At 67.7% G+C, this 56,309-nt stretch carries 51 protein-coding genes (2 of these 51 cut by a window edge); 32 read left to right on the forward strand and 19 right to left on the reverse strand.

The features are described 5' to 3' along the window. On the forward strand, positions 1–60 hold the final stretch of the coding sequence (locus ACFFIO_RS14635; RefSeq protein ID WP_378042924.1) for an MBL fold metallo-hydrolase. Its footprint begins 987 nt before the window's first position; the window shows 60 of its 1,047 coding nt (coding positions 988–1,047); its start codon lies off the left edge, out of view; the stop codon is at positions 58–60. Here the strand turns inward: ACFFIO_RS14635 and ACFFIO_RS14640 are convergent. Genes ACFFIO_RS14640 through ACFFIO_RS14650 form a run of 3 tightly spaced genes read right to left on the reverse strand, consistent with a single transcriptional unit; the run spans position 51 to position 3,174 of the window. Beyond that, on the reverse strand, positions 51–1,184 hold the full coding sequence (locus ACFFIO_RS14640) for a 2-methylaconitate cis-trans isomerase PrpF family protein (RefSeq protein ID WP_378042926.1): 1,134 nt from the start codon (positions 1,182–1,184) through the stop codon (positions 51–53). The two genes, ACFFIO_RS14635 and ACFFIO_RS14640, sit on opposite strands and share 10 nt — an antisense overlap. Positions 1,185–1,228: 44 nt before the next feature. Continuing rightward, complete coding sequence (locus ACFFIO_RS14645; protein WP_378042928.1) at positions 1,229–2,110, reverse strand: fumarylacetoacetate hydrolase family protein; 882 nt, start codon at positions 2,108–2,110, stop codon at positions 1,229–1,231. After that, on the reverse strand, positions 2,107–3,174 hold the full coding sequence (locus ACFFIO_RS14650; protein ID WP_378042929.1) for a cupin domain-containing protein: 1,068 nt from the start codon (positions 3,172–3,174) through the stop codon (positions 2,107–2,109). The genes ACFFIO_RS14645 and ACFFIO_RS14650 overlap by 4 nt, the downstream gene beginning before the upstream one ends. Before the next feature lie 311 nt (positions 3,175–3,485). Here ACFFIO_RS14650 and ACFFIO_RS14655 point away from each other — a divergent pair, with 311 nt between their 5' ends. Further along, positions 3,486–5,129 (forward strand): FAD-dependent oxidoreductase, encoded by a 1,644-nt coding sequence (locus ACFFIO_RS14655; protein ID WP_378042931.1) that lies wholly within the window; start codon positions 3,486–3,488, stop codon positions 5,127–5,129. 94 nt (positions 5,130–5,223) lie between these two features. Here the strand turns inward: ACFFIO_RS14655 and ACFFIO_RS14660 are convergent, their stop codons facing one another. Then, a complete protein-coding gene (locus tag ACFFIO_RS14660; protein WP_378042933.1) occupies positions 5,224–6,006 on the reverse strand; it encodes a FadR/GntR family transcriptional regulator in 783 nt (260 codons plus the stop codon). Positions 6,007–6,101: 95 nt separating this feature from the next. Then, complete coding sequence (locus ACFFIO_RS14665; RefSeq protein ID WP_378042935.1) at positions 6,102–6,752, reverse strand: TetR family transcriptional regulator; 651 nt, start codon at positions 6,750–6,752, stop codon at positions 6,102–6,104. 114 nt (positions 6,753–6,866) lie between these two features. Here ACFFIO_RS14665 and ACFFIO_RS14670 point away from each other — a divergent pair, with 114 nt between their 5' ends. From ACFFIO_RS14670 to ACFFIO_RS14715, 10 genes are all read left to right on the forward strand, one after another. Further along, positions 6,867–8,459 (forward strand): carboxyl transferase domain-containing protein, encoded by a 1,593-nt coding sequence (locus ACFFIO_RS14670; RefSeq protein ID WP_378042936.1) that lies wholly within the window; start codon positions 6,867–6,869, stop codon positions 8,457–8,459. Positions 8,460–8,512: 53 nt separating this feature from the next. After that, positions 8,513–10,594 (forward strand): acetyl/propionyl/methylcrotonyl-CoA carboxylase subunit alpha, encoded by a 2,082-nt coding sequence (locus ACFFIO_RS14675; protein WP_378042938.1) that lies wholly within the window; start codon positions 8,513–8,515, stop codon positions 10,592–10,594. Further along, a complete protein-coding gene (locus ACFFIO_RS14680) occupies positions 10,591–11,151 on the forward strand; it encodes a MaoC family dehydratase (RefSeq protein WP_378042939.1) in 561 nt (186 codons plus the stop codon). The genes ACFFIO_RS14675 and ACFFIO_RS14680 overlap by 4 nt, the downstream gene beginning before the upstream one ends. Beyond that, positions 11,148–11,978, forward strand: coding sequence for an HpcH/HpaI aldolase/citrate lyase family protein (locus ACFFIO_RS14685; RefSeq protein WP_378042941.1), 831 nt, complete (start codon positions 11,148–11,150; stop codon positions 11,976–11,978). Before ACFFIO_RS14680 ends, ACFFIO_RS14685 begins: the two co-directional genes overlap by 4 nt. A gap of 311 nt (positions 11,979–12,289) precedes the next feature. Then, positions 12,290–13,183 (forward strand): response regulator transcription factor, encoded by an 894-nt coding sequence (locus tag ACFFIO_RS14690; protein WP_378042943.1) that lies wholly within the window; start codon positions 12,290–12,292, stop codon positions 13,181–13,183. A gap of 109 nt (positions 13,184–13,292) precedes the next feature. Continuing rightward, a complete protein-coding gene (locus ACFFIO_RS14695) occupies positions 13,293–14,615 on the forward strand; it encodes a cytochrome P450 (RefSeq protein WP_378042945.1) in 1,323 nt (440 codons plus the stop codon). Next, on the forward strand, positions 14,612–15,862 hold the full coding sequence (locus tag ACFFIO_RS14700; protein ID WP_378042947.1) for an NAD(P)/FAD-dependent oxidoreductase: 1,251 nt from the start codon (positions 14,612–14,614) through the stop codon (positions 15,860–15,862). The genes ACFFIO_RS14695 and ACFFIO_RS14700 overlap by 4 nt, the downstream gene beginning before the upstream one ends. 73 nt (positions 15,863–15,935) lie before the next feature. Continuing rightward, a complete protein-coding gene (locus ACFFIO_RS14705; RefSeq protein WP_159548366.1) occupies positions 15,936–16,256 on the forward strand; it encodes a 2Fe-2S iron-sulfur cluster-binding protein in 321 nt (106 codons plus the stop codon). 43 nt (positions 16,257–16,299) lie between these two features. Further along, a complete protein-coding gene (locus tag ACFFIO_RS14710) occupies positions 16,300–17,403 on the forward strand; it encodes an NAD(P)-dependent alcohol dehydrogenase (RefSeq protein ID WP_378042948.1) in 1,104 nt (367 codons plus the stop codon). Positions 17,404–17,436: 33 nt separating this feature from the next. Then, entirely contained in the window at positions 17,437–18,906 is a 1,470-nt protein-coding gene (locus tag ACFFIO_RS14715) for an aldehyde dehydrogenase (RefSeq protein ID WP_378042950.1), read from the forward strand. Between the two features lie 83 nt (positions 18,907–18,989). On the opposite strand, the gene ACFFIO_RS14720 is transcribed toward ACFFIO_RS14715, so the two are convergent. Both ACFFIO_RS14720 and ACFFIO_RS14725 read right to left on the reverse strand, forming a co-directional pair. Then, positions 18,990–19,754, reverse strand: coding sequence for a tyrosine-protein phosphatase (locus ACFFIO_RS14720; protein WP_378042952.1), 765 nt, complete (start codon positions 19,752–19,754; stop codon positions 18,990–18,992). Positions 19,755–19,758: 4 nt separating this feature from the next. Next, the gene (locus ACFFIO_RS14725) at positions 19,759–20,943 is read right to left on the reverse strand and encodes a thiolase family protein (protein WP_378042953.1); all 1,185 of its coding nucleotides are present in this window, start codon (positions 20,941–20,943) and stop codon (positions 19,759–19,761) included. Positions 20,944–21,120: 177 nt separating this feature from the next. On the opposite strand from ACFFIO_RS14725, the gene ACFFIO_RS14730 reads away from it, so the two are divergent. After that, positions 21,121–22,791: an AMP-binding protein gene (locus ACFFIO_RS14730; RefSeq protein WP_378042955.1), complete on the forward strand. Its 1,671-nt coding sequence runs from the start codon at positions 21,121–21,123 to the stop codon at positions 22,789–22,791. 85 nt (positions 22,792–22,876) lie between these two features. Here the strand turns inward: ACFFIO_RS14730 and ACFFIO_RS14735 are convergent, their stop codons facing one another. The 4 genes from ACFFIO_RS14735 to ACFFIO_RS14750 are packed head-to-tail and all read right to left on the reverse strand — an operon-like array spanning position 22,877 to position 26,143. After that, the gene (locus ACFFIO_RS14735; protein WP_378042957.1) at positions 22,877–23,719 is read right to left on the reverse strand and encodes an NUDIX hydrolase; all 843 of its coding nucleotides are present in this window, start codon (positions 23,717–23,719) and stop codon (positions 22,877–22,879) included. Further along, positions 23,719–24,708 (reverse strand): NADPH:quinone oxidoreductase family protein, encoded by a 990-nt coding sequence (locus tag ACFFIO_RS14740; protein ID WP_378042958.1) that lies wholly within the window; start codon positions 24,706–24,708, stop codon positions 23,719–23,721. Before ACFFIO_RS14740 ends, ACFFIO_RS14735 begins: the two co-directional genes overlap by 1 nt. Before the next feature lie 50 nt (positions 24,709–24,758). Further along, positions 24,759–25,334 carry a TetR/AcrR family transcriptional regulator gene (locus ACFFIO_RS14745; protein WP_378042960.1) on the reverse strand — a complete coding sequence of 192 codons (576 nt, stop codon included), beginning with the start codon at positions 25,332–25,334 and terminating at the stop codon, positions 24,759–24,761. A gap of 29 nt (positions 25,335–25,363) precedes the next feature. Beyond that, positions 25,364–26,143, reverse strand: a complete 780-nt coding sequence (locus ACFFIO_RS14750; RefSeq protein ID WP_378042961.1) for an SDR family NAD(P)-dependent oxidoreductase — start codon at positions 26,141–26,143, stop codon at positions 25,364–25,366. Between the two features lie 142 nt (positions 26,144–26,285). On the opposite strand from ACFFIO_RS14750, the gene ACFFIO_RS14755 reads away from it, so the two are divergent. Then, the gene (locus ACFFIO_RS14755) at positions 26,286–27,320 is read left to right on the forward strand and encodes a phosphotransferase family protein (protein ID WP_378042963.1); all 1,035 of its coding nucleotides are present in this window, start codon (positions 26,286–26,288) and stop codon (positions 27,318–27,320) included. Positions 27,321–27,496: 176 nt separating this feature from the next. Then, positions 27,497–28,750 (forward strand): acyl-CoA dehydrogenase family protein, encoded by a 1,254-nt coding sequence (locus ACFFIO_RS14760; RefSeq protein WP_378042965.1) that lies wholly within the window; start codon positions 27,497–27,499, stop codon positions 28,748–28,750. 127 nt (positions 28,751–28,877) lie between these two features. Here ACFFIO_RS14760 and ACFFIO_RS14765 read toward each other — a convergent pair whose 3' ends face one another. Further along, positions 28,878–30,044, reverse strand: coding sequence for a LuxR C-terminal-related transcriptional regulator (locus ACFFIO_RS14765; protein WP_378042967.1), 1,167 nt, complete (start codon positions 30,042–30,044; stop codon positions 28,878–28,880). Beyond that, complete coding sequence (locus tag ACFFIO_RS14770; RefSeq protein ID WP_378042969.1) at positions 30,044–31,153, reverse strand: LuxR C-terminal-related transcriptional regulator; 1,110 nt, start codon at positions 31,151–31,153, stop codon at positions 30,044–30,046. The genes ACFFIO_RS14765 and ACFFIO_RS14770 overlap by 1 nt, the downstream gene beginning before the upstream one ends. A 124-nt stretch (positions 31,154–31,277) precedes the next feature. On the opposite strand from ACFFIO_RS14770, the gene ACFFIO_RS14775 reads away from it, so the two are divergent. From ACFFIO_RS14775 to ACFFIO_RS14800, 6 genes are all read left to right on the forward strand, one after another. Continuing rightward, a complete protein-coding gene (locus ACFFIO_RS14775; protein ID WP_378042971.1) occupies positions 31,278–32,432 on the forward strand; it encodes an acyl-CoA dehydrogenase family protein in 1,155 nt (384 codons plus the stop codon). Between the two features lie 42 nt (positions 32,433–32,474). Further along, complete coding sequence (locus ACFFIO_RS14780; protein ID WP_378042973.1) at positions 32,475–33,284, forward strand: enoyl-CoA hydratase/isomerase family protein; 810 nt, start codon at positions 32,475–32,477, stop codon at positions 33,282–33,284. A gap of 31 nt (positions 33,285–33,315) precedes the next feature. Beyond that, on the forward strand, positions 33,316–34,206 hold the full coding sequence (locus ACFFIO_RS14785) for an SDR family oxidoreductase (protein WP_378042974.1): 891 nt from the start codon (positions 33,316–33,318) through the stop codon (positions 34,204–34,206). Continuing rightward, positions 34,203–34,976 carry an SDR family NAD(P)-dependent oxidoreductase gene (locus ACFFIO_RS14790; RefSeq protein WP_378042976.1) on the forward strand — a complete coding sequence of 258 codons (774 nt, stop codon included), beginning with the start codon at positions 34,203–34,205 and terminating at the stop codon, positions 34,974–34,976. Before ACFFIO_RS14785 ends, ACFFIO_RS14790 begins: the two co-directional genes overlap by 4 nt. 29 nt (positions 34,977–35,005) lie before the next feature. Beyond that, the gene (locus tag ACFFIO_RS14795) at positions 35,006–35,794 is read left to right on the forward strand and encodes an enoyl-CoA hydratase/isomerase family protein (RefSeq protein WP_378042978.1); all 789 of its coding nucleotides are present in this window, start codon (positions 35,006–35,008) and stop codon (positions 35,792–35,794) included. A gap of 106 nt (positions 35,795–35,900) precedes the next feature. Continuing rightward, a complete protein-coding gene (locus ACFFIO_RS14800; RefSeq protein WP_378042980.1) occupies positions 35,901–37,454 on the forward strand; it encodes a long-chain-fatty-acid--CoA ligase in 1,554 nt (517 codons plus the stop codon). A 95-nt stretch (positions 37,455–37,549) separates the two neighbouring features. Here the strand turns inward: ACFFIO_RS14800 and ACFFIO_RS14805 are convergent, their stop codons facing one another. The 4 genes from ACFFIO_RS14805 to ACFFIO_RS14820 are packed head-to-tail and all read right to left on the reverse strand — an operon-like array spanning position 37,550 to position 41,551. Then, positions 37,550–38,425: an SDR family oxidoreductase gene (locus ACFFIO_RS14805; RefSeq protein WP_378042982.1), complete on the reverse strand. Its 876-nt coding sequence runs from the start codon at positions 38,423–38,425 to the stop codon at positions 37,550–37,552. Next, entirely contained in the window at positions 38,422–39,441 is a 1,020-nt protein-coding gene (locus ACFFIO_RS14810) for an NADPH:quinone oxidoreductase family protein (protein WP_378042984.1), read from the reverse strand. Before ACFFIO_RS14810 ends, ACFFIO_RS14805 begins: the two co-directional genes overlap by 4 nt. Then, positions 39,438–40,190 (reverse strand): SDR family oxidoreductase, encoded by a 753-nt coding sequence (locus ACFFIO_RS14815; RefSeq protein ID WP_378042986.1) that lies wholly within the window; start codon positions 40,188–40,190, stop codon positions 39,438–39,440. Before ACFFIO_RS14815 ends, ACFFIO_RS14810 begins: the two co-directional genes overlap by 4 nt. Next, complete coding sequence (locus ACFFIO_RS14820) at positions 40,187–41,551, reverse strand: PucR family transcriptional regulator (protein WP_378042987.1); 1,365 nt, start codon at positions 41,549–41,551, stop codon at positions 40,187–40,189. Before ACFFIO_RS14820 ends, ACFFIO_RS14815 begins: the two co-directional genes overlap by 4 nt. Positions 41,552–41,751: 200 nt before the next feature. Here ACFFIO_RS14820 and ACFFIO_RS14825 point away from each other — a divergent pair, with 200 nt between their 5' ends. The 3 genes from ACFFIO_RS14825 to ACFFIO_RS14835 all read left to right on the forward strand — a co-directional run bounded on the left by ACFFIO_RS14825 (position 41,752) and on the right by ACFFIO_RS14835 (position 45,353). Beyond that, positions 41,752–42,735: a quinone oxidoreductase family protein gene (locus ACFFIO_RS14825; RefSeq protein WP_378042989.1), complete on the forward strand. Its 984-nt coding sequence runs from the start codon at positions 41,752–41,754 to the stop codon at positions 42,733–42,735. A 31-nt stretch (positions 42,736–42,766) separates the two neighbouring features. After that, complete coding sequence (locus tag ACFFIO_RS14830; protein ID WP_378042991.1) at positions 42,767–43,546, forward strand: enoyl-CoA hydratase/isomerase family protein; 780 nt, start codon at positions 42,767–42,769, stop codon at positions 43,544–43,546. 136 nt (positions 43,547–43,682) lie between these two features. Beyond that, positions 43,683–45,353 (forward strand): AMP-binding protein, encoded by a 1,671-nt coding sequence (locus tag ACFFIO_RS14835; RefSeq protein WP_378042993.1) that lies wholly within the window; start codon positions 43,683–43,685, stop codon positions 45,351–45,353. 116 nt (positions 45,354–45,469) lie between these two features. Here the strand turns inward: ACFFIO_RS14835 and ACFFIO_RS14840 are convergent, their stop codons facing one another. After that, entirely contained in the window at positions 45,470–46,246 is a 777-nt protein-coding gene (locus ACFFIO_RS14840) for a FadR/GntR family transcriptional regulator (RefSeq protein WP_378042994.1), read from the reverse strand. 235 nt (positions 46,247–46,481) lie between these two features. Between ACFFIO_RS14840 and ACFFIO_RS14845 the strand changes: the two genes are divergently transcribed. From ACFFIO_RS14845 to ACFFIO_RS14880, 8 genes are all read left to right on the forward strand, one after another. Beyond that, the gene (locus ACFFIO_RS14845; RefSeq protein ID WP_378042996.1) at positions 46,482–47,648 is read left to right on the forward strand and encodes an acyl-CoA dehydrogenase family protein; all 1,167 of its coding nucleotides are present in this window, start codon (positions 46,482–46,484) and stop codon (positions 47,646–47,648) included. A gap of 1 nt (position 47,649) precedes the next feature. Next, positions 47,650–48,429 carry an SDR family NAD(P)-dependent oxidoreductase gene (locus tag ACFFIO_RS14850; protein WP_378042997.1) on the forward strand — a complete coding sequence of 260 codons (780 nt, stop codon included), beginning with the start codon at positions 47,650–47,652 and terminating at the stop codon, positions 48,427–48,429. Positions 48,430–48,432: 3 nt separating this feature from the next. Then, entirely contained in the window at positions 48,433–49,644 is a 1,212-nt protein-coding gene (locus tag ACFFIO_RS14855) for a thiolase family protein (protein WP_378042998.1), read from the forward strand. 5 nt (positions 49,645–49,649) lie between these two features. Further along, entirely contained in the window at positions 49,650–50,978 is a 1,329-nt protein-coding gene (locus ACFFIO_RS14860) for an acetyl-CoA hydrolase/transferase family protein (RefSeq protein WP_378042999.1), read from the forward strand. Further along, entirely contained in the window at positions 50,975–51,922 is a 948-nt protein-coding gene (locus tag ACFFIO_RS14865; RefSeq protein WP_378043000.1) for a hydroxymethylglutaryl-CoA lyase, read from the forward strand. The genes ACFFIO_RS14860 and ACFFIO_RS14865 overlap by 4 nt, the downstream gene beginning before the upstream one ends. Positions 51,923–52,010: 88 nt before the next feature. Next, positions 52,011–52,772 carry an SDR family NAD(P)-dependent oxidoreductase gene (locus ACFFIO_RS14870; RefSeq protein ID WP_378043002.1) on the forward strand — a complete coding sequence of 254 codons (762 nt, stop codon included), beginning with the start codon at positions 52,011–52,013 and terminating at the stop codon, positions 52,770–52,772. A 9-nt stretch (positions 52,773–52,781) separates the two neighbouring features. Next, a complete protein-coding gene (gene menB, locus ACFFIO_RS14875) occupies positions 52,782–53,621 on the forward strand; it encodes a 1,4-dihydroxy-2-naphthoyl-CoA synthase (protein ID WP_378043004.1) in 840 nt (279 codons plus the stop codon). A 70-nt stretch (positions 53,622–53,691) separates the two neighbouring features. Continuing rightward, on the forward strand, positions 53,692–55,218 hold the full coding sequence (locus ACFFIO_RS14880) for an acyl-CoA synthetase (protein WP_378043005.1): 1,527 nt from the start codon (positions 53,692–53,694) through the stop codon (positions 55,216–55,218). A gap of 60 nt (positions 55,219–55,278) precedes the next feature. On the opposite strand, the gene ACFFIO_RS14885 is transcribed toward ACFFIO_RS14880, so the two are convergent. Continuing rightward, positions 55,279–56,309, reverse strand: partial view of an AMP-binding protein gene (locus ACFFIO_RS14885; RefSeq protein ID WP_378043007.1) — the 3' portion only. The gene runs 721 nt beyond the window's last position; 1,031 of the gene's 1,752 nt are visible here — the last part of the coding sequence; its start codon lies beyond the right edge, outside the window; the stop codon is at positions 55,279–55,281.

Raw genomic sequence — 56,309 nt, forward strand, 5'->3', positions numbered from 1 at the left:
CTGCTGCGGTCCCAGGGGGCGGAACTCGACATCCCTCTGGCAGAGGGTCGTCAGAAGTAGACGTTCCCGTCGAACAGCCGCCGGGTGGTGCGGTATGTCGACGCGAACTCGGCGTGGGGAGCCTTACCCTCCTCGACGCTGACCGAGGAGTTCACGTCGAGGATGCCGGACGGTGTACCGAGCCGCAGGGGAGCGCTATCACCGAGACTCTGGCGGGCCGCATCCTGGACCGTGGAACCCGGAACACGGGCGGCAATGGCCGTGCACATGGCCCCGGTCACCGGCACGGCCCGGTGTGGGCGGCCCGAGGAGAGGAAACGAACCACGACGTCCACCTCATCGGCGGAGATGTCCCGGCCGGAGAGGGTCCGGTAGTCCTGTGGCTCGGCGACGAGCGCCACGAATGGGGTAAGGCGGTTTCCGGCCGCTGCCTCCCGGTCCGTGGAGATTCCCATCGCCACGGACGCCGTCTGCCGGATGGACTCCAGTGTGTGGAGCAGGTCCAAGTTCGATTCCAGGACCTCGGGAAGCTCGGTGCCCGACCAGCCGAGCGAAGACGCCGGCACGAAGACGCAGGGATTGGCAGCGTCCACCATGGATACCTGGAAGGCGCCGTGCTCCGTGTCGAGCCGGTCGAGTCCCTGGCCCGAGGGCAGGAGGCGCCCGGTGGCGGACCCGCCCGGGTCGAGGAAGTCGAGACGGACGGGGGCGCCCGTGCCGGACACCCCGTCGATCGCGTAGTCACCGTCCGTCACGGCTCGGCCACCGGAGACGTCGAAGGTCGAGGCGATGATCTTGCCGGTGTTGGTGTTGTGGATGCGCACAGTGGTTGGACCGTCTGCTGCGTGGACCAGCCCCTCATCCACGGCGAACGGCCCGATGGCGGAAGACATATTTCCGCAGTTGCCGGCAAAGTCGACCACCGCGGTGTCCACCTGGACCTGGGCAAAGGTGTAGTCGACGTCGGCTTGCTCTGTCGACGCCGGTCCCACCACGCACACCTTGGAGAGTGAGGAGATGCCGCCGCCCATGCCATCGAGCTGACGCCCGTTCGCGTCAGGGCTCCCCATGGCTCTCAGGAAGATCGGGTCCCAATCGGCCCGTTCACCGGGAAGGTCCGAGAGGTGGAAGACCACGGCCTTGCTGGTGCCGCCTCGAATGAAGGCGGCCGGCAGCTTCTCCATCGCTTCTCCTTGGTGTGGTGTTGGGTGTGATGCCGGTGCTGGGATCAGAACGGACGTGGCGAGACCGCTGCCTCGCGGACGTCCAAGGCCATGCTGCCGATTCGGTCGATACCGATCTCCACGGTATCGCCAGCCTTCAGCGGGCCGACGCCCTTGGGCGTGCCGGAGGCGATGACATCGCCGGGCTTGAGCTCGACGACCGAGGAGATCAGTTCGATGGCCTCGGGGATCCCCAGGATCATGTCCCCGATGCGGGCGCTCTGCCGCTCCTCGCCGTTGACGAGGAGGCGGGATGTCATCTCGGTGGTGTCCCCGACCTCGTCGGCCGTCACCAACCAGGGCCCGACCGGCGTGAAGGTGGAGAAGGACTTGCGCAGGGAGCGGTCCTCCTCGAATTCTCCCGGTTCGATCCGCATGGTCAGGTCGATCAGGCAGGAGTAGCCGAAGACGTGCTCCAGAGCCTGGTCCCGGGGAATGTTCCGCCCGCCCGTCCCGATGACCACGGCCAACTCGCACTCATGGTCGAAACGGCGATTGGATCCGGCGGGCAGCTCGATGGGGTCACCGGCACCGCTGACGGAACCGGCGGCCTTGAGGAAGAACCCCACCTGGCGTGCCGTGCGGCCCCCTGTGGTGATCGATCGCTTGCCGATCTCCCCGAGGTGGGCATGGTAGTTGGCCGGGATGGCAAACACCTGCGGCGGGGCCGGGGTCGCGGCTCGGAGAGTGACCTCGGACAGGGGCCGGCCCGGTCCGGTCACCGATGCGGGGATCTGTCCCGCAATGGTGTCCCAATTGCGGATGAGCCACGTCATCCGCTGTTCCGGCCATTCGTCGAACGTGGCCGGGACCAGCTCGGTGATGTCATGGACGGATGCTTCCTGGACCAGGCCGAGGCGCCAGTCGTCAAAGACCGCTAGCCTCATTTGGCGGTTTCCCCCTCGGTGAGTATCTCCTCGTGGTAGGCATTCAGCATTCGGAAGATGGGGCTGTCGTCCACTCGGAACAGCCGTCCCTCCTCGGTGCCCTCATTGAGGTGGGTGACAGCGGCATAGGGCGGGACCGAGATGAAGTCCCCCTTGCCCCAGTCGAAGCGCTCCCCTTTGACGACCATCGAGGCGCTGCCGCTGAGCGCGTAGTAGACCTTGCTGCCGCTGTGGCGGTGCTGTAGGCCTGTGAATCCCGGGCGCACGATCTGCGACTTCATCGACATCGACGGCAGGGCTGAGCCGCCGCCGGCCGGGTTCTGGTATTCGAGGATCACGTCGTCCACAGGGTCGGGGGCGAGGCCCTTGGCCTTGTCCATGGCGTCGTCCGCCTGGGCCTTGGTGTACACCAGCAGGGGATTGCGCTCGGGGCGCGGTGCCGGACCCACCGGGCGCATCAGCCCGGACCCGAACTCACGCCAAGACTTCTCCGGGACGCTGTTGACGGGCTGCTGGCCCTGCTCGTAGGGGTCGAAGAAAATGTTCTCCAGCTTGCGCATGACGGAGACATCGAGGACATCGAGCCAGATCATGGGCTCGGTTCCCTCATGCACGTGGTCGTGCCACATCCAGTTGGGAGTGAGGACGAGGTCGCCCTCGTTCATCTCATAGTTCTCGCCCTCCACGGTGGTGGTGCAGCCGTTGCCCTGCATGACGAAGCGGAAGGCGTCGGGGGTGTGGCGGTGTGCCGTGGCCACCTCGCCCGGGTTGATGTACTGGATGGACGCCCAAAACGTCGGGGTGGTGCCGTACTCTAGGCCGGGATTGGCCAGGCGCAGGGTGCGCCGGTCGCCGCCGGGCTTAAGGTCGAGCACCTCGCCGAGTTCCTCGAGGTAGGCCTGGAGGTCGGCCCAGCGCCAGTGCATCGGCTGCATCGGGGACTCGGGCGTCCGGGTGAACAGCGGCGGCTCATCTGGCTGGGAAATCTTCAGGCCGTGGAGCGAGAGCCGTTCGCGAAGCCGTGCACGGACTTCCGCGTCAGCGTCGACAACGGTTTCGGACATGGGAATCATCCTCCAGATCGGATTGTCTATAGTGCCTACCTGAAAGGTAGAACCATTTTGATGTTAGGTGCGGCATATCTGTTCGTCAAGGGTTGTCGAAGGAAAGTGCCTGAGGTGTTCGCGCGACCCGGTCATGGTGATGCGTCGCGGCATGCGCGGAACTTGGGCCTTGACAGAGCCAAATGGTTCTACCATATGATTCTCGTCAGGGCCTCCGCTGTGGATGCCCATCGGAGCGTCGTCCGGCGCACAGATTCGCGTTGCGTCAAGGCTTGAAATTGCGGGCGCGCGTCAGGGAGAGGAATGAAGCGATGACTGACAGGATTCCTGTTCTGATTGTCGGCGGAGGCCCGGTGGGTCTCGCGCTGGCGGGCGACCTCGGCTGGCGGGGCATCGAGAGTGTCCTGGTCGAGGCCCGGGGGGAGACGATCTTCCAGCCGAAGATGGACATGGTCGGTATCCGTAGCATGGAGTTCTGCCGGAGGTGGGGAATCGTCGAAGACGTCTACTCGGCCGGCTACAACAGGGACTACATCCAGGACTGTGCGTGGGTCACCGACCTCAACGGCTATGAATTCGGCAGGGAGTTCTTCCCGACTCCGCGTGAGGAGAAGACTCCGCCGCAGAGCCCGCAGCATCGCGAGCGGTGCCCGCAGAACTTCTTCGACCCGGTGCTGAGGAAGTTCGCCCGTTCCACCGGGAAGTCGGAGATCCGCTATCGGACCGAACTGGTGTCCTTCGTGGACCATGGGGATTTCGTCACCGCAACCCTGCGCTCTCGCGAGGACGGGGCGGAATACACCGTGGAGGCGGACTTCATGGTGGGATGCGACGGCGGCGACAGTCGGGTCCGCGAGGACCTCGGGATCGAGATGAGCGGGGAGGGCGCACTGACGTATACCTCCAACGCCATCATCCGCTGCGAGAACCTGGAGTCCCTGCACACGATGGACCCTGCCTACCGCTACATCTTCATCGGGCCGGAGGGCACCTGGGCCACGCTAGTGGCGATCAATGGCCGCGACCAGTGGCGGTTCTCCCTCATCGGGGACGAATCCCAGCGGGAGGTGTCCGAAGAGGAGATGCGGACTGCCATCAACCGGGCCATGGGGCGGGAGTTCGAGTTCGAGATCCTGTCCATCCTGCCCTGGGTCCGTCGCCAGCTCGTCGCCGACCAATACCGCAAGGGCCGGATCTTCATCGCAGGAGACGCCGCGCACCTGACGTCCCCGACTGGCGGGTTCGGCATGAACACCGGCCTGTTGGATGCCGTCAACCTCTCCTGGAAACTGGCGGCCTCGCTCGAGGGGTGGGGCGGGGAGGCCCTGCTGGACAGCTACGAGTATGAACAGCGTCCGGTAGCGATCCGGAACGTCACCGAGGCCGGGGACAACCTCAAACGCATGCTCGGACCCCGCGTGGCCCAGCCCAGGCCTGAGGTGTTCGACGGTGACGGCCCGGAGACGGACGCCGCGCGCCGTGAATACGGCGATGCGTACACCGATGCCATGAAGCGTGAGTGGTTCAGCATCGGGATCCACCTGGGATACGTCTACGAGGGATCCCCCGTCGTTATCCCGGACGGGACGGTCCTGCCCCCGCTGACCGTCCAGAGCCACGAGCAGTCGGCGCGTCCGGGGCACCGTGCGCCCCACGTGTGGCTCGATCCGCAGAGGTCGATCCTGGATGAGTTCGGGCGGGACTACGTCTGCCTGCGCTTCGACCCGAACCTGGACGTCGCCGGCCTGGAGATGGCCGCCGCCGTCGAGGGTATCCCGTTCCGTGTTGTCGATGTGGAGCACCGGGAGGCCGCTGAATTGTATGGGACTCGCCTCGTGCTCGTGCGGCCGGACGGCCAGGTGGCCTGGCGGAGCAATGAGCCCGTGGTTGACGCGGCCGGCATCCTGAGCCGCATCACGGGGGTCACGGAGCAGGCCACGTTGGCCGTGGCTTAATGGCCTGACACTTCTCCCTTGGCAGGGTTCGGCCGCTGATGACCTTGTCGGCGGCCGAACCTGTTGCTCATTGCCCGATGGGTCGAACCTGTGGCTAGTTGGCCAGCGCCTTCTTCTCCTTCTCGGCCAGCCGGTTCTCCACCCGCTTGAGATGGGCCTCCATGTCCGAAGAGGCCTTGTCGACGTCCCCCGCACGCAGGTGCTTGACGAACCGGCGACGCATCCGCGTGACGTCCGTCAGCGGATCGGGACCAAATTTGTTGAGCCTGGCCTGGACGATCTCCGTCAGCGAGTTCATGAGCATGACGAGGACCTCGTTGTGGCTGGCCGCCGCGAGAAGCGAGTAGAAATTGGTGACGCGGACGGTGCGCTGCTCGCCGGGAATGGGTGTGGCCTGCTGATCGAAGGCGACGATGTCATCCTCCATCTTCTGGAGATCCTCCTCGGTGGCGCGGATGGCCGCAAGTCTGATCACGTCGGTGGTCAGCATCACCCTGGCCTCGAACAGGCTCTCCGAAGACAGTGCACCCAAGGACACGAGGTCATTCACGGCCCGTGTCACCACAGACGGATCGCCCTCCCGGATGAAGACCCCTCCGGTCACGCCAGGTCGGGACTCCACCAGTCCGCTCATCTCGAGGCCGCGGAGGGCCTCTCGCACGCTCTGACGGCTGATGCCGAACATCTCTGCCATGTCCCGTTCCGCCGGCAACTTGGATCCGGGGGTCAGATGCCCGGAAGCAACGGCGTCCCGGACCTGCTCTGTGATGTATTCAAAGCCGCGGCGGGTGCGGACCTTGGTGAACAGGTTATTCCCCGTGTTGGCTGCCGTCTGGAATGGGTTGTTCTCCGTTGAGAAGCTGTTGGCGGTGGTCATGTGTTCCCTGTCCCGTTATTGCAGGTCATCATCAGTTGTGGTGTTCCGTCACAGTCTACGGTGGGCTGGCTGATTGGTCGAACCCTTTGATGAATTCAGCCCGTCCGGAGGGTGCTCCCGGTCAATGCGCGGAGTGCCATCCCGGCCAGGACGTCAACGGCGCGTTCGCGCTCCACGGCATCCCCGGTGTGCGCAGAGGCTGGATGGGCGCTGTGGGGAGTGGAGTTCAACAGGCCGAAGGTGCCGAGCAGGCGGATCTGGCGCTCGCCGTCGTCGAGCCCCGGATGGATTGCGGACAGCACGCCGTCCCAGAGCTGGACATACTCTCGCTGAAGCCGGCGCACCTCCTGGTTGCTCTCGGGGGAGAGGGAGGGCAGCTCCCGGTCTTGGATGCGGATGACCTCCGGATCGGTTGTGGCGAACTCCAGGTGGAAATGGACCAGCCGCTGCAGGGTCTGGGTCGGGACGTCGGCCGGAGTTGCCGCCTGGCCGGCGCCGCCTTCCTCGGTCAGGATGGTCCGGCAGCCCGCGAGCAGCCGCTCCGAGGCGTCCACGAGGATTTCGGACAGTAGAGCATCCTTGCTGGGGAAGTGCTTGTAGAGGGCGGGGCCGCTCATCCCCACGGCCTCGCCGAGCTCCGAGGTGGACACGGCGGCGAAGCCGCGCTCGGCGAACAGCCGGGCGGCGGACTCCATCAACGCGGCACGGCGATGGGCCTTCTGCGTGGTCCGCCAGGTTGCCGTCATCGTGCCCCATCCCGTTGTCTCTGATGCCTGTCGAATCCAGCATAGACAACTTCGGTTACTGACCGATAACCTAGTTCTAGTTACTGATTGCTAACCCAAAGGACGGCACTGCCGATGTCAGCGACGTACGAAGACCTGATCGCCGAGCTCCGCGAGCGGCGCGCCGCCGCGGCTCTCGGCGGGCCGGAGCGATCCCGCCTCAAGCACACGGAACGCGGCAAGATGCTGGCCCGGGACCGTGTGGACACTCTGCTGGACGAGGGCAGCCCCTTCCTCGAGGTGGCGCCGTTGGCCGGCTACGACCTCTACGACGGGGCCGCCCCCGCGGCGGGCGTGGTGGCCGGCATCGGCCTGGTGGAGGGCCGCCAGGTGATGATCGTGGCCAACGACGCCACGGTGAAGGGCGGCACCTACTACCCCATCACGGTGAAGAAGCATCTGCGTGCCCAGGAGATCGCCGCCGAGAACCGGTTGCCCTGTCTCTACCTCGTGGACTCCGGCGGGGCCTTCCTGCCGATGCAGGACGAGGTCTTCCCGGACCGGGACCACTTCGGCCGCATCTTCTACAACCAGGCGCGGATGTCCCGGGACGGAATACCCCAGATCGCCGCCGTCATGGGCTCCTCCACCGCCGGCGGCGCCTACGTGCCCGCCATGAGCGATGAGACGGTGATCGTGCGGAACCAGGGCACCATCTTCCTCGGCGGCCCGCCGCTGGTGAAGGCCGCCACCGGCGAGATCGTCACGGCCGAGGACCTCGGTGGCGGCGAGGTGCACTCCAGGGTCTCTGGCGTCACGGACCACCTCGCGGAGAATGACGAGCACGCCCTGCAGATCATTCGGGACATCGTGGCCACGCTCCCGGACACCCCGGCGCTTCCTTACGTTCCGGCGGCCGTGGCGGAGCCAGAGCACTCCCCGGAGTCGCTCACGGACGTGGTGCCGGTGTCCCTGACCACCCCCTATGACGCCCGGGAGATCATCGCCCGCACCATCGACTCCGGCAGCTTCCACGAGTTCAAGGCCGAGTACGGCACCACCCTGGTGACCGGCTTCGCCCGGGTCCACGGACACCGCGTGGGCATCCTGGCCAACAACGGCGTGCTCTTCGCCGAGTCCGCCCTGAAGGGCGCTCACTTCATCGAGCTGTGCGAGCAGCGTCAGATCCCGCTGCTGTTCCTGCAGAACATCGCCGGCTTCATGGTGGGCCGCGAGTACGAGTCCGGCGGCATCGCCAAGCACGGAGCCAAGATGGTCAACGCGGTCGCCACCGCTTCTGTGCCCAAGCTGACCGTCGTCGTCGGTGGCTCCTTCGGGGCCGGCACCTACTCGATGTGCGGGCGGGCCTACTCACCGCGCTTCCTGTGGCTGTGGCCCAACGCCCGGGTCTCCGTGATGGGCGGCCCGCAGGCCGCCTCCGTGCTGTCCACCGTGCGCCGGGACCAGATCGAGGCCGACGGCGGCACGTGGAGCGCCGAGGACCAGGTCGCGTTCGAGGCGCCGACCCGGGAGCAGTACGAACGCCAGGGCAGCCCGTACTACTCAACCGCCCGACTCTGGGACGACGGCATCATCGAGCCGGCCCAGACCCGCGACGTGCTGGGGCTGGCCCTGGACGTCGTCATGCGCGAGCCCTCGGACCGCACCGCACACAGACCCGCCGGCCAGGCGGCCCAGACGTCCTCCTTCGGCGTCTTCAGGATGTGAGCGCCGTGCCCCAGACAGCCACTCCGACAGCGACCCAGACAGGGCCCCAGACCATGTTCAAGACCGTCCTCATCGCCAACCGAGGCGAGATCGCCTGCCGGGTGATCCGCACCCTGCGCTCGATGGGCATCCGCTCCGTGGCGGTGTATTCCGATGCCGACGCCGGCGCCCGACACGTGCGGTTGGCGGACGCGGCCGTGCGGCTGGGCCCGGCCCCCGCGGCCCAGTCCTACCTGGACATCGACGCCGTCCTGGCCGCCGCCCGCTCGACCGGGGCCGAAGCGATCCATCCCGGCTACGGCTTCCTGGCCGAGAACGCCGCCTTCGCCCAGGCCTGCGCGGAGGCCGGGATCGTGTTCATCGGGCCCGAGGCGGAGTCCATCCGGGTGATGGGGGACAAGATCACCGCCAAGAACGCCGTCGAGGCGCGCGGTGTGCCGACCGTCCCGGGCATCGCGAAGCCGGGGATGGACAACGACGCCCTAACCGCCGCGGCGCCCGGAATCGGCTACCCGCTGCTCATCAAGCCCTCCGCCGGCGGCGGCGGCAAGGGCATGCACGTGGTGGAGGCCGAGGACCAGCTCGCCACCTCCCTGGACGCCGCCCGGCGCGAGGCCGCCGCGAGCTTCGGGGACGACACGCTGTTCCTGGAGCGGTATGTCACCACGCCGCGGCACATCGAGGTGCAGGTCCTGGCCGATGCCCACGGCCACGTGATCCACCTCGGTGAACGCGAATGCTCGCTGCAGCGCCGCCACCAAAAGGTGATCGAGGAGGCCCCCTCGCCCCTGCTGGATGAGGCCACCCGGGCCCGCATCGGTGAGGCCGCCTGCGAGACGGCACGCTCCGTGGGCTACCGCGGGGCCGGCACCGTGGAGTTCATCGTCCCCGCTGACTCCCCGGACGAGTTCTTCTTCATGGAGATGAACACCCGCCTGCAGGTCGAGCACCCGGTGACCGAGGAGATCACAGGCGTGGACCTCGTGGAGCAGCAGCTGCGGATCGCCGCCGGCCAGGTGCTCGAGCTGGACCAGGAGGACATCGTCCTGGACGGTCACTCGATCGAGACCCGCATCTACGCCGAGGATCCCTCCGCCGGCTTCCTGCCGACCGGCGGGCTCGTGGAGCACGTGCGCCACCCCGAGGGGGAGGGCGTCCGCGTGGACACGGCGCTGGAGGACGGGTTGAGCGTCTCCATCGACTACGACCCGATGCTCGCCAAGGTCATCACCTGGGGCCGGGACCGTGAGGAGGCCCGGGCCCGCATGGTCGCGGCGCTGGAGAACACGGCGGTGGTCGGCTTCACGACCAACGTCGAGTTCCTGCGTGCACTGCTGGAGCTGCCGGCCGTCATCGCCGGTGACCTGGACACCGGCCTGATCGCTCGCGAGTTCGACTCGATCAGGTTCGCCGAGCCAGGGAAGCGGGAGTTCCGGGAGGCCGCACTGCTGATGGACGCCGCCCGCGGCTCCTCCACCGACCCGTGGCGCCGCCGCGACGGCTGGCGACTGGGCGCCCCGGCACCCCGGCGCTTCCCCTTGGTGGCGGCGGACGGCACCACCCGGATGGTCTTGCTCTCCGGCACCGTGGACGCCCCCGCCGTCGTCGCCGAGGGTGACGCCGGCGTCACCGCGGATGCCAACACGGGGCCCGACGTCGGCCGGTCCGGGTCCCTGCCCGCGTTCGTCAAGCGCCGGGGGCAGGACGTGACCGTCACGATCGGCGGCGTCGGGCGCAGCTTCACGGCCGTCGTCGGGCCCGAGGGGGTCCAGCTCACCAGGCTGGGAGCCCTCTTCGACATCCGCCGGGTGCGCGCCGATCACAGCATCCAGGGGGAGGCCGAGTCCAACCCGACCCTGACCTCGCCGATGCCCGGCACCGTGCTGCTGACGCCGGTGGCGGACGGCGACGTGGTGTCCGAGGGGGATGCGGTGCTCGTGGTCGAGGCCATGAAGATGGAACACGTCATCCGCGCCACGGTGGCCGGCACGGTCGCGCTGCATGCCGCGGTGGGGGACGCCGTTTCCCGGGGCCAGGTGCTCGCGGTGATCACGCCCGCTGGGACCGAGCCCGACGACGAGGGCGCGGCCCGGAACGACAACGCGAACGACCGCGAGGGCGAGGGGGCCGCATGAGCGAGAAGCGCATCATCCAGCGAGGGTTGTACTTCGACGAGATGGAAGAGGGCGCTGTCTACGCGCACAGCCCCGGCCGGACGGTGACCGAGGCGGACAACGTCCTGTTCACCACCCAGACCATGAACACCCAGTCCCTGCACCTGGATGCGGCGTGGTCCGCGGACACCGAGTTCGGCGAACCGCTGGTCAACAGCATGTTCACCCTCTCCACGCTGGTCGGGCTGTCCGTGGCGCAGCTGACCCAGGGGACCATCGTGGCCAACCTCGGCTTCAGTGAGGTGAGGTTCCCGGCCCCGATGCGGCACGGGGACACGATGTACGCGGAGACTCTGATCGCGGGCAAGCGGCGCTCGCAGTCCCGCCCACACCAGGGGATCGTGGAGTTCCACCACACAGCACGCAACCAGGACGGGGTGGTGGTTGCCGTGGCGAAGCGCTCCACGCTGATGCAGGTCTCGCCGGAGGCGCTCGCAACGGAGGGCGCCGGGGAAGGCGCCGCGGAATGCGCCTGGGGAGCGGCCGCCGAACGGCCGACGTCGGGCGGTGCGGCATGACCGCTGCCGACCTGATCCCGGGCCCGTCCATCCTGTTCTGTCCCGCTGACCGTCCGGACCGCTATTCCAAGGCGGCCGCCGCGGCGGACGGCGTCATCCTCGACCTCGAGGACGCCGTCGCCCCGGCAGGCAAGGCGGCGGCGCGGGGGCACGTGGCCGCCTCCACGCTCGACCCGGCGACCACCATCGTGCGGGTCAACCCGGTGGGCGATGAGACGGCGGAGGAACACCGATTGGACCTGGCGGCCCTCGACGGCGGCCGGTACCGGACGCTGATGGTCGCCAAGGTGGAGGACCCGGCCCAACTGGACCACCTCCACGAGGCCGGATACCGGGTCATCGCCCTGTGCGAGACCGCGGCCGGGGTGGAGCGTGCCTTCGAGATCGGCCGGCACCCGGCCGTCGTCGCGCTGATGTGGGGTGCCGAGGACCTGGTCGCCTCCATGGCGGGCAAGTCCAGCCGCTTTGCCGAGGGGCCGCGCGTCGGGCAGTACCGCGAGGTGGCCCGGTACGCGCGCTCGCGGGTGCTGGTAGCCGCCAACGCCGCCGGGAAGGTCGCAGTGGACACGGTGTTCATGGACATCGGCGACCTGGAGGGGCTGCGCTTCGAGGCCGAGGACGCGGTGGCCTCGGGTTTCGCCGCGAGCGCGTGCATCCACCCCTCCCAGTCGGGGGTAATCCGGCAGGCCTATGCCCCGAGCGCCGAGGAGAAGGAGTGGGCGGCGTCCGTGCTGGCCGAGGCCACGGTGCAACCGGGAGTCTTCCGGTTCCAGGGCCGCATGGTGGACGAACCGATCCTGCGGCAGGCGCGGCGGATCGTGGGGTAGGCCCCTCCCGGCTCAGTCGATCTAGATCCTGACCGGGTCGGGTGATCCTTGACGGTCGTCGAGGTGACATCTATGGTCAGTCCATTCTGGTGTGCTCTCGATGTGGATGTGAGTGCATTGACGTGCGTCTCTTCGTCCGGAGACGGTGATGCCGGGAGGCGGTAGTGCCTGAATCTGCCCAGGAACTCACTGAGCATGCCCATCGCATCCTGGAGCTGGTGGGTCATCTCAGCCGTCGTTCCTACCAACGGGTCGATGTGGGGGACCGCCTGCCCGCCCTGGATGCAGCGCTTGCTCGGGCGGAGGCGGTGGTGCGCGGCCTGGCCAACCGGGCCAAAAGGGCGTCGAGCCCGGTGCCGCCCATTGGGGTGATGGATCTCTTCGCCCTGCTGGCCGATCTCGGCGACCTCAGGAATCGCCTGCTCATGCACCAGCTGTCTGGTCGGCATGAGGTGATTCACCGGATGAACGCGGCGCTGGGCAGGCTGCGATCGGCGGAGACGGTGCAGGAGTTCGTCGACCAGGTGCCCGTGGAGGTCGTGAATCTGGGGTATGTCCGTTCCCTCTATTCCTCGGCGGAGAGCATGCAATGGATCGCCCGGTCCGCGCACTCGACCCAAGGCCCAGAGGAGAGCCTTCTCCTGCTGGAGGCGGGGCAGCAGGATCCTCTGCGTGATATCCACGACCTGTTTGAGGCAGAGATGGTCCGGGAGTGTCAGCCCATCCTTCGCCATGGGATCCGGAAGAGTCGGCGGGTCCACCCGGAGATCATCAAGGTCACCGAATCTGATTCCTATGTAGCATCACCTCTCGTCCTGGACGGACTGGTCAAGGCCTTCGTCAGCGTGGACGTCAATGCCGACAGCGGTACTGTCGACGCGTTCGACATGGAGCTGATGGGGCTGTTCACCACCGGCGCTGCGATCGCGCTGGACCGGCTCGGGGCCCCACGTCACCTCAGCTCGGTGGTCGGTGCTGAGCGGGCTATCGGGGCCGGATCGGGCGGGGGAGGTGGCATGCCTCCGGATCTGACGCGGCGCGAGCTGGAGATTCTCGGGTTGGTGGCTGAGGGCCTGTCCAATGCGGCCATCGCCCAGCGGCTCGTCATCAGCGAGGGGACCGCCAAGACGCATGTGAAGAACATCCTGCGGAAGCTGGGTGCCTCGAACCGCACCCAGGCGGCCGCATTCCTGCGGCGGGGCTGACTCCGCCACGGAGGCATCAAGTCTTCCTGGGGAGAGATACCCCTTTCGGGAGATGTGAGCCGCATCACAGTAAACCTAGATTGGGGGACACCCAACCTAGGAGGAAACGATGAGCGTCACCCAGGATTCCCCGGACACGCTGGTTCCCGAGCACATCGCACGCCAGGTCGTCACACCGAAGGGCCACCGCGACGACGAGGCCCTCTTCGAGGCCTACCGGTGGTTGCGTGACAACGCCCCGCTCGCCAAGGTCCACGTCGAGGGCTACGACCCTCTCTGGCTGCTCACCAAGCACGCGGACATCATGGAGGTCGAGCGCCAGCCGCAGATCTTCTCCAACGGCGGGCCGGAGATCGGCTCCCACAACCCCAACCTCGGCAGCCAGGCCGACGACGCCTTCCACCGGCAGCTCACCGGGGGCAGCCTGCGGGTGATCGACTCGCTCACCTACCTCGACCCGCCCGAGCACACCATGGTCCGTGACATCGCCGCCGACTGGTTCCGCCCCGTCATGTTGAAGAAGTGGGAGGACGAGATCCGCGTCCTGGCCCGAGAGGCCATCGAGAAGCGGCTGCGCACCGGGGTCAATGAACTGGACTTCGTCAAGGAGTTCACGGTCTACTACCCCCTGCACGTCATCATGACCCTGTTCGGCGTGCCACCCGAGGATGAGCCCCGCATGATGGCGCTGACCCAGGACTTCTTCGGCACCGCCGACCCGGACGCCCAGCGCGAGGACGTGGAGCCGCTGTCCCCGGGGGCCGCGGCAGAGCAGTTCTCGGCAGCGATCCAGGACTTCTACGCCTACTTCGACCGGTTGATCGAGGACCGCCGGGCCGAGCCCCGGGACGACCTCGCGTCCATCATCGCCAACGCCCGCGCGGAGGACGGCGAGTACTTCGCCCGCAGCTACGCCTACGGCTGGTTCATCGCCATCGCCACCGCGGGCCACGACACGACGTCGAGCACCCTGGCCACCTGCCTCGAGGCGCTCGCCGAGAACCCCGACCAGCTGGCCGCCGTGCAGGCAGACCCATCGCGGATCCCGGACCTGGTCAACGAGTCGCTGCGCTGGGCCTCGCCCGTCAAGCAGTTCACCCGGATGGCGCTGGAACCCTACGAGCTGCGGGGGCAGAAGATCGAGGCCGGGGACCGCCTGGTGACCCTCTACCAGTCGGCGAACCGGGATGAGGACATCTTCGAGGATCCCTACGCCTTCCGCTACGACCGCAAGCCGAACAAGCACATCGCCTTCGGCTACGGCCCCCACATGTGCATCGGCCAGCACCTGGCCAAGATGGAGCTGCGGGTCATGCTCGAGGAACTGCTGCCTCGCATCACGTCCCTGCAGCTGACGGGGGAGCGCAAGGTCGTCCAGACCAACTTCGTGGGCGGGCTCAAGAACCGCCCACTGGTCCTGGAGCTGTCATGAGCCCCCGCAAGGTCGTGGTGGTGGGTGCCGGCCACGCCGGCGGCACCTTCGTGGCGCTGCTGCGCCGGGAGGGCTTCGACGGGGAGATCGTCATGGTGGGCACGGAGGTCCACGCCCCGTACCACCGGCCGCCGCTGTCCAAGTCCTTCGGCGTGGCCGGCGATGGGGAGGACTGGGGCGGGCCCGCGAAGTGGCTCTATGACCCGGCCTTCTACCAGGAGCAGGGGATCGATCTCCACCTGAGCGAGACCGTCACCTCCATGGATCGCGGCAGCCGCTCGGTCACCCTGAGCGATGGAGCCGTCCTCGACTACGACGTGCTCGTGTTGGCCACCGGTGCCGAACCCCGCCGCCTTGGCCTCCTGGGTGAGGACCTGGAGGGGATCCACACCCTCCGGGACGTCGGCGACGCCGTACGGCTGGACGAAGCCATCACCTCGGGCCGGCCGCTGGCGATCGTCGGCGGCGGCTATATCGGCCTGGAGGTCGCCGCGGCGGCCAGGGTGCACGGCGTGGACGTGACCGTGATCGAACGCGAGGACCGCCTCCTCGCCAGGGTCGCGAGCCCGGCGCTCTCCGAGATGCTCTCCGAACATCACCTCACCAGTGGCACTACGATCCTCACCGGGGCACAGACCGTCGGGTACGTGTGCGACGCCGGCCGGGTCGGCGGGGTGCGCCTGGCCGATGGTACGGTCATCCCCTGCGGCACCGTCCTCGTCGGAGCCGGGGCCGTGCCCCGACAGGCCCTCGCGGAGCAGGCCGGGCTGGAGTGCGGCAACGGCATCATGGTCGACGCGCGGTGCCGCACCTCCGACGAGTCGATCCTGGCGATCGGTGACGTCACTAACCGACCGGTGGACGGCTTGGAGATGATGGACGGTCGCATGCGGGTGGAGAGTATCCCCAGCGCGGTCGACCAGGCCAGGCACGCCGTCGACGTGGTCCTCGACCGCCCGGCGCAGAACCATGAGGTCCCGTGGTTCTGGTCCGACCAGTTCGACCTGAAGATCAAGATCGCCGGGATCGTCCATGGTGACTACGAGACGGTCCAGCGCGGGGATCCGGCGCGTGGGGGATTCGCCCTCTACCACCTGCGCCAGGGTCGACTGGTGGCCGCGGAGACCGTCAACGCACCGAAGGACTTCATGGTCGCCAAGCGGATGCTGTCCACCGGGTGCCCTGTCGAAGCCGAGGCTCTGCGTGACCCCGAGGCGGATCTGAAGCTCCTCCTCGCCGCCGCCTGATCCTGAAACCGGCGGTCGCCCGTCCTACAGAAGTCAATCCTCGAGTCATCGAGATACCCAGAAAGTGAATTCCATGCCCACCATCACCTATGTCCTCCCAGACGGTACCGAACAGCAGATGGACGTCCCCTGCGGGCAGTCCGTGATGGACGGTTCGGTGCGCAACAACCTCCCCGGCATCGTGGCCGAGTGCGGCGGCAGCTGCTCCTGCGCTACATGTCACGTCTTCCTTGAGCACGCCCCGGACGGCGCATTCGACGAACCCATGACGGAGGAGACCGACCTCGTGGAGTTCCTCGAGGACGCCGCACCGAACTCCCGGCTCTCGTGCCAGCTCATCGTCTCCGAGAACGCAGACGGCGCCCGCGTGCGCGTGTCCACAGCCAACGGCTGACCTCTCCCGCCCCATCCCCTCATCTCACCGTCAAGGAGCAACCATGAAAACCACCGCAGCCGTCCTCGAAGCCCAGGGCAGCTACTTCACCCTGCAGGAGATCACCATCTCGGATCCCGGGCCCGGTGAGGTCCTCTTCGAGGTGGCCGGGGTCGGCCTCTGCCATACCGACCTGGCTGTGCGGGAGGGGCACCTGCCGTTCCCCTTCCCGGGCGTCGTCGGGCACGAGGGCAGCGGCACTGTGGTCGCCGTGGGCGAGGGCGTCACCAAGGTTGCCGTCGGAGACCGGATCGCCGCGAGCTTCAACAGCTGCGGCCAGTGCTCGCAGTGTGCCGCCAATCAGCCCGCCTACTGCGTGGAGTTCATGGAGCGGAACTTCGGCGGTACCCGTGCGGACGGCACCAGCGCGCTGCGCGCCGGTGATCAGCAGGTCGGGTCGAACTTCTTCGGCCAGTCCTCCTTCGCCCGGCACGCGATCGCACACGAGCGAAATGTGGTGCCGGTTCCCGAGTCCGTCCCCCTGGAGCTGGCCGGGCCGCTGGGCTGTGGTGTGCAGACCGGGGCCGGAGCCGTCCTTCGGTCCTTGGACTGCGAACCGGGGTCGTCCCTGTTGGTGACCGGCGGCGGGCCCGTCGGCCTCTCCGGTGTCCTCGGGGCGGTGGCGCGTGGGGTGAAGACCATCATCGTCTCCGAGCCGATGGCCTCCCGGCGGGAGTTGGCGCTCTCGCTCGGGGCGACCCACGCCGTCGACCCGCTGGCCCGGCCCCTGTCCGAGCAGGTCCGGGAGATCCTGCCGGAGGGAGTGCGTTATGTGCTGGACACCACGGCTATCGTGCCCGTGGTCACCGAGATCATCGCGTCCATGGGGCAGCGAGGACATCTGGGCATGGTCGGGGTCCCCTCAGACCCCGCGGCCGCGCTGAACGTCAATCTGCTGGAGATGCAGGCTCGCGGACTGAGCTTCACCGGCATCGTTGAGGGCGACAGCGACCCGGCCTCCTTCATCCCCGAACTGATCGGCCTGTACGAACAGGGTCGGTTCCCGTTCGACCGAATGATCACCACCTTGCCGTTCGAGCAGATCAACGAGGCTGTCGCCGCCCAGGCCAGAGGTGACGCCGTCAAAGTCGTCCTCGTCCACAGCTGAGTCACCCACTGAGCACCCACCAAGGAGAACACCATGACCACCGTCGACACCCGACAGACCATCGACTACGACCGAATCTTCCTGGGCGGTGAATGGACCGCGCCCACGACCGGAGACCGCATCCAGGTCCACTCCGCCACCACCCACGAGCTGGTGGGCAGCGTCCCGGAAGGCCGTGAAGAAGACATCGACGCCGCTGTCGCAGCCGCCCGCACCGCCTTCGACGACCCGAGCGGCTGGGCGCACTTCACCCCGACGCAACGCGGAGAGGCGCTCGAGCGCTTCGCGAAGGCCCTGGAAGCCCGTGGCGCGGAGACCGCCCGGCGGGTGACCGTCCAGAACGGCATGCCCACCTGGCTGTCCCAGCAATGGGAACAGGGCTTCCCGCCCATGCTGGTGCGGTTCTTCGTCGACCTGGTGAAGCAGACCCAGGAAGAGATCCGCCCGGGCCTCCTGGGCAAGCAGACCATGGTCATCCGCAAGCCCATCGGCGTGGTGGGTCAGATCGTGCCGTGGAACGTCCCGCAGGCCATCACCTTCCTCGGCCTGGCGCCGGCCCTGGCAGCCGGCTGCACCGTCGTGCTCAAGCCGTCCCCGGAAACCGTCCTGGACGCGTTCCTGCTGGCCGAGGCCGCCGAGGACGCGGGACTGCCGGCCGGCGTCGTGAACGTCATCCCCGGTGGCCGTGAGGTGGGCGCCTACCTGGTGTCTCATCCCGGGGTGGACAAGGTGTCCTTCACCGGCTCTACGGCTGCGGGGCGTAAGGTGGCCGCGGCCTGCGGCGAGCTGTTGCGCCCCGTCACCCTGGAACTGGGTGGCAAGTCCGCAGCCGTGATTCTGGACGATGCGGACCTGGACTCCCAGTTGGAGGACTTCTTCGGCAACACCATGATCAACAACGGGCAGGTCTGCTGGACGTCCACCCGCATCCTCGTGCCCTCGTCACGGTACGACGAGATCACCGGGACCCTGGCGGACCTCTACTCGGGGCTGACGGTGGGGGACCCCCTGGACCCTGCCACGAAGGTCGGCCCCTTGGTCTCCGAGCGACAGCGTGAACGTGTGGAGGGCTACATTGCCGTGGGCAAGCAGGAGGCCCGTCTGCTGGTGGGCGGCGGCCGGCCGCACGGCATCGACCAGGGCTGGTTCGTGGAGCCCACGGTGTTCGCCGACGTCGATCCGAAGGCGAGGATCGCCCAAGAGGAGATCTTCGGCCCGGTGCTCTCGATCATCCGGTACGAGGATGAGCAGCAGGCCACCCGGATCGCCAACGACTCCGACTACGGGTTGGGCGGCTCGGTCTGGACGTCCGATTCGGACCGCGGAGAGGCGTTCGCCCGCACGGTCCGCAGCGGTACCTTCGGCGTCAACGGCTATGCCAACGATCCTGTCGCCCCGTTCGGCGGCGTGAAGGCCAGCGGCCTCGGCCGCGAGTTGGGTCCTGAGGGCCTGGCTGCGTTCCAGGAGATCAAGACGATCTACCTGGACCGTCCGAACGCCTGACGGCCGGGCCCCGAGCGGCCGGTGGCGGGTGCCTGATCACGGCGCCGACCACCGGCCGCCGGTTCCGGAGGCGTCGAAGCAGTTCAGCCGCCGGCGACCAATCGATCGTGGAGGTGGCCGGCCAGAGCCTCGACCTGGGCTCGGGTGCCGTCGTCTTCCCCCGTGGCCGCAGCGGAGGACAGGAACGGGACGACCCCACCGGCGGCGTGAATCCCTCGCAGGAAGGCCACCATGCTGTCGGGATGCGCATGCAGGATCGGATGGTCGGGGTACTCGGTGCTGGGCATCGGCCGACCGGTGGCCTCGGCGTGGCGCCGGTGGACCCCGTCCACGAAATCTGCGGTGCGCGCGTAGTCCTGGACCACCACGTCGTCGGCCGCTCCGAGGAGCAGGAGGATGACGGCGGCCAGGACGCCGGTGCGGTCCTTGCCGGCGGTGCAGTAGAACAACACGCCGCCGTCGGAGGCGGCGATCTCCCGGATGCTGTCCACTAGGACGGCCGAGCGTGCCCTGGCCAGCCGCAGGTACCAGTCGCCCACTCCGTCGTAGTCCGTGATGGAGTCGAACGTGGCGGCCAGGGTGGCCGGGTCGGCTGACTTGCGGGTCATCGGTTGGTGCACGTGCCGGATTCCATTGCGTTCCAGGACGGCGGTGCCGGTCAACTGCACCTCGTCCGGGGCCCGCAGGTCGATGACGGTGCGCAGCCCTTGGCCGTGGAGATCCCGCAGTTGCTCATCGGGGCTGACGGTGATGTTGTCACTGCGCCACAGCCGGTTCTCGGCAATGCGGCCGCCGTCCACCGGCAGCCCGCCGAGGCTTCGAAGGTTTGCCGCCGTGGTCCCCGCCATGGGCTCAAGCCCTCCGCAGGAGGGCGGCCAAGGCCTGTCCGCCGCCGATGCACATGGTGACGATGGCCAACTCCTTGTCCTCCCGGACCAGGGTCTTGGCGGCCCGCAGGGTGAGGATGGCCCCAGTGGCTCCGACGGGATGGCCGAGCGCGATCGCCCCGCCATAGGGGTTCGTCTTCGTCGGGTCCAGGCCGGCGTCACGGATGACCGCGACGGCCTGGGCGGCGAATGCCTCGTTCAGCTCAATGACGTCCACCGACGCCGGGGACGTGCCGGTCATGGCGAACAGCTTCTGCAGTGCCTGGACGGGGGCGTAGCCCATCAGCTGCGGATCCATGGCGGAGGTGGCCACGGCCTCCAGCGTGGCCAAGCCCTGCACCCCGCGGTCCCGGGCCACGGACTCGCGAGCCAGGACGAGGGAAGCCGCCCCGTCGTTGATGCCGGAAGAATTCCCTGCGGTGACGGTGCCGTCCTTCTCGAAGGCCGGCCGGAGCCCCTGGAGGATCTCGACGGTCGTCTCGGGCTTGGGATGTTCGTCCTCGGTGACGGTGAAGGGCTTCCGCCCGGGGACCTCGTAGGCCACGATCTCTTCGGCAAAGGCCGTGCGGGCCTCCGGGGTGGCTGCACGACGCTGCGATTCGGCGGCGAACTCGTCCTGTTCCTGCCGGCTGACGCCGTACTTGCGGGCCACGTTCTCTGCCGTGATGCCCATGTGGATGCCGCTGAAGGGATCGGTCAGGATGGCCACGGTCCCGTCCACGAGGCTCCGGTCACCGAGGCGGTATCCCTCCCGCGCGCCGAAGTCGTAGAAGGGCATCCGGGTCATCGACTCGTTGCCGCCGGCCAGGGCGATGTCCACGCCGCCCCAGTGCATCTGCTGCGCAGCGGACCACACAGCCTGGAGTCCGGATCCGCACAAGCGGTTGACGGTGAAGGCCGGAGTGCTCTCGTCCAGCCCTGCCGCCAAGGCCACGCGCCGGGCGTTGTAGGCGTCCGGACCGACCTGGCCGATGCACCCCATGACCACTTCATCGATCTCGTCTGAGCCCACCCCGGCCCGGACCAACGCCTCCCGGCTGGCCGCCGCGCCGAGCTCGTAACCGGGGACGGTCTTGAAGACGCCCCCGAAGCTGCCGGTCGGCGTTCGAGCACCGTCGAGGATGACGGCCTTGTCTCGGGTGGCTTCCATGGGAGTCCTTCGTCAGGGGAACACGGTGTTGGCGGTGCGCGCCGTGTCCTCCACTGTAGTGCGATCACCTCGAAAAGTCAGACCAAATACGCACATAAATGGTTTCGAAAGCTGGCGTGACGCCTTACTATGAGGTGCATCACACCCCCTTGCCTGTCTCGTCTCCCGGAGGTCCAGATGTCCGCAGTCGCTTATGTTCCAACTCTCGAAGAGCGCTACACGCCTGACCGGATCCGCGCCTTCTATGAGTCAGGCGTGTGGTTCGGGGACAGCTTCTACGGGCAGGCCCGGACCCAGGCCGAGAAGGTGCCGGACAAGGTCGCTTTCTTCGACTCCACGACCTCGCTGACCTATGCACAGTTCAGTGAACAGATTCTCCGGTTTGCCGTGGGCCTGAAGCGGCTGGGTGTCCAGCGCGGCGATCGGGTCCTGGCCCAGGTCCCCAACATCACGGAGTTCCCGGTGATCGCCGGGGCCGTCAATCGAATCGGCGCCATCATCGTTCCGGTCATGCCGATGTACCGGGCCCACGACTTGGAGCACGTCCTCGAGAACTCGGGGGCCGCCGTCGCGCTCTTTGCCCGAGAGTTCAACGGCTTCAGTTACCTGGACATGTTCTCGGAGCTGCAGAAGGATGCCCCGGGCCTGCGCCAGCTGGTCGCCTTGCGGTCCGAGGGGCAGCCGATCGGTAGCGCGGTGACCTACGAATCGCTTCTCGCCGAGGGTGACCTCGAGGCACTTGAGGCCGAGGCCGGCCCGGACAGCTCTCCCGACGAACCGTTCGAGATCGTGTACACCTCGGGCACCACGTCCCGGCCCAAGGGATGCTTCCACACCTTGAACACGGTCCGTTCCAGCGCGGTGCAGATCGTCCGCTCCCTGGACTACTCCGCCGAGGACGTGCAATTCGGCCCGTCGCCGATCACCCACAGCACAGGACTGGTGACCAGCGTGCTGATCCCGCTGTACCTGGGGGCCTCGTCGCATTTCATGGAGAAGTGGGAGCCGACGGACGGTGTCCGCCGCGTCCGGGAGCACCGGCTGACGGCCGCCGTGACGGCCACCCCGTTCCTGCAGATGCTCATGAAGGCCTTCGATCCCGCGAAGGACGACGCGAGTTCCCTGCGCATCTGGGTGTGTGCCGGAGCGCCCATCCCCGGCTCGGTGGTCACCGCGGCCACCAAGATGTTCCCGGACTGCAAGATCCTCAGCCTGTACGGGCGCTCGGAGAACCTGCTGACCACCTTGTGCTCCATCAATGACGCCCCGGAACGGTCCACCACCAGTGACGGTCGGGTTGCCGATCCGTCCGTCGTCCGCGTCGTGGGTTCCGACGGGTCGGAGCTGCCCCGCGGCGAGGTGGGAGACGTGGCCTACAAGGGGCCGTCCCACATGCTCGGCTACTGGAACAACCGGGAAGCCACCGAGGAGCTGTTCACCCCAGACGGCTACTCGCGGTCCGGGGATCTGGGCTTCATGGACGAGGACGGCTTCGTGCGCATCACGGGCCGGTCCAAGGACATCATCATCCGCGGCGGCATGAACATCTCCGCCCGCGAAGTCGAGGACGAACTGCTGCAGAACCCTCAGATCGCGAACGTGGCCGTGGTGGCCATGCCGGACGAAAGGCTGGGGGAGAAGTGCTGTGCCTTCGTGGTCCCGGCCGACGACGGCAGCGCGCCTGATTTGGAGACGATCGTCGCCTTCCTGAAGGATCGCGGGATCGCCAACCAGAAACTCCCCGAACGTCTGGAGATCGTCGAGGAACTCCCCACGACGGCGACCGGCAAGATCCAGAAGCACATCCTGCGCGCGCAGATCGCCGAGAAGGTGAAAGCCGGAGTCTGAGCACACAGGTCCGTCCGGGGACTCGTTCCCGGACGGACCCGCGTGGACGCCTCTGGGCTGAACGCTCGGAAGGGCCGCGCCCGGTTCAGCGGTGGTGTGGCGAGTCCGCGTAGTAGCCGTCCTCAAGCCAGAACCGCACCCGTAAGGGGCTGGAATCGGGCACGAGCTCGGGCAGGACGGGTGCGCCGTCGGCGATGGCTTCAAGGGCCTCTGTCACCGTGCCGAACTGCCGCAAGTGATGGAACTGTGCCCAGGTCGGCGGCATGAGCATGGTGTCGCCGTCGCGGAACTTCTGCAGGGCCGTCGCCGCGTCCATCCACTGGACCGCACTGGCCTCGCCGCTGGCCTGACGGGGTTCCTGGCCCTGTGGCAGGGCGGCGAGGAAGAACCGGGTGTCATAGCGGCGCGGCTCGCCGACCGGGGTGATCCAGCGGGAGAGCGGCCGCAGCAGGGACACATCCGGAACGAGTCGGTGGGAGGCGAGGAACTCGGCGAAGGAGAGCTCGCGTGATTCCAGGCGTGCCCGTTCCTCCTCAAAATCACGTGGATCGGCCAGGGTGCGGCCGCAGCTGGGCCGGGCCAGCAGCACCCCGCACTCCTCGAAGGTCTCTCGGATGGCCGCCGCCAGCAACTGCCGGGCCAGAGCCGGATCCGGACCCAGCATCGGCACCCATGGATCCAGGTCGGTTCCGGCCCAGAACTGCTCCGGGAGGTCGTCGCCGGGGTCGACCCGTCCGCCCGGGAAGACCGTGGCACCGGCGGAGAAGGCCATGGAGGTGGCCCGGGTCAGCGTGAAGGCCTCCGGACCCCCGCCCGCATCCCGCAACAGGACGACGGTGGCCGCATCGCGCACCGGAGCCGGATCGGCAGCAGGGGCCTTGTACTCCGGGTACGGTGGCGTCCTGGAGGCCTCGTACGGAATGGACATCAGGACTCCTTGACGGTGACGACGACTTTGCCGACCGCGGTGCGGTTCTCGAGCGATTCGAAGGCCCTCGCCGTGTCCGCCATCGGGTAGGTGTTCTCCACCGCGGGACTCAGCCGGCCGGCGTCGAGCAGATCCTGGACCCCGTGGCGCACCCGCTCCAGGGTTCCGGGGTGCTCCTTCTCCATGACGTCCATGGCGATCCCCGTCAGGGTCAGGTTCCGCAGCAGCAGGCGGTTCACCTTGATCTCCGGGATGGTGCCACCGGCGAAGCCAACGACCACTCCGGTGCCGCCGATGGCCAGGGCGCGGACGGTGTCCAGGAAGCCGTCCCCACCCACCATGTCGATGAATCCCGCTACGCCGCGGCCGTCTGTGAGGGATTTGACCTCCTCCAGCCATGCGCCGGTGGAGCGCACCACGTGCGTGGCTCCGGAGTCACGGGCCACCCGCTCCTTCTCGTCGGTGGATACCAGGGCGATAGTGGAGATCCCCTGGGCGCGGGCGATGTCCAGCACCGCGGTGCCGACGCCGCCGGCGGCACCGGTCACCAGCACCATCCCACCCGGCTGCACCCTGGAGCTCTCGAGGGCATACCAGCCGGTGGAGTAGTTCATGTAGACGCCCGCCGCCTGGACGTAGTCCATGGATTCGGGGATCCGGACCAGGTAGTCCTCGATGGCCAGGGCCCGTTCGGCCAGGGCGCCCTGCCACACGATTCCCGCGACCCGGTCGCCGGTCCGCAGCTGCGAGTCCTGAGGAGCCTCGAGCACGACGCCGGCCAGCTCGCTTCCCGCGATATAGGGGGCTTCCAACCCCGACTGGTACTTACCCCGGGTCTGCAGCGGATCGATGAAGGATAGGCCCACGGCGTGGACGTCCACCAGGACCCTCCGCCCCTCAGCCCGGTGGTGGGCGCCTTCGGGCTCCGGGACCTCCTCCACGCGGGCGGCGGTGGGTCCGGTGAGCTCGGGGATGACGACTGCCTTCATGCGGGTCTCTGCTTTCCTCCCGCCCGGAGGCGGGATGCATCGGTGCGGGCCTAGCCCGTGGTGACGGAGGGGATGGGTCGCTCCAGGGTGGCGAGGGCCCCTTGAAGGAGGGTGAAGAGGTGGTCCTCCACGACCGCGCCGCGGAGGGTGCGGCCCGGCCAGGACGTCATGGAGAAGATGGCGCCGAGAACGGACTGGACGGACTGGGCCGTGCGGTCCTGGCCCAGTCCGGGGTAGCGCCGTTGGAACAGGAACTCCCACTTCTCGATGTACTGGCGCTGGCGGCGGTCGAAGGGGCGCTTCCAGGGGTCCGAGAGCGAACGGACCTCCCGCTGGTACAGGCCGACGAGGTGTCCCTTGGTGGCCGAGAAGTGGATGTGGTGCCGCAGGGCGCGGTCGAGGTCCAGGGCCGGATCCTCATGGATCGAGATGGTGGCCGTCATCAGCTCGTCCAGCGCCTCGTTCAACAGGGTGGCGAGGATCTCGTCCTTGCCGGAGAACGATCGGTACAACGCCGGGCCGCTCAGTCCGGCGCGACGCCCCAGTTCGTCCATGCTGACGCCATGGAAACCCTTCTCAGCGAAGGCGCCGGTGGCGGCACTGAGGATCGTCTGTTCCCTGCCCATAGAGGGAGACTATCCGTGATAACGACCGTTCACAACAGCAAGACGCCTCCATCCACGGGGATGCTGGTTCCGGTGATATAGGAGGAGGCATCGCTGGCCAGGAACACCACCGTGGTGGCGATGTCCTCGGGATCCCCGATGCGTCCCAGGGGGATGCGGGCGTCGATGATCTTGCGCTGATAGTTCTCGCTGTAGTGGGCCGTGGCCTCCGTGGGGAAGACTCCGGGCATCAGCGCATTGACCCGGATCCCACGGGCTCCCCATTGGGCCGCCAGATCCCGGGTCAGGCCGAGGACTCCGGCCTTCGAGGCGCTGTAGGCGGCCGCCGGCATCCTCGCGGTGGTCACCGCCATCACCGAGGAGAAGTTGATGACCGATCCGCCATCCGCCAGATGCCGTCCCGCGGCCTGGGCCATCCAATAGGAACCGTTGAGGTTGATGTCCATCACCGAGAGCCACTGCTCCGGCGGATCCTCGGTCGCCTCGTGGTACTCGCCACCGACTCCGGCGTTGTTGATCAGGATGTCCACGCGGCCGAAGGCCTCCTGTGCGGCATCCGCCAGGGCGAAGCAGGCGTCGCGGTCGGTGACGTCCGTCGGCACGGCCACGCAGCGGACCCCGAGGGCCTCCACGGCCCTGCGGGTCTCGTCCAGCCGGTCGGCCCGGCGGGCGCCGATGGCCAGATCGGCACCCGCAGCGGCGAGCCCCAAGGCGACGGCCTCGCCCAGGCCGGACGAAGCGCCGGTGACGATGGCCGTCTTGCCGGCCAGGGAGAAGCGGTTGCGGAACCGTTCGGGAGAGTAGTCCATGGCTCCAGTGTCCGCGGCCCGCAGGTCGGCGGCCAGGGGATGGCCGGTCCCCCACTGTGGAGTTCTCCATGACCGGGCCGGGGCGGGCCTTGCCCGGCGCGGTCCGGTGCCGGACAGTGGCAGGGTGACTGGACGTGCTCAGGTGTTCGCAGAATCCGCCGTGGTTGAACGGGTGGCCGCCACTGCGCGGAATGCTGCCCCGTGGGCCGGAGTTGGGCCAGCCCCGGAGGTGGCCGGGATGCGGCGGCTGCCGGGTGGGGTCTCGAGCCTGACCTACGCGGCCGAGATCCGCGCCGGGGGTGCAGACGGGTACCCCGTGGTCATCAAGATCGCCCCGCCGGGGCTGGACCCCGTGCGCAACCGGGACGTGCTGCGGCAATCCCGGCTGATGGCCGCGATCGGGGCCACCGGCGCGCTGCCGGTCCCGCGCATCCTGATGGACGACGACGGCGACCCGCCCCTGTTCGTCATGGACCTCGCCCCCGGGCAATCCTATGAGCCGTTGCTGGACGTGGCCGAGAACCCTCCCCCGGCCTCGGTGGTCCGTGAGCGGGCCCTGGTGGCGGCGGCATCCCTTGCCGGTCTCCAAGGCCTGGACCCCGTCCTCGCCGGGGCGGGGGAGCCGGTTCTCGGCCTGCGAACGGAACTGGACCGCTGGGAGAGGCTGCTGCAGACGGTGCCCGATGAGATCGTCCCCGGCCACGCGGAGCTGTACCGCAGGCTGGCCGCAGCCGTCCCGACTGACGCGGCACCGGTGCTGGTCCACGGGGACTACCGGCAGGCCAACATGCTCTTCGAGGGTCCCGTGCTGAACGCCGTGATCGACTGGGAGATCTGGTCGGTGGGCGATCCACGACTCGATCTGGCGTGGCTGCTGATGCACACGGCCCCCGCCCACCGCTACGCGCGGACGCGGCCGGCGGCGGACCAGGAGGCGGGCGCCGGGATGCCGTCACGGAAGGAGCTGGTCTCGGCGTACTTGGAATCCGGCGGGCCCGCTCGGCCGGACGACCTGCCATGGTTCCTCGCCTATTCGTATTACAAGGTCGCCTCCACCCTGGGAGTCATCGTCAAGCGGAGCCGGAAGGACGCGGAAATGCCCGAGCACCTGCTGGCGGCAGCTGACAGCCTGCCGGACGTGGTGACCCACGGTCTGGAGGCGCTGAGCGGGAGGTGACCGGCCGGCGTCGCCTCCCGCCACTGGAGAAGCCCACACCTGGGAGGATCGAGGCAGGGGCCTGAAGCCGACCGCGGGCCCTAGGGTCGCAGCAGATCATCCCCGTCACACCGGACGGGCACGCCGGGCCCACCTGCCCCACGGGTACACCGGCACCATCCCCACGAGAGGACCCCATGGATTGGTCAACACCCGCACCCCTGCAGGACCTGCTGGACCGCCTGGATGCCTTCATCGACGCTGAGATCGCCCCGTTGGAGCAGGAACACCCGCAGTTCTTCGATCACCGCCGGGAATACGCACGGACCGACTGGGACCGCGACGGGGTCCCGGCCCGGGAATGGACGGAACTGCTGGGGGAGATGCGCCGCCGGGCCGACGCCGCGGGGTTCTACCGTTACGGACTCCCGGCGGCACTCGGTGGGCAGGACGGTTCGAACGCGGACATGGCCCGCATCCGGGAGCACTTGCTGGCGCGTGGACCGGGCCTGCACTTCCCCCACAATGACGAGGCCTCGGTGGTGGGCAACCTTCCCCTGGCCCTGGTGCTGCACGAGTACGGAACTCCCGAGCAGAAGGAGACGTACCTGCACCGCTATGTCAACGGGGAGATCGAGATTGCCTTCGGTCTCACCGAACCGGGCCACGGCAGTGATGCCACGTTCCTGGAGACCACGGCCCGCCGGGACGGCGACGACTGGATCATCCAGGGGGCCAAGCGTTTCAACAGCCTGTCGCACGCCGCGGAGGTGGACGTGGTCTTCGCCCGGACCTCGGGGGAGGACGGGAAAGCCCAGGGGATCACCGCATTCCTCGTCCCCACGGCATCGGAGGGGTTCGAGATCCCCTTCAACTGGTGGACTTTCAACATGCCGAGCGACCACCCGGAGGTCCACCTGAACTCCGTTCGGGTGCCGAACTCGGCGATCCTCGGCGAAGAGGGCCGGGGTCTGGATCTGGCCCAGCTGTTCGTCCACGAGAACCGCACCCGGCAGGCGGCATCCTCTCTGGGTGCGGCCCAGTTCTGCATCGATGCCTCCGTGGCCTACGCCCAGGAACGCACCGTGTTCCGCAAGCAGCTCCACGAACACCAGGGCATCCAGTGGCAGCTGGTGGACCTCAACACCGAGGCGGAGATGGTCCGCAGCCTGCTCTACCGGACGGCCGCCCTCATGGACGAGGGCGGCAAGACCAGTGCCAGCCCGCTGGTGTCCATGGTGAACCTGCGGTCCAATCAGCTGGCCTGCAACGCCGCGGACCGGGCGATCCAGATCCACGGGGGCACCGGGTACACGCGGCACCTGCCGTTCGAGCACATCTATCGGCACCACCGGCGGTACCGGATCACCGAGGGGGCCGACGAACTGCAGAAGCGGCGCATCGCCAGCACCATGTTCGACTTCCGCTCCACTCGGCCCGCCACGACGTGAGGCGGACCCACACCCCGACGTTGAAGTACACCTGGCCAGACAAGCCGGCCCAGGGTACCGACGTGATTGGATACCACCCCCACCAGGGCCTGGCCAGCCTGCCCTGGCGATGCCTTCACCGCGGCTTTCAGCGCTGCACCCTTCTGCCGCTTGAGCCTGAGGTATCGGCCACTCCCTGGTAGCGGGCAATGAGTTCTGTGCGGTTGACAGCACCGAGTTTCCGCATGGCATGGCGCACGTGGGTCTTGACGGTGCTCGGTGTGACGGCCAGTTGGGCCGCGATCGCCGGGTTGTCGTGACCGAGCACCAGCAGTCTCATCACGTCCCGCTCCCTCTTCGTGAGCGACTTGTCCCAGCTCGACGACAATTCGTTCAGGGGAAGATCGATGGCCGACACCGTGTCCGCATGGGATCGCCCGGCCAGGCGAACGAGGTCCACACCGGTGTCGAGCGAGCTCATGATCCGCTCCATGGCGCCCATGGTGGCGCGCATAGTCTTCCGCTGCGACCGGAAACGGTCGTACAGGAGCTCACGCTCGAGGATGAGACCGAACCCCGAGGCGAAACGTTGCACACGTTCACGGTGTTCGTCCGGTGGGACCATGCTCCTCGAGGGCCAGGTGAGGTAGAGGAGTGCCACCGTATCCGGACCGATGAGGATCGGGGCCATGATGTACGGCGCTGACGTCGTCAGCTGGCGGAAGGCCTCGGGCAGTTCCTCAAAGTCCCCGGAGCGGGCCTCCAACGCCACGGCCCCGCCCTCGCGGATGACCTCGGACTCCACGGGCAGGCCAGCCAGCGGAGTTCCGCCCGAGGGGGCCGTGTCCGGCTGACTGGACCGAGATCCCCGCGGATGCCCGGGCCCAGGGGACCAGGTCCCCGCCGACAGGTGCGCAAGCAGAGCCATGTCACATCCGAAGGCGCGGGCCGCCTCGGGGCAGACCAGCTCGACCAGCTCCGACCGGTCCCTGCACCCGTTCAAGGTCTCGAGGGCGGCGGCCACTGCGCCGTCCAGGATGGCCAGCGCCCGGACCCGGTGATGAGCCCAGTGCTCCAGAACATCGATGACCTCCAGGAGGGCCTGCTCATGGTCGTGCTGGCCGTCAGCGGGCGGCCGCGACAACTGGTCGAGGACGAGCCCCAGGGACTCGGTGACCTCGCCTGGACCCTTCCGCAGACCGTGGACGCTGTTCGGTTCGACGTCCCCCAGGTCGGCTAGCCGGTCGGCCAGGTTCAGGAGATCTGCGCGTAGTTCACGGACGGAGCGGTATCCCGGGTGCCGTGCCGCAGCCACTATGACTCCCGTTCCTCGGCGGTGGCTCTCAGTTGGAGATACGTGGCCACCGCGGCCGATCGGGAGGAAACCTTGAGCTTCCGCATCACATTGGTGACGTGGCTCTTGACGGTGTCGGGGGAGAGCACCAATTCCTGCGCGATGGCCCGGTTCGATGCACCGGTGGACAGCAAGGTGAGCACTTCTTGTTCGCGCTCGGTGAGGCGAGCCGGACGTGCCGCTGCGCCGTGACGTCCGGGCGAATCCGCAGGAGAGGCAGATTCCTCCGGTTCGGGGAACGTGTCCAGGGGTGACCCGGCGAGTGCACGCAACGCGTCGTCGGTCTCGGCAAACAGGTCGGCTGCCCGTGCACTCTGGCCCTCCAGACGTTCCCTGAGCACGGCGCATTCGAACAGGATCCCGAAACCGGAGGCGAATCGGGTCAGGCTGTCCAGATCGCCTGACGTGACCGGGGTGGCCTGCCCCTGCCGGTCGGCGTGGAGGAAACCGATCACCCGGCGGTTGGTGGCGATGGGAGCGGCAATATAGGAATCACTCCCGGTCACGCGGATGAGCGGCTTGTAGGTTCGTGGATCCGTCTCGGCATTCTCCACCATGACTGGAACCCGCCGGCGAACCATCTCCGTCTCCAGCATCATCCGTGCCAACGGGATCTCATTGCCGTCCTGGGCGAAGCGTTCGAACTCATCGGAACCGATCACGGACTGCGATCCTGCCCGAATCGTGTCAGGCAGCCACCGTGAGCCCTGTGCCGACGAGATCATCACCCGAGTGAACCCGCAGGCCTCCCGCAACTCGGCGGGGGCGCGACGGGAGACCTCGCCGCTGGACGGCAGGGTCTTCAGCTGATCGAGCGCCGTTGAGATCCGCTGATCAAGGGTGCGCCGGATCGTCAGGTCTGCCGTGGCTATGGCCCGTTGTTCCCCGGCCACAGCTGCTAGGAGGGGCAGCTGATCTCCGGATCCGCTCCCGGAGCCGATGGCGGCGCGCAAGTCCGCATGGAGTTCCTCAAGGCAACGGCGTTCGTCCGGGCCGAGAAAGGCCGAATCCCGGAGCGCATCCAGCCGCGCCCGGCGTACCGCGGCGATGCTGCCATGGACCGTCATCATCCTCACAGGCTACCTAGAGCAACACTGATGGGGGAGTCTTCTCCCCCTTTGGTATGAAGAATTGGCATCGATCCCCGCCTAGGTTGAGTGACGTACCTCATATCAAATCCAAGGAGCCCCGGTCATGTCGCCATCCCTGAACTTTGCGATCGACGACGAGCAACAGGCACTGGTCGACGTGGCTCAGCAGTTCGGGGAACGCCGTCTGGCCCCGTTCTACAAGCAGCGCGAGCGAGAAGGACGATTCGACAGCGACACCCTCCTGGAGATGGGGGAGCTGGGCCTCTTCGGTATCGAGCTGGATGAGGACTTCGGCGGACTGGGTTTGGACTGTGTCACCTCCGGACTGGTGTTGGAGACGCTGTGTCGCTCCGACTACAACATCGGCCAACTGATGGTGACGATGTCCTTGGCCGGGGTCATTCTCTCCAGGCATGGTGATCCTGAGGTTGTCGCCCCCTGGCTGCGGGGCATGGCCGCAGGCCGTTCCCTTCCTGCGATCGCCCTCACCGAGCCCGGTGGTGGCTCTGACGCCGCAAACCTCTCCCTGAAGGCCCACCGGGAGGGGGACCACTACATCCTCGATGGTGAGAAGACGTCCACCAGTTTCGCGACCCAGGCCGACTTCGCGGTGGTGTGGGCCCGGACCGGTGGCCCCGGCCCCAAGGGCATCAGCGCCTTCCTCGTCCCCGTCGACAGCCCCGGTGTCTCCACCAGCGCCTTTGACGATCTCGGGGGTCGTGCTGCCGGCCGGGGCGCCATGCATTTCGATCAGGTCGCTGTCCCCACCTCGCACCTCATCGGTGCGGAGAACCAAGGCTTCGTCCAGGTCATGCAGGGCTTTGACTACAGCAGGGCCCTCATCGGCCTGCAGTGCCTGGCGGTGGCCCGGCAGTCCCTTGACGAGACGTGGGTCTCGGCCGCGGAGCGCCAAAGCATGGGCAAGCCTCTGACGGCGCATCAGGGCGTCTCCTTTCCGCTGGCCGAGGCCGAGACCCATGTGGAGGCGGCCCGGCTGCTGTGCCTGAAGACTCTCTGGCTGAATGACCAGGGGCTTCCCCACACCTCGGAGGCGGCGATGTGCAAGTGGTGGGCCCCCAAACTGGCTTTCGAAACCGTCCAGACCTGCCTGCTGATCAACGGCCACGGCGCCTATACGGAGGAGATGCCGTACGAACAACGTCTTCGTGACGTTCTCGGACTGCAGATCGGTGATGGAACCGCACAGATCATGAAGCTCGTCATCGCTCGGCAGAAGGTCGGCCGGAAATTTGTCTAGCCGAATCTGTCAGGGCCTGGAACCACCACAAAGGAGAAGCGCATGAGCAAGATCATCTATGAGAAACGTGGCGAAATCGCCTACATCACTCTGAACCGACCGGAGGTCCACAACGCGATCGACACGGAGACGGACGACCTGCTTTTCGAAGCGTGGTCGGAGTTCGCGCGTGATCCTGAGGTACGGGTCGCCATCCTCACCGGTTCCGGCGAGAAGTCCTTCTGCGCCGGCGCTGACTTGAAATCCCACGTGGATCCTTGGCTGGAGGCCGGACCCGAGCTGGGCAGGAGCCTGCTGGACCGAGGCTTCGCCGGAGGCATCACCCGGGGCCTGCACCATACCCGCAAGCCGATCATCGCAGCCCTCAACGGTTGGGTGATCGGTGGCGGCATCGAACTTGCACTGGCCTGTGACATCCGCATCGCCTCTGACAACGCCAACTTCGGGTTCTTCCATATGCGCCGCGGCATGCACTTCGCCGACGGAGGAATCGTCCGCCTCGTCAACACCTGCGGGGTCGGCATCGCCATGGAGCTGGAATTGATGGGTGAACCCATCGACGCCGAGCGGGCCAGGGAGGTCCACCTGGTCAACCGGGTCGTGCCCCAGAACGAGCTGATGTCCACGGCCGAACACATCGCCTCGAAGATCCTTCGAAACCCGCAGGTCGCTGTCGAATCCGCCAAGGAGACGATCCTCGAAGTGGTCGGCCGACCACTGGACGACCAGCTGCGTCTGGAATGCCTCTATGGCTACTCGACGATGGGCAACCCCGAGATCCACGACAAGAAGAAGCAGTTCCTCGACCGGACCGACGAGGACCGCGCCACCGCGCAGACACCGGCCCACTGACCCAACTCGCATCTCGACTGAAGGAATACCTATGACGTACCAATCCATCTATGGGCCGGGACTCTTCGACGGCAAGGTCATGATCGTCACTGGCGGTGGCAGTGGCATCGGGCGGTGCGCCGCCCACGAGCTGGCATCCCTGGGCGCCCACGTGGCCATTGTCGGCAGGAATCCGGAGAAGCTTGAGACAGTGCGCATCGAGATCGAAGAGGACGGCGGCTCGGTGTCCACCCACGTGTCCGATATCCGCGATGAGGAGACGGTCGCCGCGACCATTGCCACCATCATCAAGGATCACGGCAGGATCGACGGGCTGGTCAACAACGCCGGTGGCCAGTATCGGGCGGCCATCAAGGACATCACGACCAAGGGATTCGAGGCCGTCGTCCGTAGCAACCTCACCGGTGGTTTCATCGTGATGCGTGAGGTCTACAACCAGTGGATGGCTGAGCACGGTGGGTCGATCGTCAACATGATCGCTGACATCTGGCATGGCTGGCCCCACTTCTCCCACTCGGCGGCGGCCCGAGGTGGGATGTTCACCCTGACCGAGTCGGCAGCCACCGAATTCGCAGCCTCCGGGGTCCGGGTCAACTCCGTGGCACCGGGCTCCATCGCCTCCAGCGGACTGGACACCTATGACGCCAAGGACACCGAGTTCATCCAGAAGGGGGTCTCCCCGCACATCCCGCTCCAGCGCTTCGGCACTGAGTCAGAGGTCTCCTCGGCCATCGTCTTCCTGCTGTCCCCGGGAGCCAGCTTCATCACCGGTTCCTGTGTCCGGGTCGACGGCGGCGCACCCAACGCTCGGCGGGGCTGGTGGGAGCTGCAGCCGGCGGAGAACAACACGCCCTTCAACGGCTTCCACCGGGCCAGCGAACCGGCGATCCTCGCCGCCGCGCACCAGGGGGAGCAGCGATGAACGTCAAGGCTTTAAACGAGTGCGGAGTGGTGGTCCTGGGGGGCTCGGCTGGCGTCGGGCTCGAGACCGCCACCCAATTCGCCGAGCAGGGGGCACGGGTCGTCGTGCTGGGTCGAAACTCTGAGCGGGGCCAGACGGCCATCGCCTCGATCGGAGAGAGGACGGGCACCGAGGCAAAATTCGTCCGGGTTGATGCCACCGATCCGGAGGACGCCGTCCGGGCCGAGCAGGAATGCCGCGACCATTTGGGAGTCATCGACGTACTGGTGTCCACCACCGGCCCCAGCGAGCCACCGCGGCTCCTCCACACCATCGCCATCGAGAACCTGCGTCCCCGCATCGAGGAGATCATCCTTCCCCCGCTGCACATGATGCATGCCGTGCTGCCCGGAATGCGGGCCCAGGGCGGCGGATCGATCGTCAACGTCGCCTCCGACGCCGCAAAGGTCGCGACCCCCGGCGAGACGGCCATCGGTGCCGCGATGGCCGCCATCGTGATGTTCTCCAAAGCCGCCGCCCTGGAAGTCAAACGCGAGGGCGTTCGCATCAACCTGCTCACCCCCTCACTGATTGCCAACACGCCTGGTGCGGCGCTCATCGGCGGGGAGCCGTTCAGTGCCCGGATGTTCGAGAAGGCGGCCGCCATGGCCCATCTCGGCGTCGTCGAGCCTGAGGATCTCGCGGCGATGGCCGTCTACCTCTCCAGCCCGGCGGCGGCCCGCATCACTGGCCAGGCCATCAGCGTCAACGGTGGAATCTCCGTCGCCTGACGAACCCAACGCATCACGGGAGACACCTGATGAATTTCGAAACCCTCGACGTGACGGTCGAGAACGGCCTGGCATCCTTCATGCTGGACAACCCGGACAAGGGCAACCCCATGGGAGAGACCTTCTGCCGTGAATTCGGCCAGGCCGCCAACGAACTGGCGGGCCGTGGCGATGTCCGCGCCGTCCTGCTCCATGCGAAAGGGCGATTCTTCAGCGTCGGCGGCGACGTCGGCCTGTTCTCACGGGATCTCGAGGCGGCACCCCCGGAGGTGCTCAACGGAACCTACAACCTCCATATGGGGCTGACGAGACTGCTGCGCATGGATGCACCACTGATCGGTTGCGTCCATGCAGCAGCGGCTGGCGGTGCCGTCTCACTGATCTCACACTGTGACATCGTCTACGCTTCCCAGTCCGCCCGGTTCACCGCCGCCTACGCGCAACTGGGCTTCACGGCAGACCTCGGCGCGACGTTCGGCCTGGCCTCCCGCATGGGCCCTGCGCGGGCCAAACGCTTCCTGCTGCTGAATGAGTCGCTCGACGCCGAGGAGGCTCTGCGCACCGGGCTCGTCGACTACGTCGTCGAGGACGACGTGGTGCTGGAGAAGGCGACCGCGACCGCAGAGACATTGCGGAGTGGGCCGACCCAGGCGTTCGGCGGCGTCCGCCGCCTCATGGCCCATTCGCTCGCCACGCCCCCGGAGGCACAGCTGGAGAACGAGGCGCAGTCCCTCGCACGGTCCGCCGGCACCGCAGACGCCAGGGAAGGCATCACCGCCTTCACCGAGAGACGCCCCCCGTCGTTCCAAGGCCGCTGAACACCGCAGCCGCCATCCACGGGACTTCCCGTCCTGCTCGACGGAGACATCCCTCAACCCACTCTGTACCCGGTTCTTTTTCCCCTTCCCAGAAAGTGAATCCATCATGTGGCTCTATCGTGAAATCAAGACGCTGGGCGACTTCCCCCGGCACTATGCGCAGGCGCTGCCCGACCGGCCGGCCATCATCGATGCCGGAGGGCCACTGTCCTGGGCAGGCCTCGACGGGCGGAGCAACGCCATGGGGAACACCCTCGTGGACCTTGGCGTCGACGCGGACGACCGGGTCGCCTTCCTGGGGAAGAACTCATCGACGTTCTTCGAGGTCCTCTTCGGCACCAGCAAAGCGGGAGCCGTTCTCCTGCCACTCAACTGGCGGCTGGCGGTTCCCGAACTGGCGGGCATCGTGGAGGACGCGGCGCCGAACATCATCGTCGCTGACGCCGAATACCTCGACGTGGCCAGGGCGGTCGTTCAGAAGACCGGCCTCTCACCAAGGATCATCGGCTTCGACTCCACCTCTGGCGCCGGAGAGCTGGACGTCCTCGCGAGTGGCGCCCCGCAGAGTGATCCGGGCGTCGACGTCAACCCGTGGAGCACGGCAATCCTCATGTACACCTCCGGTACCACCGGCAAGCCGAAGGGCGTGAAGCTCTCCCATCAGGGCTATCTCTATCTGAATCTCTGCGAACATCTCGAGCCCTCCTTCAGCTACACGTCCGAAGACTCGATGCTCACCGTCATGCCGCTGTTCCACGCCATGGGCCTTGGTCTCTCGCTTCAGGCCCTCTACAACGGGGCGGCCGTCGCCGTGTATTCCATGCCGGACCCCGGCGGACTCATCGACATTATCGAAAGGGACCAGCCGACGATCCTGCCGCTCATTCCCACGGTGATCCAGTCGATGCTGGACCATCCCCGGGCCACGCCCGAGGCCTTCTCGACACTCCGGGTCGTGGTGTATGCGGGAGCACCCATGCCCCCTCACCTGCTGAAGCGCGCCCTGTCGACGTTGGAGTGCGACTTCATCCAGTTCTACGGCGGCACGGAGACCGGCAGGGGTGTGACCTTCCTGCGTCCGGATCAGCACCGTCAGGGGGTCAAGCTCAATTCGATCGGCAGTCCTCTACCGCTCATTGACATCAAGATCGTCGATCCGCTGGGTGAGGAGCTTCCTGACGGCGAGGTCGGGGAATTCCTGATCCGTTCCCCGTCCCTGACCACGGGATACTTCAACCAGCCCGAGACCACGGCAGCAGCGTTTCCGAATGGCTGGTACCGATCAGGGGACGCCGGATACAAGGATGAGGATGGGTTCCTCTTCCTAGTGGACCGGGTCAAGGACATGATCATCACGGGCGGGGAGAACGTGTACTCCACTGAGGTCGAGCAGGCACTCCAGCAGATCGACGGCGTGCAGATGTGCGCGGTGATCGGTGTGCCGGATGACAAGTGGGGCGAGCGTGTGGTGGCGGTGGTGGTCGGTGAATCTGACTCCCTGTCCGAACAGGAGATCATCGCGAAATGCCGCGAACTCGTCGCCGGCTACAAGGTGCCCAAGGAGATCCTGTTCGTCAAGAGCCTGCCGATGACCGGGAGCGGGAAGATCATGAAGGGGGAGATCCGCGCGAGGCTCGCGCCGACCAGGGATATCCCGTGACGCAGGCGCGCCGGCCGGACATCGGGGCGTGACGACCGAGAGGGCCTGACGCCGTCATCGTTCTCGCCCACGATCGGGGCTGGGGGACGATGGGCTCAGGAATCGCCGAGGATCTTCGGGGCGACGGAGCGGTGGAACGGCTGGAAGGGGGCGATGTTGCGCGCCGGCTCGGGCGTGACCCAGGCCCGCGAACCGTTGGGGGCTGCCCCGTCGACGCGGATCACCGTTCCGGAGGTGAATCCGGAGGCCGGGGAGAGCAGGTAGGTGATGGCCGAGGAAACCTCCGCCTCGGTGCCCCAGCGCTGCAGGGGGATCTCGCCGCGCAGTTCACGCTGCATATAGCCGTCGTCCTCGGGATCATAGGTGTCCAGCCCGGAGGAGGCGATAGAACCCGGTGCCACGGCGTTGACCCGGACCCCCGACTCGCCCCATTCGGCGGCGGCCGTCTGGGTGAGGTTCCACATGGCAGAGCGGGCGGCACCGGAATGGCCGTACATGGGCCAGCCCATCCACATATCGGCGACGATGTTGACGATGCCCCCGCCGTGCTCCTCCATGGTGCGGTTGTAGACCTCGCGCATCATGATGAACCCGCCGACCACGTTCGACCGCAGCACGGCCTCGAGCCCCTTGGTCTTGATGGTCTTCAGGGCGCCCCGGTACTGGCCTCCGGCGTTGTTGACCAGTCCGTGGATGTGGCCGCGGTCGGCCAGGACCGACTCGACGATCTCGATGACGCGGGCCTCGTCTCGGATGTCCCCGGAGTAGGTGGAGGCCGAGCCGCCGTCCTCGAGGATCTCGGCTTTGACGGAGTCCAGCTTCTCCGGTGTCCGCCCCACGAGCACCACATGGGCGCCGAGGGAGGACAACTCATGTGCCGTGCACCGGCCGATGCCGCTGCCGCCGCCCGTGACCACCACGGTCTGGCCGGCGAACAGGTCGCTCCGGAACGCTGACTGGTATCCGCTCATGGGTGTTCTCCTTCAGGTGATGCCGTTTGCTCCGGCCGTACTTCGATGACAACTTTTCCGTGGGCCTCGCGGCGGTCGATGATGCCCATCGCCTCCGGGGCGCGGTCCCACGGCAGGACATGACCGACCAGCGGGGACACCGTACCGGACGAGGCCATGGCCTCCAGTTCGTTGAGCATGCGCTCCCCGAACCCCGGGTGCCGTTCCAGCCAGGGATTGACGGCCACCCCCATGACGCTGAGATCCCGCAACAGGAGCCGGTTGGCCTTCACCTCCGGGATGCCTCCGCCGGCGAAACCGACCACCATCAGGCGCCCGCCCACGTCCAGGGACCGCAGGGAATCGGTGAACCGGTCCCCGCCCACCGGGTCGATGACGATGTCCACACCGTGACCTCCGGTGGCCGCACGGGCCCGGCCGGGCCAGTCGTCCCCGGAACGCAGCACCTCGGTCGCCCCGCAGCGGGTGGCCACGTGTGCCTTCGAATCCGAGGAGACCACCGCCAACAGGCGATCGGAACGGACCTTGAGCAGATCCAGGGCGGCACTGCCCACCCCGCCGGCCGCTCCGTGAACCAGCACGGACTCCCCGTCCGTGAACCCCGCCCGGTACAGCGTGAACCAGGCGGTGAGGTAGTTCAGGAAGAACGCGGCCCCGTCGTTGAAGGACATGGTCGACGGGATCCGCACCGTATATCCGGGGATGGCCGTCACCTGGTCGGCCACGGAGCCGAAGACCGTCAGCCCGGCCACCCGATCGCCCACCGCAAACCGTGAGCCCGCCGGGGCCTCCAGGACGATGCCTGCGAACTCACCACCGGCCACGTACGGCACCGGTGCCGCATGTTGGTAGGCGCCACGGGATTGGAGCACATCTGGAAAGGCGACGGCGGCCGAATGGACCTCGACCAGGAGGCGTTCGCCGTCGGCCCAGGGGTGTGCTCCGTCCGGCTCCGGCACCTCGGCGAGCACCGCGGCCTCCGGGCCGGTGGTCGCGGGTACCTGCAGGGCCCTCATGTGGTGTCGCCGGAGGCAGGCCGTGCGGAACCGGACCCGGCCGTGGACTCGACGTGGGACACCATGCTGGAGGTGACGGTGCGGTGGTTCAGGAAGTCACCGCCGTCGATGGTCAGCAGCTGGCCGGTGACCATGCCGGAGGCCTCTGACGCGAAGAACGCGACGCCGTTGGCGATGTCCGCCGGTTCCACGAACCCCTCCGGCAGGGTCCGCAGCCAGGCGTCCTGGATCTCCTGCGGCATGGAGAGGATCCCGCTGCTGGCGGTCATCCCGGGCAGCACCAAGTTCGCCGTGATGCCGCGGCCGGAGTTTTCCGCGGCAACCGTGCGGGCCATGCCGATGAGCCCGGCCTTGGACGTGGAATAGGAGACCTGCGCCGGCATGCCCTGCACGGCCGAGGTGGACGAGGTCAGAACGATGCGGCCGTAGCCGCGCTCGCGCATCCCAGCCAGGCACTGCTGCAGGACCCGGAAGGTTCCGGTGAGGTTGACCTCCAGATCCAAACGCCATTTGTCCAGGTCGAAGGAGTGGGCGGCCCCGAACAGGGTGGTGATCGCCGCGTTGCCCACGTAGACGTCGATGGGGCCGAAATCAGGCAGCTCGTCCCGGGACAGGTCTACCTGCCAGGTGCAGCCGGGTTCACGGTCCAACGTCACCACCTCGAATCCATCGGACTCAAGCCGGGCGACAATCGCCTCGCCGATGCCGCCGGATCGTCCGGCACCTGTCACCAATGCACGTCTGCTCATGCGATCCTCCAGTGGCGGGTCTTGTTCGCTGGGGCGTTGTTCTCCGGCAGGGCGCCGGTGAGTTGGAGGACCAGCAGCGCCGTCTGGACGGACAGCTGGTCGTTGGCGTTACCGGCCACGTCCAGGCCGGTGATCTCATGCACCCGGCCGAGCCGGAGCCGGACAGTGTTCTCGTGGACGGCGAGGGCGCGCGCCGAGGCCCGGATGCTGCGGTCGTGGCCGAAGTAGGACTGCAGGGTCACCAGCAACGACCGCTGGGTCTCATCGCCGCCCAGCAACGGACCCAGCACCTCGGAGACATAGGCGCGGATGGCTTCGGTGTCCGCATTGGCCACGAAGAGCCGGGCCGGACCAAGGTCATCCACGGCCAGGATGCGCTGTCCCCGTGGGGAGAACCGGTCTACGCATCGGGCGACCTCCCGGGCCTCCCGGTACGCGCGGCGCAGGCCCATGCGGTCGGTCACCGAGGAGACCCCGACGGCGGCGCCCGGCCTTCCGTCGTCGTTCCGCGGCTGCAGGTACCGCCCAACCGCGTACTTGACCTCGTGGACGACGTCCGCCGGCGCCCGGCCGTCGGGTGCCTCGACGAGCAGGATGGTGCCCTGGTTGCCCTGTGTTCCCAGGACCTCCACGCCCAGCACGGAGGCGAGCCGGGCCGCGGCGCGGGCCTCGTCACCGGTGTGGGCGATGTGGCCGGTCCGGGACGGACGGCCGAGGCCGTGCCCTTCAGTTTCCGCGCGGTCTTGCTCTGTGGGGTCGGAGAGGTAGACGACCAGCCGCTTGCTGTCGACGTTGACGCCGAGGTATTCGCCGCTCGCCACCAAGTCGTCCTCGGCCCCGGACCCCCGTACCAGTTGGCGGGCCAGCAGGGACCGGGCGTTCCAGGCGGCGCGGGCCACGCGGTGCTGTGCGTCGTATTCGGTGGCCAGATGATGGGCCACGCGATCGGCCAGGATCCGGTCTGCTTCCTCGAAGAGCCGGGGCATTTCGGCCACCACCCACCACGCGTGGGTGATCCCGCGCCGGGCGACGGGAACCACGAGGTGTCGTCGAGCCAGACCGAGCGCGGGGGACGGGGGAAGCATCGTGGCCGCCCGGCTATCCGGGTCGATCCCTCCGTCCACCTCCATCAACGACTCCCATCGGGGGGTGGAGAATGCACGGGCGCGGGCCGTGCAGGCAACCAGCCGGCCATTCGCTCCGATCAGCCATTGCGGACGGTCCGAGAGGCCCCCGGCGGCGGACACCAAGCCCACCAGACCCTGATGGGCGGCGGCGCTGTCTGCGAGAGTCAGCTCGGCATGGTGCAAACGGGGCAGGTCCGAGGGGGCGGGAAACGCGGACGCGGGGCGGCTGGTCATCAGTGTCCTCCCTGCGGGCCGTTGGTCTTCAGCGACACTTTAGAATGGTCAGTCCATTAAGCGCAAGGGAGCGCCGTGGGACGGCCTGTCCGACCGTGCGGGCCGGCATGTCCGTGGGGTGGAGAGGGTGCAGGCCGGCCGCCGCCTCTTGCTCAAGGCGGCCGGTCTTGTAAGGTGTGAATGGTCAGACCGAAAGGGGCATGATGCAGGCGATCGTGATGCGCGACTATGGCGGACCGGAGGTCCTGGTTCCAGGCACCGTCCCCGACCCGCAACAGCGTGACGGATGGACCACCGTGCGCCTGGGCGCAAGTGCGCTGAACTGGCATGACACCCTGGCGAGGCGTGGTGTCTACCACTCCCCGCTGCCGGCCGTGCTGGGCGCGGATGGCGCCGGGACCTTGGTGGAAACCGGGGAGGACGTTGTCATCCTGCCGTCCCTGTTCTGGGGTGCGCGGGAGTCCGCCCCCGCTGCGGGCTTCGAGATCCTCGGAGACCATCGGAGCGGGACCTATGCCGAGTACGTGTCCGTGCCGGACGAATGCCTCTTCCCTCGCCCTGCCGGCCTGGGCCTCCACGAGGCGGCTGCCTTCGGGCTGGTCGGCGTGACGGCCTACCGGGCGCTGTTCACGCGGGGACGGCTGACGGCCGGTGAATCACTCCTGGTCCTCGGTGCCAGCGGGGGCGTGGCCACCATGGCCGTATCCCTCGCGGCGGCCGTCGGGGCCACGGTCACGGTGACCTCCGCCTCGGAGGCCAAGATCGACCGGGCCCGCGAGCTGGGGGCGAGGGCCGGCGTCGACCATTCCGCCCCCGACTGGGTGGAGCAGGCTCGGAAGTTGACGCCGGGGGGCGAGGGCTTCGACCTGGTCCTGGACCCCGTCGGTCGCGTGGGGGAGTCCCTGGGTGCCCTGCGGGCCGGCGGACGGTGCGTGGTGCTGGGGGCCAACGCGCAGGAGACGACGCCCTTGGAGGTGCGGCCCTTCTACTTCGGGCAGCACGACCTGTTGGGCACCACCATGGGCAGCCCCCGGGACTTCGCGGGGCTGCTGCGGCTCGTGAACGAGCGGACGGTCCGCCCGCCCATCATCGACCGCACCTACCCGCTGGACCAGGCTGCCGAGGCCCACCGCTATCTGGAGTCGGGAGCCGGGTTCGGCAAGATCGTGCTGGACCATGGCTGACCACTGATCACTGACAACAGGAGAAACCCTCGTGGATACCACCATCCGCTATGACGTGCGCGACGCCGTCGCCACCATCACCCTCGACGACCCCTCTACTCGCAATGCCCTGGGGGATGAGACGCTGGACCAGCTCCTGGCGGCGCTGGAGGCGGCCCGTGACGACGGGGCCATCCGCGTGGTCGTGTTGCGGTCCGCCGACCCGAAGATCTTCTCCTCCGGGGGCAATCTCAAGGCCTTCACCGACGACCGCCCGGTGGTGGAGAAATATGCCGGCCTGGACCGCTTCCCCCGCCTGTATCGATTGCTGGGAGGGCTGGGAAAGCCCGTGGTCTGCGCTGCCGAGGGGGATGTCCTGGCCGGCTCCTTCGGGTTGGCGCTCGCGTGCGACTTCATCGTGGCCGTCGACGGCGTCAGGTTCGGCTGCCCCGAGATCAACGTGGGGGTCTTCCCCTTCATGATCTCCGCCCTGATCTACCGCAGCGTGCCGCGTGCCCGGGCCAACGAGCTGATGATGACCGGCGAGCTCATCACCGCAGACGAGGCCCACCGGATGGATATCGTCAACCGGGTGGTTCCGCGAGAGGACTTCGAGGATGAGCTCTCCGGCCTCGTGGATCGCCTGGCCTCTCGCTCGCCTCTGCTGATGCGGATGGGCAAGGACGCCTTGGACGCGACCCGGGACATGCCGCTTGACTCCGCGCTGGACTACCTCCAGTCGCAGCTGGCGCTGGCCTTCGCCACGGAGGATATCCGCGAGGGGGTGGCCGCGTTGAAGGACAAGCGGGAGCCTCGGTGGACGGGCCGGTGATGCTCCTCGCGGTGGGCAATAATGGGCTTATTGTGCTAATGGTCTGACCGAACTAGTATGCCAGTGAGCCCAGTCACAAGCGTGGCCGTGGGCATGGCCGAAGCAGGACGAGAGAAATGGCCCGGAAGGGGACCTGATGGCATTCGCGACAGTGCGTGACCGCTATACCCAGGAGCAGATCGACGGTTTCTATGCCGAGGGCTTCTGGGGCAAACCCACCATGTTCGAGGCGCTCGAACACCAGGTGGCGCAGCGCGGTGACAAGGTCTTCATCACCGACGACACCACGGGCTTCACCTACCGTCAGGTCCACGATGACGCCGTGCGGATCGCGGCAGGTTTGTCGCGGCTGGGCGTGGGGCGTGGTGATTCCGTGGCCATCCAGATGCCCAGCTGGGCCGAGTTCGCGGCGCTGGCCATGGCCGTCAACCGTGTCGGGGCCATCATCGTGCCGGCCCAGCCGATCTACCGGACCGACGAGGTCAGGCACATGATCGCGACGGCCAACGTCAAGGCCGTCTTCACGGCCACCGAGTACCGCGGGTTCGACCATGCCGGCATGTGGCTCAGTTTCCTGGAGTCTGCACCGAGTCTTGAGCACGTCATCACGGTCCGGGGTGAAGGTCCTGCGGGGACGCAGAGCCTTGAATCCCTGATCGATGGGATCACCGTGGAGCAGGCCCGTCAAGAGCTGCCCCAGGGTGCCGGTCCGGACGACGCGTTCGCCATGGTCTTCACCTCCGGCACCACGTCCCAGGCCAAGGGCTGTCTGCACACCTTCAACACCCTGGCCACCTCGGCCCGGATCCAGTCGGAGAACTACCGCTACACCGAGGACGATGTACAGTTCGGCCCGAGCCCGCTCACCCACACCACCGGACTGGTGACGAGCATCATCCTGCCCCTGCTCAACGGGGCTGCGACCCACGTCATGGAGCGGTGGAACCCGGAGCTGGCCCTCGAGCAGATCCGGGAACACCGCTGCTCCGTCACCGTGAACGCCTCGACCTTCCTGCAGACGCTGGTGGAAGCCTATGACCCGGCACGCCATGACGCCTCCACCATGAGGGTGTGGACCCTTGCTGGTGCGCCAATCCCGGCCTCGCTGGTGGAGAGGGCCCGCCATGCCCTGCCGAACCTCTCGGTCCTGAGCCTCTATGGCCGCACCGAGAACACCTCGATGACGATGTGCACGCTGGATGACGAGCCGGAGCGGTCCCTCACCTCGGACGGGCGTGCCTTCCGCGGCCAGGAGATCGTGATCCTCGGCGCGGGTGATGAGGTGCTTCCCGCTGGTCAGGAAGGCGAGATCGCCTTCCGTGGCGCCATGGTCCTGCTGGAATACGTCGGTGAACCGGAGAAGACGGCCGAATCGTTCACGGCCGAGGGCTACTCCAAGTCCGGTGACCTCGGGATCCTGGATGAGGACGGTTACCTGCGCGTGACCGGCCGGCTGAAGGACATCATCATCCGCGGCGGGTACAACATCTCCGTCCGCCAGGTCGAGGACTTGCTGGCGGCGCATGAAGCGGTGGGCAAGGTGGCTGTCGTCGCCATGCCGGACGAGACCATGGGCGAGCGGGCCTGCTGTTACCTGGTCCCCGCCCCCGGCCATGACCCGCTGACCCTGGACGAGATTCGGGACTACCTCCTGGGCCACGGACTGGCGATCCAAAAAGTCCCGGAGCGCTTGGAGGTGGTGGACGAGGTGCCCACGACGCCCACAGGCAAGATCCAGAAGAACGTGCTGCGTGCCGAGATCGCCCGCAAGGTCCTGGGCGTCCCGGACCTCAGCAGCGCGGGCTAGGTTCCGTCCTGCGGCGAGATCCGCAGCGAAGCCCGAGGGCGGCACCGGAGGTCCGGTGCCGCCCTCGGGCTTCGAGCATGGCGTTGGTGTGGACGTGTCGCTACGGCGGAGGGAGCCTATAGGCCGACGTTGATCCCCGTGCGCTCGTCCACCTCGAGGAGGGCCTCCGCGTAGGAATGGACGTGACGGGTCATGCGACGCACGGCGGCGTCCCGATCCTGTTCGCGGATCCCGCGGGTGACAGACCGGTGGGCCCGGACCGTGGTGGCTCGCACCGCGTCGTCCACGAACCCCTGGTTGTCCGTCGCCTCGTAGATCGCGCGGGACAACGCTCGCATCATTCCTGAGAGCAGCTCATTGTGGCTGGCTTCGGCGACGGCCATGTGCCAGTCGACGTTGATCTGGAGGAATTCGGCGAGCGAGGCGCCCTCGGCCTGTTCGATCTGGTTGTTGAGCTCATCCAGGCGCTGGAGGTCCTCGTCGGTCCGGTACAGGGCGGCGAGGCCGGCGCACTGCGGCTCGATGGCCTCGCGGGTCTCCAGCAGGTCGTCCAGCCGGATCTGCCGACCGCGGATGAGCAGTTCCACGGAGCTGGCCACCGAGTCGCTGTCCGGGCGGCGCACGAAGGCACCCCCGGAGCGGCCGGTGCGGATGGTCACGAGGCCCTGGACCTCCAGGATGCGCAGTGCCTCCCGGACGGTGGTGCGACTCATGGCGGTCTGAGCCACCAGTTCGCGCTCCGGCGGCAGGGACGTGCCCTCGGGGAAGTCGCCACGGAGGATCCGCTCCCGCAGGTCGTCCGCCAGGACGTCGGAGGCCTTGGGTACCTGCAGTGGCGACAGGGACGCAGTGGGCGCATCCGGACTCGGCGTGGTGCCGTTCGACGTGGCCATGGTTGCCTCCTGGGTTGCGCGGGTATGCGGCGTGCGGGTTTCTCGGGCGAACCGGTTCCTCGGCGGCCGCACCACCCATCGGAAAGCAATGGTTCAAGAATTCCCCTCACCGCCGAGATTACCAGTAGGGTCTTCGTGACTAAAGGGTCAGACCTTTGGTATGGTTTCGAGCATCGGGTGCAGCGACCGCATCCAGCCCCTCACGGGGCGCCCCTTCATCTCAGGAGGCCTCCGCATGGACTTTGAACTGACGGACGACCAGCAGACCATTAAGGACGCCGTGGCAGAGCTTGCCTCGCGTTTCGACCACCAGTACTGGATGGACAAGGACCTCAACAAGGAGTTCCCCACCGAATTCTACGAGGCCTTCGCCGAGGGCGGCTGGCTGGGACTGACCATTCCCGAGGAGTTCGGCGGCCACGGCATGGGCATCACCGAGGCCTCCCTGCTGCTGCAGGAGGTGGCGGCCTCCGGTGCCGGCATGAACGGCGCCAGCTCCATGCACCTGTCCATCTTCGGTATGCATCCCGTGGTCGTCCACGGCACCGAGAAGATGAAGCAGGAGAACCTGCCCCGCATCGCCGCCGGTGACCTGCACGTGTGCTTCGGCGTGACGGAGCCCGGCGCCGGCCTGGACACCACCCAGATCACCACCTTCGCCCGCAAGGACGGTTCCGACTACGTGGTCAACGGCCGCAAGGTCTGGATCTCCAAGGCCGTGGAATCCGAGAAGATCCTCCTGCTGACCCGGACCACCAAGGCCGAGGACGTGCAGAAGAAGACGGACGGCATGACGCTGTTCTTCACCGACCTGGACCGAGCCCACATCGACGTCCAGCCCATCAAGAAGATGGGCCGTAACGCGGTGACCTCCAACGAGCTGTTCATCGACGACCTGCGGATCCCCGAGGAAGACCGCATCGGCGAAGAGGGCAAGGGCTTCACCTACCTCCTGGACGGCCTCAACCCCGAACGCATGCTGGTGGCCGCCGAGGCGCTGGGCATCGGCTATGCCGCCCTGAAGGCCGCCACCCAGTACGGCAACGACCGGGTGGTGTTCAAGCGCCCGATCGGCAAGAACCAGGGCATCCAGTTCCCGCTGGCCGATTCACTGGCCCGCCTCGAGGCCGCCGAGTTGATGCTGCGCAAGGCCACGTGGCTCTACGATCACGGCAAACAGTGCGGCAAGGAGGCGAACATGGCCAAGTACCTGTGCGCCGATGCCGGCTTCGACGCCGCCGACCGGGCCCTGCAGACGCACGGCGGCATGGGCTACTCCGAGGAGTACCCCGTGGCCCGTTACTTCCGCGAGGCCCGGCTGACCCGGATCGCCCCCATCAGCCAGGAGATGATCCTGAACTACCTGGGCTCGCATGTGCTGGGCCTGCCGAGGAGCTACTGAGATGACAGTGGAACAACGCACCTATCCGGACGTCTTCTCCCTGCAGGGCCGTTCGGCCCTCGTGACCGGGGCCGGTGCCGGCATCGGCGAGGCCGTGGCCCGCGCTCTGGCTGCCGCCGGCGCCGCGGTGCTCGTCACCGACCTGCAGGAAGAGGCCGCCCGCGCGGTGGCCGAGTCCATCGTCGCCGGTGGGGGTACCGCCGCCCATGCCGCACTGGACGTGCGCAACGCCGAACAGGCCGCCACTGCGGCGCGCCAGGCCGCGGAGCTCAACGGGGGAACCCTGAACATCCTCGTCAACAACGCGGGCGCCATCGCCCCGGCGATGTTCCCGAAGATGACCGCTGAGCAGTTCGAGTTCGTGATCGGCGTCCACCTGGTGGGTTCCTTCACCGTCAGTCACGCGGCCCAGGAATTCCTGCCCGACGACGGCACAGGCCGCATCCTCAACGTCACCTCGGCCGCGGGGCTGACCGGCACGATCGGCCAGGTGAACTACGGCTCCGCCAAAGCCGGCATCATCGGCCTCACCAAGTCCCTGGCCAAGGAACTGGCCCGCCGCCAGATCACGGTCAACGCGCTCGCCCCGCTGGCCGCCACGGCCATGACGGAGACCGTGCGGACCAATGAGAAACTGTCCGCGAAGCAGCTGGCCCGGATCGCCATGGGGCGTTGGGCCACCCCGGAGGAGATCGCCCCCAGCTTCGTGTTCTTCGCATCCGATGCGGCCAGCTACATTACTGGCCAGGTCTTGCCGGTCGACGGCGGAACGGTGGTCTGAACCTTGAGCAACACCGCGCGTACACAGCGTTCCTTCACCAACCCGTTCATCGAGAACGGCCGCGACGCCTGGATCGTCGAGGCCCTGCGCACCCCGATGGGCAAATCCCACCCGGAGAAGGGCTGGTTCCGGGATGTCCACCCGAACGAGCTCCTCGGACGGGTCTACACGGAACTGCTCGGCTCCACGGGCCTGGCGCCCGCGGAGATCGAGGACCTCGTGGTCGGCTGTACGGCACCGTTCGGCGAGCAGTCCCGCAACATCGCCCGCAACGCCTGGTTGCAGGCCGGTTATCCGCCGGAGGTCCCCGCCACCGTGCTGGACCGCCGCTGCGGATCGGCCCAGACAGCCGTGGAGATGGCCGCCGGCCTGGTGTCCTCCGGAACCCATGATGTGGTGATCGCCGGCGGAGTGGAGCACATGGGTCATGTGCCCATGAACTCCCCGGCTGAGATCTCCAAGCTCTACGGCGAACCGTGGCCCGAGGAATTGCGGGCTCTGTACGACTTCGTGCCGCAGGGTGAGAGCGCCGAGCTTATCGCCGACCGCTGGGGCATCACCCGCGAACAGATGGACGAGTTCGCCGTCCGCTCGCATGCCAGGGCCGCCGAGGCCGTGGACGCCGGCCGCTTCGAGCGCGAGATGATCCCGTGGGAGACCCACGGGGAACGTCATGCCAGTGACCAGACGATCCGCCCGGGCACCTCCCTGGAGTCTCTCTCCGGTCTGAAGACCGTCTTCCGTGAGGATGGCCGGATCACCGCCGGCTCCTCCTCGCCCATCTGCGACGGCGCCGCCGGCGTGGTCATGGCCTCGGACGCCGCCGTCGAACGCCACGGCCTGACCAAGCGGGCCCGCATCCTGGACCAGACCACGGTGGGGGTGGATCCGATCATCATGCTGACCGGCCCGATTCCCGCCACGCAGAAGCTGCTCCAGCGCAATGGGATGACGATCGACGACATCGACCTCATCGAGATCAATGAGGCCTTCAGTTCCGTGGTCCTGGCCTGGGAACAGGAACTGAAGCCGGACATGGAGCGGGTCAACGTCAACGGCGGCGCCATCGCCCTGGGTCACCCCGTCGGCGCCACCGGCTCCCGGCTGTTCGCCACCCTGCTGGCCGAAATGGAGCGGCGTGACGTGGAGATCGGCCTGGTCACCATGTGCTGTGGCGGCGGCCTCGGCACTGCCACCCTGATCCAGCGGGTCTGACGGCCATGGCCAGCATCGATTTCAGCGCTCTGCTGGCGGAGGGGTCCGCCAGCGGTGCCGTACCGGGCGTGTGGTGGGGCCAGGGGGCCGGGGAACCGATGTCCTTGGTGGACGCCCTCCTGGACGCCCTGGGGGATCCGGACTCCGCGCTGGACCGGGTCCGCGCCTTCAGTGGCCTGAGCTTGAACGAGCGCCTGGGTCGGGACCTGCCGGCAGGCCTCGAGATGGAGTCCTACGGCGCCCTTGGGCAACTGCGCAAGGTCGCGGCCGCCGGCCGCCTGGAGGTCGTCCCGGCCAACTATTCGGCGTTGCCCCGGCTCTTCGCGCAGGGAAGGCTCCCGTCCGACGTCGGGATGGTCCAGGTCTCGCCGCCGAACCGGAACGGCGAGGTGTCCCTCGGTGTGGCCGTCGATTACTTCGGGGACGCGATCGGTTCCACGCGGATGCTGATCGCGGAGATCAATCACGCCATGCCCTTCCTCGAGGATTCGCCCCGGCTGCCGCTCTCCGCGTTCGCCGCCACCGTGGACGTGGACCGGCCCCTGGCCGAGATGGGTCACCGCGCCCCGGACGAGGTCGATCTGGCCATCGCGGGTCATGTGGCCGGGCTGATCGAGGACGGCTCCACCCTGCAGATCGGCGTCGGCACGCTGCCGAATGCCGTGCTGCAGGCGCTGTCCGGGCACCGGGATCTCGGCTTCCACTCGGGCATGGTCACCGACGGCGTCCTCGACCTCATCGAGTCCGGCGTGGCCACCGGTGCCCGCAAGGAGATCGATACCGGGGTGGCCGTGACCGGTTCCGCCCTCGGTTCCACCGACCTCTACCTCCGGCTCGGCGAGAAGCAGGGCCGGAGGCAGGACGGCGGGCTCGACGTGTCCTTCCGTCCGGCCAGCTACACCCACGACCCGGCCGTGCTGTCCCGACTCGGCAGTCTCGTCTCGATCAACTCCGCCCTGGAGGTCGATCTGTCCGGCCAGGTCGGATCCGAACGCGTCGGCGGACGCTTCCTCGGTGCGATCGGCGGCCAGGCCGACTTCAGCCGGGCCGCGGCCCTGACCGGGGCCCGGTCCATCATCGCGTTGCGGTCCACCAGCCGCGGCGTCTCCACCATCCGCCCCGAGCTCGACGGCGGCCTGGTCGCCACCGCGCGCGCCGACGTCGACGTGGTGGTCACCGAGCACGGCGCCGCCGTGCTGACCGGGCTGACGGAGCAGGCCCGCGCAAGAGCCCTCATCGGCATCGCGGCGGAGGAACACCGCGATGGCCTGGCCCGCGCCGGCCGCATCCAGACGACCCAGAAGAACCAGAAGAACCAGGAGGTACTGGCATGACTGAGACGACCACCAACGCCACCCCCGGTGAGGACCGCACCGTGGTGATCCGCGAGGTCGGCCCGCGGGACGGCTTCCAGAACGAACCGGAGACCATCGCCACAGCGGACAAGATCCGGCTGATCAACGAGCTCGGACAGACAGGATTGACCCGGATCGAGGTGGCCAGCTTCGTCCGCCCGGACGTCATCCCGCAGCTCTCCGATGGGGTCGAGGTGCTGAAGGGCATCGACCTGCCCGAGTCGGTGGAACGCATGGTGCTGATCCCGAACTCCAAGGGACTGGACAACGCCCTGGCCATCCGAGAACTCTTCGAGGCCTGCACCCTGTTCGTCAGCGCCTCCGAGTCCCACAACAAGGCCAACATCAACCGTACTGTCCGCCAGACCATGGACGACGTCAAGACGATGGGTGGGCGGATCGCCGCCGAGGGCATCAAGTACGGTGCCGTCATCGCCACGTCCTTCGGCTGCCCCTACGAGGGGTATGTCCCCATGGACCGGGTGCTCGATCTGGCCGAGGAGTTCGCCGAATCCGGCGCCACGGAACTGGGCTTCGGCGATACCACGGGCATGGCCAACCCGGCCTACGTGCATCGCTTCTTCACCGAGGCCGCACGCCGGCTGCCCGGTGTGGAACTGACGGCGCACTTCCACAACACCCGGGGGCAGGGGCTGGCCAACGCCTACGCGGCGCTGGAGGCCGGCTGCCGATCCTTCGAATCCAGCTTCGGCGAACTGGGCGGCTGCCCCGTGCCCAAGGGATCCACCGGCAACATCGCCTCCGAGGACCTCATCAGCATGTTCCACGAGATGGGCGTGCAGACCGGTATCGACCTGGACGCCCTGATCACGGCGGCCCGCCACGCCCAGGAGGTCCTCGGCCGCAAGCTGACCAGCCACTCGATCGTGGCCGGCCCCGTCCTCTGGGAGCCCGCCGCCTGACCGGCGCCATCCACCGAAGAGCCACCACCATCACCACGACCATTTCGGGCGTCACCACCCGAACGCATGACCTGAAGGGAACACGACCATGACCGAAGAACGCACCGCACTGATCACCGGAGGGGCCCAGGGCATCGGCAAGGGCATCACCACGTCCCTGGCCGAGGCCGGGTTCTCCGTGGTCATCGCCGACCTCAACCTGGAGGTCGCCACCGCCACCGCCGAGGAACTCACCGGCCGCGGGCTGAAGGCCTCCGCCGTACAGATGAACGTGACCGACTCCGCCTCCGTCGCCGAGGCGGTCCAGCAGGCCGAGGCCCAGTCCGGCCCCATCAGTGTGCTGGTCAACAACGCCGGCTGGGACGACTTCATGCCCTTCCTGGACACCACCGAGGAATTCTGGGACAAGATCGTGGACCTGAACTTCAAGGGTCACCTGCGTACCATCAAGGCGATCGTCCCGGGCATGATCGAGCGCGGCTACGGCCGCGTCGTCAACATCGGCTCCGACGCCGGCCGCGTCGGATCCTCGCTCGAGGCCGTGTACTCCGGCGCCAAGGGCGGCGTCATCGCCTTCACCAAGACCCTCGCCCGGGAGATCGCCACGAAGGGCGTCACCGCGAACGTGGTCTGCCCCGGTCCGACCGACACCCCTGCCCTGCGCAAGTTCGCCGACGGTGCCGGGGACGACGCTGACAAGGTCATTTCCGGCATGAAGCGCGGGGTGCCGATGAAGCGACTGGGCACCCCGGAGGACATCGGCCCGGCCGTGGCGTTCTTCGCCTCCGAGGGCGCGGGATTCGTCACCGGCCAGACCCTGTCCGTCTCCGGCGGACTGACGATGGCCTGAGCCGTGGGCATGGCCGAGACGACCACGCCGGAAACCTGGAACGTCTCCGGGAACTACGAGGACATCCGCTACGAGACCACCCCCGATGGCATCGCCAAGATCACCATCGACCGCCCCGAGGTGCACAACGCCTTCCGGCCCCAGACGCTGATCGAGGTGTCCGAGGCCCTCGTGACCGCCCGCGAGGACGAACGCGTGGGCGTCATCATCCTCACCGGTGCCGGTGACCAGGCGTTCTGTTCGGGCGGGGACCAGCGTGTGCGCGGCGACAGCGGCTATCAGACGGCTCCGGGCACGACGGGGCGGTTCCACGTGACGGACCTGCACGTGCAGATGCGCCGGTGTCCGAAACCGATCGTGGCCATGGTCGCCGGCTGGGCCATCGGCGGCGGCCACATCCTGCAAATGGTCTGCGACCTGTCCATCGCGGCGGACAACGCCCGCTTCGGGCAGGTCGGTCCGCGCGTCGGCTCCTTCGACGGCGGCTTCGGCGCCTCCCTGTTGACCGAACTGGTGGGGGCGCGCAAGGCCAAGGAGATCTGGTTCCTGTGCCGCCAGTACACGGCCGGGCAGGCCCTCGAGATGGGGCTCGTCAACACCGTGGTGCCGCTGGAGCAGCTCGAGCAGGAGACACTGTCCTGGTGCCGCGAGATGCTGGCCTTGTCCCCGTACGCGCTGCGCCTCATGAAGGCCTCCTTCCATGCGGCCGAAGATGGCTTCGCTGGCATCCAGCAGCTGGCCCATGACGCGAACCTGCTGTTCTACGGCACGGAGGAGGCCCAGGAGGGCCGCGAGGCGTTCAAGGCCAAGCGCGATCCCGACTTCTCGAGGTTCCCCCGCCGGGCCTGAACCGGGATCCCGGTGCTTCCCCTGCCACTGCCACTGTCCCAGACTGTTCACCACCTACGTGAGGACCCCCATGCACGCCCTCGGACTGGCCACCTGGTTCCGCCGCCGCGCCGAAAGGGATGGATCCCGTGATGCGATCTCCTTCGCCGGCCAGACCCTGACCTTCGCCCAAGCGCAGGCCGAGATCGAGGCGTTTGCGGACATGCTGGCCGCCTCCGGGGTCGAACCCGGGGACCGGGTCGCCTATGTGGGGTTCAACCACAGCCGCTTCCTCATCGCGCTGTTCGCCACCGCGCGGCTCGGGGCCATCTTCGTGCCGCTGAATTTCCGGTGCACCGGCCACGAGCTGGCCTACTTCGTCCGGGACAGCGGCGCACAGTTGCTGATCGCCGACGAAGTGCACTCGGGCCCGGTGGACGAGGTCCGCACCGACCTCGATGTTCGGACCTACCTGCGGTTCGGGGAGGGTGCGGAGGGGTGGCAGGGCATCGAGGAGCTGCTGGCCCGGGCACATCCGCACGTCCAGGAGGCTCCCGTGGATCCGGAGTCCCCGGGCGTGATCGTCTACACCTCCGGCACCACCGGCAACCCCAAGGGTGCCGTCCTCTCGCACCGCAACCTGTGGACGAACAACATCAACTGGATGCTCTCGGTGGGCTACGGCTCTGACCATGTGGCCCTGACCTCAGCACCCTTGTTCCACTCCGGCGGCATGTGCGTCATGACTCTGCCGATGCTCATGGCCGGTGCCCACGTCATCATCCACGAGAAGTTCGACCCCGGTCTGTTGCTCGATGACGTGGAACGGTACCGGGTGACCTCGCTGTTCCTGGTCCCGGCCATGATGCAGGGCATCAGCCGGCACGAGCGCTTCGACTCGGCCGACCTGTCCAGTATCCGCATCGTCGTGGCCGGGGCCGCTCCCGTGCCGGAATCCCTGCTGCGGCTCTATGGTTCGCGGGGCATCCCCGTGAGCCAGTGCTGGGGCCAGACGGAGGTGGCCACCGGGGCCACTTTCCTCGGAACCGAGGAGGCCCTCGACAAGCTGGGCTCCTGCGGCACGGCGGGCTTGCTCAACGAGGTCCGGCTTGTCGACTTCAGCGGCGAGCCCATCACCGAGCCGGGAGTCCGCGGCGAGTTGTGCGTGCGTGGGGACACCGTCACCCCCGGGTACTGGAACCTGCCGGAGGCGACGGCGGCCGCCCAGGGCGGCGACGGATGGTTCCGCACCGGGGACGTCGCCTACCAGGACGAGGACGGCTACTTCTACATCGTCGACCGGCTCAAGGACATGATCATCAGCGGCGGGGAGAACGTCTATTCCGCCGAGGTCGAGGACGCGATCTACGGCCATCCGGCCGTCGCCGAGGTCGCCGTCATCGGCGCCGCCGATGAACGCTGGGGCGAACGCGTGGTCGCGGTGGTGGCCTTGAAAGACGGCGAGGAGCTCGACCTAGAGTCCCTTCGGGAATTCGCCGGTGCGAGGCTGGCCCGCTACAAGCTGCCCCTCGAGCTGCGGCTGGTGGACGAGCTGCCTCGCAACACCACCGGAAAGATCCTCAAGCACGAACTGCGCGCGGAGAGCACCTCTGCGTGAGTGGTCATTTACTGTGGCGAAAGGACGTCTAACGTCACGGTAATTGACCACCCACGCGTCCTAGCGCAATAGCTCGTCCGTGTACTCGACCACCTGCTCGGTGGAGTTGGCTGCAAGAGCGGACGCGCCGCCGTCGGGATGGACCTCGTCCTCCCGGCGGCGCAGCTCGACGCGGCGGATCTTGCCGGAGATGGTCTTGGGCAGGTCGTGGAACTCGAGACGCCGGATCCGCTTGTACGGGGCCAGGTGCTCGCGGCAGTGCTGCAGGATGGCCTTCGCGGTCTCCTCGGTGGGCTCCCATCCCTCGGCGAGCCGGATGTAGGCCTTGGGCACGGCCAGCCGGATCGGATCGGGGGAGGGGACCACGGCCACCTCGGCCACGGCAGGGTGCTCGATCACCGCGGACTCGAGTTCGAAGGGGGAGAGCCGGTAGTCGGAGGCCTTGAAGACGTCGTCATTGCGGCCCACATAGGTGATGATCCCGTCCTCATCCCGGGAGACCAGGTCGCCCGTGTGGTAGACCCCGTTGCGGAACGCGAACGCCGTCTTCTCGGGATCGCCCCAGTAGCCGGGGGTCAGCCCGACCGGCCGGGGGTCAAGCCGCAGGCACAGCTCGCCCATCTCGGCGGACTCCTCGTCCGTGTCCGGGTCGATCAGCACCACGTCGTAGCCGGGCAGCGGGCGCCCCATGGCGCCGGGGCGCACGGGCTGGCCCGGGGTGTTGGCCACCTGGAGCGTGGACTCCGTCTGGCCGAACCCGTCGCGGATCTGGGTGCCCCAGGCCTTCTCGACCTGGACGATGACCTCCGGGTTGAGCGGCTCGCCGGCCGCCACGATCTTGGTCGGCGGGGTCTTCAACTGGGACAGGTCGGCCTGGATCAGCATCCGCCAGACGGTGGGCGGGGCGCAGAAGCTCGTGACGGACTCGCGCTCCAACTGGTTCATCAAGGCCTTCGCATCGAAGCGGCCGTAGTTGTAGAGGAACACGGTGGCCTCGGCGATGAACGGGGCGAAGAAGTTCGACCAGGCGTGCTTGGCCCAGCCGGGGGAGGCCACATTCAGATGCACATCTCCGGGCTCGAGGCCGATCC

Origin of the sequence: Citricoccus parietis (assembly GCF_042433045.1) — a bacterium.
Taxonomy (GTDB): domain Bacteria; phylum Actinomycetota; class Actinomycetes; order Actinomycetales; family Micrococcaceae; genus Citricoccus; species Citricoccus parietis.

Excerpts from the sequence above, each read along its gene's own strand:
- ACFFIO_RS14865 (WP_378043000.1), top strand. The coding sequence starts at position 50,975 with ATGACTGAGACGACCACCAACGCCACCCCCGGTGAGGACCGCACCGTG.
- ACFFIO_RS14740 (WP_378042958.1), bottom strand. The coding sequence starts at position 24,708 with ATGAAGGCAGTCGTCATCCCCGAGCTCACCGGACCCACCGCCGCCCGC.
- ACFFIO_RS14645 (WP_378042928.1), bottom strand. The coding sequence starts at position 2,110 with ATGAGGCTAGCGGTCTTTGACGACTGGCGCCTCGGCCTGGTCCAGGAA.
- ACFFIO_RS14850 (WP_378042997.1), top strand. The coding sequence starts at position 47,650 with ATGACAGTGGAACAACGCACCTATCCGGACGTCTTCTCCCTGCAGGGC.
- ACFFIO_RS14745 (WP_378042960.1), bottom strand. The coding sequence starts at position 25,334 with ATGGGCAGGGAACAGACGATCCTCAGTGCCGCCACCGGCGCCTTCGCT.
- ACFFIO_RS14860 (WP_378042999.1), top strand. The coding sequence starts at position 49,650 with ATGGCCAGCATCGATTTCAGCGCTCTGCTGGCGGAGGGGTCCGCCAGC.
- ACFFIO_RS14810 (WP_378042984.1), bottom strand. The coding sequence starts at position 39,441 with ATGAGGGCCCTGCAGGTACCCGCGACCACCGGCCCGGAGGCCGCGGTG.
- ACFFIO_RS14840 (WP_378042994.1), bottom strand. The coding sequence starts at position 46,246 with ATGGCCACGTCGAACGGCACCACGCCGAGTCCGGATGCGCCCACTGCG.
- ACFFIO_RS14820 (WP_378042987.1), bottom strand. The coding sequence starts at position 41,551 with ATGACCAGCCGCCCCGCGTCCGCGTTTCCCGCCCCCTCGGACCTGCCC.
- ACFFIO_RS14750 (WP_378042961.1), bottom strand. The coding sequence starts at position 26,143 with ATGGACTACTCTCCCGAACGGTTCCGCAACCGCTTCTCCCTGGCCGGC.
- ACFFIO_RS14680 (WP_378042939.1), top strand. The coding sequence starts at position 10,591 with ATGAGCGAGAAGCGCATCATCCAGCGAGGGTTGTACTTCGACGAGATG.
- ACFFIO_RS14675 (WP_378042938.1), top strand. The coding sequence starts at position 8,513 with ATGTTCAAGACCGTCCTCATCGCCAACCGAGGCGAGATCGCCTGCCGG.
- ACFFIO_RS14715 (WP_378042950.1), top strand. The coding sequence starts at position 17,437 with ATGACCACCGTCGACACCCGACAGACCATCGACTACGACCGAATCTTC.
- menB (WP_378043004.1), top strand. The coding sequence starts at position 52,782 with ATGGCCGAGACGACCACGCCGGAAACCTGGAACGTCTCCGGGAACTAC.
- ACFFIO_RS14665 (WP_378042935.1), bottom strand. The coding sequence starts at position 6,752 with ATGACGGCAACCTGGCGGACCACGCAGAAGGCCCATCGCCGTGCCGCG.
- ACFFIO_RS14815 (WP_378042986.1), bottom strand. The coding sequence starts at position 40,190 with ATGAGCAGACGTGCATTGGTGACAGGTGCCGGACGATCCGGCGGCATC.
- ACFFIO_RS14705 (WP_159548366.1), top strand. The coding sequence starts at position 15,936 with ATGCCCACCATCACCTATGTCCTCCCAGACGGTACCGAACAGCAGATG.
- ACFFIO_RS14785 (WP_378042974.1), top strand. The coding sequence starts at position 33,316 with ATGACGTACCAATCCATCTATGGGCCGGGACTCTTCGACGGCAAGGTC.
- ACFFIO_RS14720 (WP_378042952.1), bottom strand. The coding sequence starts at position 19,754 with ATGGCGGGGACCACGGCGGCAAACCTTCGAAGCCTCGGCGGGCTGCCG.
- ACFFIO_RS14780 (WP_378042973.1), top strand. The coding sequence starts at position 32,475 with ATGAGCAAGATCATCTATGAGAAACGTGGCGAAATCGCCTACATCACT.
- ACFFIO_RS14825 (WP_378042989.1), top strand. The coding sequence starts at position 41,752 with ATGATGCAGGCGATCGTGATGCGCGACTATGGCGGACCGGAGGTCCTG.
- ACFFIO_RS14800 (WP_378042980.1), top strand. The coding sequence starts at position 35,901 with ATGTGGCTCTATCGTGAAATCAAGACGCTGGGCGACTTCCCCCGGCAC.
- ACFFIO_RS14880 (WP_378043005.1), top strand. The coding sequence starts at position 53,692 with ATGCACGCCCTCGGACTGGCCACCTGGTTCCGCCGCCGCGCCGAAAGG.
- ACFFIO_RS14770 (WP_378042969.1), bottom strand. The coding sequence starts at position 31,153 with ATGATGACGGTCCATGGCAGCATCGCCGCGGTACGCCGGGCGCGGCTG.
- ACFFIO_RS14730 (WP_378042955.1), top strand. The coding sequence starts at position 21,121 with ATGTCCGCAGTCGCTTATGTTCCAACTCTCGAAGAGCGCTACACGCCT.
- ACFFIO_RS14805 (WP_378042982.1), bottom strand. The coding sequence starts at position 38,425 with ATGAGCGGATACCAGTCAGCGTTCCGGAGCGACCTGTTCGCCGGCCAG.
- ACFFIO_RS14760 (WP_378042965.1), top strand. The coding sequence starts at position 27,497 with ATGGATTGGTCAACACCCGCACCCCTGCAGGACCTGCTGGACCGCCTG.
- ACFFIO_RS14640 (WP_378042926.1), bottom strand. The coding sequence starts at position 1,184 with ATGGAGAAGCTGCCGGCCGCCTTCATTCGAGGCGGCACCAGCAAGGCC.
- ACFFIO_RS14685 (WP_378042941.1), top strand. The coding sequence starts at position 11,148 with ATGACCGCTGCCGACCTGATCCCGGGCCCGTCCATCCTGTTCTGTCCC.
- ACFFIO_RS14700 (WP_378042947.1), top strand. The coding sequence starts at position 14,612 with ATGAGCCCCCGCAAGGTCGTGGTGGTGGGTGCCGGCCACGCCGGCGGC.
- ACFFIO_RS14775 (WP_378042971.1), top strand. The coding sequence starts at position 31,278 with ATGTCGCCATCCCTGAACTTTGCGATCGACGACGAGCAACAGGCACTG.
- ACFFIO_RS14655 (WP_378042931.1), top strand. The coding sequence starts at position 3,486 with ATGACTGACAGGATTCCTGTTCTGATTGTCGGCGGAGGCCCGGTGGGT.
- ACFFIO_RS14870 (WP_378043002.1), top strand. The coding sequence starts at position 52,011 with ATGACCGAAGAACGCACCGCACTGATCACCGGAGGGGCCCAGGGCATC.
- ACFFIO_RS14735 (WP_378042957.1), bottom strand. The coding sequence starts at position 23,719 with ATGTCCATTCCGTACGAGGCCTCCAGGACGCCACCGTACCCGGAGTAC.
- ACFFIO_RS14670 (WP_378042936.1), top strand. The coding sequence starts at position 6,867 with ATGTCAGCGACGTACGAAGACCTGATCGCCGAGCTCCGCGAGCGGCGC.
- ACFFIO_RS14725 (WP_378042953.1), bottom strand. The coding sequence starts at position 20,943 with ATGGAAGCCACCCGAGACAAGGCCGTCATCCTCGACGGTGCTCGAACG.
- ACFFIO_RS14795 (WP_378042978.1), top strand. The coding sequence starts at position 35,006 with ATGAATTTCGAAACCCTCGACGTGACGGTCGAGAACGGCCTGGCATCC.
- ACFFIO_RS14660 (WP_378042933.1), bottom strand. The coding sequence starts at position 6,006 with ATGACCACCGCCAACAGCTTCTCAACGGAGAACAACCCATTCCAGACG.
- ACFFIO_RS14710 (WP_378042948.1), top strand. The coding sequence starts at position 16,300 with ATGAAAACCACCGCAGCCGTCCTCGAAGCCCAGGGCAGCTACTTCACC.
- ACFFIO_RS14695 (WP_378042945.1), top strand. The coding sequence starts at position 13,293 with ATGAGCGTCACCCAGGATTCCCCGGACACGCTGGTTCCCGAGCACATC.
- ACFFIO_RS14650 (WP_378042929.1), bottom strand. The coding sequence starts at position 3,174 with ATGTCCGAAACCGTTGTCGACGCTGACGCGGAAGTCCGTGCACGGCTT.
- ACFFIO_RS14845 (WP_378042996.1), top strand. The coding sequence starts at position 46,482 with ATGGACTTTGAACTGACGGACGACCAGCAGACCATTAAGGACGCCGTG.
- ACFFIO_RS14835 (WP_378042993.1), top strand. The coding sequence starts at position 43,683 with ATGGCATTCGCGACAGTGCGTGACCGCTATACCCAGGAGCAGATCGAC.
- ACFFIO_RS14790 (WP_378042976.1), top strand. The coding sequence starts at position 34,203 with ATGAACGTCAAGGCTTTAAACGAGTGCGGAGTGGTGGTCCTGGGGGGC.